This is a genomic window from Saccharibacillus deserti, assembly GCF_013618475.1.
Classification (GTDB): Bacteria; Bacillota; Bacilli; order Paenibacillales; family Paenibacillaceae; genus Saccharibacillus; species Saccharibacillus deserti.
In genome coordinates this window covers 1-57,671 of the sequence record NZ_JABJVN010000010.1, presented here as the reverse complement: position 1 = coordinate 57,671, position 57,671 = coordinate 1, and the positions used below count along the sequence as shown (strand labels likewise).

At 56.2% G+C, this 57,671-nt stretch carries 45 protein-coding genes and 1 other annotated feature (1 of these 46 running past the window's edge); of the genes, 39 read left to right on the top strand and 6 right to left on the bottom strand.

Annotated elements, in window-relative coordinates:
- From HOP44_RS20235 to HOP44_RS20195, 9 genes are all read left to right on the top strand, one after another.
- Positions 1 to 1,315, top strand: partial view of an ATP-dependent DNA helicase gene (locus tag HOP44_RS20235; RefSeq protein WP_172256951.1) — the 3' portion only. Its footprint begins 641 nt before the window's first position; 1,315 of the gene's 1,956 nt are visible here — the last part of the coding sequence; the start codon falls outside the window, past its left edge; its stop codon occupies positions 1,313 to 1,315.
- Positions 1,315 to 1,611: a DUF6509 family protein gene (locus HOP44_RS20230; protein ID WP_172197567.1), complete on the top strand. Its 297-nt coding sequence runs from the start codon at positions 1,315 to 1,317 to the stop codon at positions 1,609 to 1,611. Before HOP44_RS20235 ends, HOP44_RS20230 begins: the two co-directional genes overlap by 1 nt.
- 130 nt (positions 1,612 to 1,741) lie before the next feature.
- Positions 1,742 to 4,147 carry an ABC transporter ATP-binding protein/permease gene (locus HOP44_RS20225; RefSeq protein WP_172256774.1) on the top strand — a complete coding sequence of 802 codons (2,406 nt, stop codon included), beginning with the start codon at positions 1,742 to 1,744 and terminating at the stop codon, positions 4,145 to 4,147.
- A gap of 413 nt (positions 4,148 to 4,560) precedes the next feature.
- Positions 4,561 to 5,043 (top strand): MarR family winged helix-turn-helix transcriptional regulator, encoded by a 483-nt coding sequence (locus tag HOP44_RS20220; RefSeq protein ID WP_172256772.1) that lies wholly within the window; start codon positions 4,561 to 4,563, stop codon positions 5,041 to 5,043.
- A 109-nt stretch (positions 5,044 to 5,152) separates the two neighbouring features.
- Entirely contained in the window at positions 5,153 to 6,106 is a 954-nt protein-coding gene (locus HOP44_RS20215; RefSeq protein ID WP_172256770.1) for a ring-cleaving dioxygenase, read from the top strand.
- A gap of 49 nt (positions 6,107 to 6,155) precedes the next feature.
- Entirely contained in the window at positions 6,156 to 6,767 is a 612-nt protein-coding gene (locus HOP44_RS20210) for an alpha/beta hydrolase (protein WP_172256768.1), read from the top strand.
- Between the two features lie 192 nt (positions 6,768 to 6,959).
- Complete coding sequence (locus HOP44_RS20205; protein ID WP_172256767.1) at positions 6,960 to 7,751, top strand: sulfite exporter TauE/SafE family protein; 792 nt, start codon at positions 6,960 to 6,962, stop codon at positions 7,749 to 7,751.
- Between the two features lie 53 nt (positions 7,752 to 7,804).
- On the top strand, positions 7,805 to 9,025 hold the full coding sequence (locus tag HOP44_RS20200; protein ID WP_172256765.1) for a winged helix-turn-helix domain-containing protein: 1,221 nt from the start codon (positions 7,805 to 7,807) through the stop codon (positions 9,023 to 9,025).
- Between the two features lie 125 nt (positions 9,026 to 9,150).
- Complete coding sequence (locus HOP44_RS20195) at positions 9,151 to 10,134, top strand: iron-hydroxamate ABC transporter substrate-binding protein (RefSeq protein WP_172256949.1); 984 nt, start codon at positions 9,151 to 9,153, stop codon at positions 10,132 to 10,134.
- 671 nt (positions 10,135 to 10,805) lie between these two features.
- On the opposite strand, the gene HOP44_RS20190 is transcribed toward HOP44_RS20195, so the two are convergent.
- On the bottom strand, positions 10,806 to 11,525 hold the full coding sequence (locus HOP44_RS20190; protein WP_172256763.1) for a YoaK family protein: 720 nt from the start codon (positions 11,523 to 11,525) through the stop codon (positions 10,806 to 10,808).
- Between the two features lie 250 nt (positions 11,526 to 11,775).
- Here HOP44_RS20190 and HOP44_RS20185 point away from each other — a divergent pair, with 250 nt between their 5' ends.
- Positions 11,776 to 12,354: a class I SAM-dependent methyltransferase gene (locus HOP44_RS20185; RefSeq protein WP_343059982.1), complete on the top strand. Its 579-nt coding sequence runs from the start codon at positions 11,776 to 11,778 to the stop codon at positions 12,352 to 12,354.
- A gap of 108 nt (positions 12,355 to 12,462) precedes the next feature.
- Positions 12,463 to 13,443: an aldo/keto reductase gene (locus HOP44_RS20180; RefSeq protein ID WP_172256761.1), complete on the top strand. Its 981-nt coding sequence runs from the start codon at positions 12,463 to 12,465 to the stop codon at positions 13,441 to 13,443.
- A gap of 210 nt (positions 13,444 to 13,653) precedes the next feature.
- Here the strand turns inward: HOP44_RS20180 and HOP44_RS20175 are convergent, their stop codons facing one another.
- Positions 13,654 to 15,816 (bottom strand): 5'-nucleotidase C-terminal domain-containing protein, encoded by a 2,163-nt coding sequence (locus HOP44_RS20175; protein ID WP_172256759.1) that lies wholly within the window; start codon positions 15,814 to 15,816, stop codon positions 13,654 to 13,656.
- 189 nt (positions 15,817 to 16,005) lie between these two features.
- Positions 16,006 to 16,254 (top strand) — a binding site (T-box leader).
- A 57-nt stretch (positions 16,255 to 16,311) separates the two neighbouring features.
- On the opposite strand from HOP44_RS20175, the gene tyrS reads away from it, so the two are divergent.
- The 4 genes from tyrS to HOP44_RS20155 all read left to right on the top strand — a co-directional run bounded on the left by tyrS (position 16,312) and on the right by HOP44_RS20155 (position 22,848).
- A complete protein-coding gene (tyrS, locus tag HOP44_RS20170) occupies positions 16,312 to 17,610 on the top strand; it encodes a tyrosine--tRNA ligase (protein WP_172256757.1) in 1,299 nt (432 codons plus the stop codon).
- A gap of 385 nt (positions 17,611 to 17,995) precedes the next feature.
- Positions 17,996 to 21,097 (top strand): beta-galactosidase, LacZ type, encoded by a 3,102-nt coding sequence (lacZ, locus tag HOP44_RS20165; protein ID WP_172256755.1) that lies wholly within the window; start codon positions 17,996 to 17,998, stop codon positions 21,095 to 21,097.
- A gap of 184 nt (positions 21,098 to 21,281) precedes the next feature.
- On the top strand, positions 21,282 to 22,241 hold the full coding sequence (gene cysK, locus HOP44_RS20160) for a cysteine synthase A (protein ID WP_172256753.1): 960 nt from the start codon (positions 21,282 to 21,284) through the stop codon (positions 22,239 to 22,241).
- 139 nt (positions 22,242 to 22,380) lie between these two features.
- Positions 22,381 to 22,848: a DinB family protein gene (locus HOP44_RS20155; RefSeq protein ID WP_246369958.1), complete on the top strand. Its 468-nt coding sequence runs from the start codon at positions 22,381 to 22,383 to the stop codon at positions 22,846 to 22,848.
- Positions 22,849 to 22,989: 141 nt separating this feature from the next.
- Here HOP44_RS20155 and HOP44_RS20150 read toward each other — a convergent pair whose 3' ends face one another.
- A complete protein-coding gene (locus HOP44_RS20150) occupies positions 22,990 to 25,200 on the bottom strand; it encodes a sigma-70 family RNA polymerase sigma factor (protein ID WP_172256751.1) in 2,211 nt (736 codons plus the stop codon).
- Positions 25,201 to 25,308: 108 nt separating this feature from the next.
- Positions 25,309 to 25,857 (bottom strand): hypothetical protein, encoded by a 549-nt coding sequence (locus HOP44_RS20145; RefSeq protein WP_172256749.1) that lies wholly within the window; start codon positions 25,855 to 25,857, stop codon positions 25,309 to 25,311.
- Between the two features lie 632 nt (positions 25,858 to 26,489).
- On the opposite strand from HOP44_RS20145, the gene HOP44_RS20140 reads away from it, so the two are divergent.
- From HOP44_RS20140 to HOP44_RS20130, 3 genes are all read left to right on the top strand, one after another.
- Positions 26,490 to 27,509 carry an acyltransferase family protein gene (locus HOP44_RS20140; protein WP_172256747.1) on the top strand — a complete coding sequence of 340 codons (1,020 nt, stop codon included), beginning with the start codon at positions 26,490 to 26,492 and terminating at the stop codon, positions 27,507 to 27,509.
- A gap of 69 nt (positions 27,510 to 27,578) precedes the next feature.
- Positions 27,579 to 28,631, top strand: a complete 1,053-nt coding sequence (locus HOP44_RS20135; RefSeq protein ID WP_172256745.1) for an LLM class flavin-dependent oxidoreductase — start codon at positions 27,579 to 27,581, stop codon at positions 28,629 to 28,631.
- Positions 28,632 to 28,844: 213 nt separating this feature from the next.
- Positions 28,845 to 29,096: a YolD-like family protein gene (locus tag HOP44_RS20130; RefSeq protein WP_172256743.1), complete on the top strand. Its 252-nt coding sequence runs from the start codon at positions 28,845 to 28,847 to the stop codon at positions 29,094 to 29,096.
- 141 nt (positions 29,097 to 29,237) lie between these two features.
- On the opposite strand, the gene trhO is transcribed toward HOP44_RS20130, so the two are convergent.
- Complete coding sequence (gene trhO / locus HOP44_RS20125) at positions 29,238 to 30,119, bottom strand: oxygen-dependent tRNA uridine(34) hydroxylase TrhO (RefSeq protein ID WP_172256741.1); 882 nt, start codon at positions 30,117 to 30,119, stop codon at positions 29,238 to 29,240.
- 175 nt (positions 30,120 to 30,294) lie between these two features.
- On the opposite strand from trhO, the gene murB reads away from it, so the two are divergent.
- From murB to HOP44_RS20110, 3 genes are all read left to right on the top strand, one after another.
- Positions 30,295 to 31,317, top strand: a complete 1,023-nt coding sequence (gene murB, locus HOP44_RS20120) for a UDP-N-acetylmuramate dehydrogenase (protein ID WP_172256739.1) — start codon at positions 30,295 to 30,297, stop codon at positions 31,315 to 31,317.
- Between the two features lie 187 nt (positions 31,318 to 31,504).
- Positions 31,505 to 34,360 carry a chitinase N-terminal domain-containing protein gene (locus HOP44_RS20115; RefSeq protein WP_343059981.1) on the top strand — a complete coding sequence of 952 codons (2,856 nt, stop codon included), beginning with the start codon at positions 31,505 to 31,507 and terminating at the stop codon, positions 34,358 to 34,360.
- Between the two features lie 194 nt (positions 34,361 to 34,554).
- Complete coding sequence (locus HOP44_RS20110) at positions 34,555 to 35,685, top strand: nucleotidyltransferase domain-containing protein (RefSeq protein ID WP_172256737.1); 1,131 nt, start codon at positions 34,555 to 34,557, stop codon at positions 35,683 to 35,685.
- Positions 35,686 to 35,794: 109 nt separating this feature from the next.
- Here the strand turns inward: HOP44_RS20110 and HOP44_RS20105 are convergent, their stop codons facing one another.
- Entirely contained in the window at positions 35,795 to 36,826 is a 1,032-nt protein-coding gene (locus tag HOP44_RS20105; RefSeq protein WP_172256942.1) for a substrate-binding domain-containing protein, read from the bottom strand.
- A gap of 290 nt (positions 36,827 to 37,116) precedes the next feature.
- On the opposite strand from HOP44_RS20105, the gene HOP44_RS20100 reads away from it, so the two are divergent.
- The 18 genes from HOP44_RS20100 to HOP44_RS20015 all read left to right on the top strand — a co-directional run bounded on the left by HOP44_RS20100 (position 37,117) and on the right by HOP44_RS20015 (position 57,362).
- On the top strand, positions 37,117 to 38,166 hold the full coding sequence (locus HOP44_RS20100; protein WP_172199734.1) for an alcohol dehydrogenase catalytic domain-containing protein: 1,050 nt from the start codon (positions 37,117 to 37,119) through the stop codon (positions 38,164 to 38,166).
- A 306-nt stretch (positions 38,167 to 38,472) separates the two neighbouring features.
- Positions 38,473 to 39,237 (top strand): GTP pyrophosphokinase, encoded by a 765-nt coding sequence (locus HOP44_RS20095; protein ID WP_425501909.1) that lies wholly within the window; start codon positions 38,473 to 38,475, stop codon positions 39,235 to 39,237.
- A 190-nt stretch (positions 39,238 to 39,427) separates the two neighbouring features.
- On the top strand, positions 39,428 to 41,056 hold the full coding sequence (locus HOP44_RS20090; protein WP_172256735.1) for a tetratricopeptide repeat-containing diguanylate cyclase: 1,629 nt from the start codon (positions 39,428 to 39,430) through the stop codon (positions 41,054 to 41,056).
- A 187-nt stretch (positions 41,057 to 41,243) separates the two neighbouring features.
- On the top strand, positions 41,244 to 41,993 hold the full coding sequence (locus HOP44_RS20085; RefSeq protein WP_172256733.1) for a response regulator transcription factor: 750 nt from the start codon (positions 41,244 to 41,246) through the stop codon (positions 41,991 to 41,993).
- Positions 41,990 to 43,495 (top strand): sensor histidine kinase, encoded by a 1,506-nt coding sequence (locus HOP44_RS20080; RefSeq protein ID WP_172256731.1) that lies wholly within the window; start codon positions 41,990 to 41,992, stop codon positions 43,493 to 43,495. The genes HOP44_RS20085 and HOP44_RS20080 overlap by 4 nt, the downstream gene beginning before the upstream one ends.
- 82 nt (positions 43,496 to 43,577) lie before the next feature.
- The gene (locus HOP44_RS20075; RefSeq protein ID WP_172256729.1) at positions 43,578 to 44,804 is read left to right on the top strand and encodes a TolB-like translocation protein; all 1,227 of its coding nucleotides are present in this window, start codon (positions 43,578 to 43,580) and stop codon (positions 44,802 to 44,804) included.
- A gap of 270 nt (positions 44,805 to 45,074) precedes the next feature.
- Positions 45,075 to 46,052, top strand: coding sequence for a CehA/McbA family metallohydrolase (locus tag HOP44_RS20070; protein ID WP_172256727.1), 978 nt, complete (start codon positions 45,075 to 45,077; stop codon positions 46,050 to 46,052).
- Between the two features lie 2 nt (positions 46,053 to 46,054).
- Positions 46,055 to 47,017: a PHP domain-containing protein gene (locus tag HOP44_RS20065; RefSeq protein WP_172256725.1), complete on the top strand. Its 963-nt coding sequence runs from the start codon at positions 46,055 to 46,057 to the stop codon at positions 47,015 to 47,017.
- 46 nt (positions 47,018 to 47,063) lie between these two features.
- The gene (phnW, locus tag HOP44_RS20060; protein ID WP_172256723.1) at positions 47,064 to 48,185 is read left to right on the top strand and encodes a 2-aminoethylphosphonate--pyruvate transaminase; all 1,122 of its coding nucleotides are present in this window, start codon (positions 47,064 to 47,066) and stop codon (positions 48,183 to 48,185) included.
- Positions 48,182 to 49,003, top strand: a complete 822-nt coding sequence (gene phnX, locus HOP44_RS20055; RefSeq protein WP_246369955.1) for a phosphonoacetaldehyde hydrolase — start codon at positions 48,182 to 48,184, stop codon at positions 49,001 to 49,003. The genes phnW and phnX overlap by 4 nt, the downstream gene beginning before the upstream one ends.
- Positions 48,993 to 50,348: an aspartate aminotransferase family protein gene (locus HOP44_RS20050; protein WP_172256721.1), complete on the top strand. Its 1,356-nt coding sequence runs from the start codon at positions 48,993 to 48,995 to the stop codon at positions 50,346 to 50,348. The genes phnX and HOP44_RS20050 overlap by 11 nt, the downstream gene beginning before the upstream one ends.
- Positions 50,349 to 50,505: 157 nt before the next feature.
- Entirely contained in the window at positions 50,506 to 51,867 is a 1,362-nt protein-coding gene (locus HOP44_RS20045) for an extracellular solute-binding protein (protein WP_172256719.1), read from the top strand.
- 123 nt (positions 51,868 to 51,990) lie between these two features.
- Positions 51,991 to 52,938, top strand: coding sequence for a carbohydrate ABC transporter permease (locus HOP44_RS20040; RefSeq protein ID WP_172256717.1), 948 nt, complete (start codon positions 51,991 to 51,993; stop codon positions 52,936 to 52,938).
- Positions 52,939 to 52,957: 19 nt separating this feature from the next.
- Positions 52,958 to 53,788 (top strand): carbohydrate ABC transporter permease, encoded by an 831-nt coding sequence (locus HOP44_RS20035; RefSeq protein ID WP_172256715.1) that lies wholly within the window; start codon positions 52,958 to 52,960, stop codon positions 53,786 to 53,788.
- Entirely contained in the window at positions 53,785 to 54,900 is a 1,116-nt protein-coding gene (locus tag HOP44_RS20030) for an ABC transporter ATP-binding protein (RefSeq protein ID WP_172256713.1), read from the top strand. The genes HOP44_RS20035 and HOP44_RS20030 overlap by 4 nt, the downstream gene beginning before the upstream one ends.
- A gap of 18 nt (positions 54,901 to 54,918) precedes the next feature.
- On the top strand, positions 54,919 to 55,776 hold the full coding sequence (locus tag HOP44_RS20025) for a DeoR/GlpR family DNA-binding transcription regulator (RefSeq protein WP_281367824.1): 858 nt from the start codon (positions 54,919 to 54,921) through the stop codon (positions 55,774 to 55,776).
- A 749-nt stretch (positions 55,777 to 56,525) separates the two neighbouring features.
- Entirely contained in the window at positions 56,526 to 56,990 is a 465-nt protein-coding gene (locus HOP44_RS20020) for a hypothetical protein (protein WP_172256710.1), read from the top strand.
- A 153-nt stretch (positions 56,991 to 57,143) separates the two neighbouring features.
- Positions 57,144 to 57,362 carry a hypothetical protein gene (locus tag HOP44_RS20015; protein ID WP_172256708.1) on the top strand — a complete coding sequence of 73 codons (219 nt, stop codon included), beginning with the start codon at positions 57,144 to 57,146 and terminating at the stop codon, positions 57,360 to 57,362.
- Positions 57,363 to 57,671: the final 309 nt, after the last annotated feature.

Genomic DNA, 57,671 nt, shown 5'->3' with positions numbered 1-57,671 from the left:
GACGCTGTCGCGCGACCATTACCGCAAGGCGACCGATCTGATCGTCTGCTCGCACGATTTCTACATGGAGCACGTCTGGACGTTCGAAGCGCGCAAGCGCGAAGGCCAACTGCCGCTTCTGCCCGAACACAGTTCCGTCGTGTTCGACGAAGGCCATCTCCTGGAGACGGCCGCCCAGAGTGCGCTGACCTACAAGCTCAAGCACTCGGCGTTCGAGTCGATCGTGGTCCGGCTGCTCGAAGGCGAAGTGCGTGAGTCGCTGGCGCTTGCGGTCGAGAGATCGATCGAGCGCAGCGACGACCTGTTCGAGCTGCTTGCCCGTTACAGCACGCCCGTTCCGGCTTCGGAACGCAGCGAGCTTGAACTGGCCGCCGATCTGATGAGCGGCGTCGCCGCTTTCCGCGCGGCTGTCGATGCGATCGAGGAAGAGATCGTATTCGAGAGCGGCATGTTCAGCCTGGACGAATACCAGCTGCGTATTGTCGAAGAACATCTGGAGATGATGCAGACGGCGCTTGCGCTGTTCAACAATCCGCGCGAGCTGATCTGCTGGACGCAGGACGACAGCGGCGATCTGACCCTCGTGCTGATGCCGAAGAAAGTGAAAGAGATTCTGAACGAGCGCGTCTTCTCCAAAAAGATGCCGATCATTTTCTCTTCGGCCACCTTGTCGGCCGAGGAATCGTTCGATTATATGGCGGACAGTCTCGGCATAAGCGATTATCTGTCATTCTCGGTCGCTTCGCCGTACGATTACGAGACAAGCATGAACGCTTCGCTGCATACGGAGACTTCGGCCTCGGCCAAAACCGATTACGTGCTTGAAGCGCTCCGGCGCAGAGAAGGCGGTTCGCTGCTGCTGTTCCCGTCGCGCGAAGAAATGGAACGTTTCCGCTCGGAAGCCGATTCCCGGGCCGAGTTCGCGGAATTCCCGATGCTGTACGAAGGCGACGCGGAAATCAGCCGCCTGATTTCCGAGTTCCAGAACGGCACGTACGTCAATCTGTGTGCCGTGACGCTGTGGGAAGGGCTTGACGTACCGGGCATTTCGCTGAATCATGTCATTGTCTGGGAACTGCCTTTCCCTCCGAACGATCCGGTATTCGCCGCCAAGCGGCGCGAATCCGCCGATCCGTTCGGCGAAGTGGATATGCCCCATATGCTGCTCCGGCTCCGCCAAGGGATCGGACGTCTGATCCGCACCAGCGGAGACAGCGGGCGCGTAAGTATTTTCGGCCAGGCCATCGAACAACAAAATGTGCGCGAAAGAATCGGCAGCCTGCTGCCGGTCAGCGCCTCAAAGGAGAATGAATAATGGAATTTACGGAGTATACGGTTGAGAAGATCAGAGACGCTTTTGGTATTGTACAGGGAGAACGCTACGAATTTATGATCGAAATCGAAGTGGACGAAGAAGACGAACTGTACTCGCCGCAGGGACTGCGTCTGCGTGTGCTGTACGGCGTGAACGGTGAAGAAAGACGGATCATCAAGCACGAAATCATCGAGCGCGGCACGCAAAAAGTGCTGGAATTCGATCTGGAAGACGACGAACTGGTGGAGACCGCGGCTTTCTGCGCGGCCCATTATATGGAATCCGAACAAAAATAAATCGATTCTCCTATCCAGACCCCCAGGTTCCCGTTTCGGGAATTTTGGGGGTTTTTGGATTGCCGAATGAGAACGTGATACGATAAACCCATGTACACAGTCGGCGCAGAGCCGAAGAGGAGGACCCCGCATGCTCCAGCTTCAAGGGATTTCCAAGACTTATACCACCGGCGATTTTACGCAGACCGCACTCGACGACGTCAGCCTTTCTTTTCGCGGAAACGAATTTGTCGCCATACTCGGACCCAGCGGTTCGGGCAAAACGACTTGTCTGAATCTGATCGGCGGCTTGGACCGGTATGACGAAGGGGATCTGCTGATCAACGGCGCCTCCACCCGGCAGTTCAAAGACCGCGACTGGGATGCCTATCGCAATAACAGCGTCGGGTTCGTTTTCCAGAGCTATAACCTGATCTCCCATATGAGTGTGATCGGCAATGTGGAAATGGGCATGACGCTCAGCGGGATCGAACCGGCTGTCCGCCGGAGCAAAGCCCGGGAAGTGCTCGAACGTGTCGGTTTGAAAGAGCATATGCACAAAAAGCCGGGTCAGCTTTCGGGCGGCCAGATGCAGCGGGTGGCTATTGCCCGGGCGCTTGCCAACGATCCGGACATCATTCTGGCCGACGAGCCGACGGGAGCGCTCGATACGGCGACAAGCGCCCAGATTATGGATCTGATCCGCGAGATCGCCGGAGACAAGCTCGTCGTAATGGTCACGCACAACCCGGAGCTGGCCGAACGCTACGCCGACCGGATCGTGCAGTTCCGCGACGGGCAGGTCGCATCGGACAGCAATCCGCCGGAAGCGGAAGCCGTCGTATCCGATTACCGGCTCAAGAAAACGGCTATGGGCTACCTGACGGCACTCAAGCTGTCCGGACGCAATATCGCCACGAAGAAATGGAGAACCGCGCTGACGGCGTTTGCATCGAGTATCGGCATTATCGGCATCGCCTTGATCTTGTCGCTGTCGAACGGCTTTGATCGGCAGATCAGCAAATACGAATCGGGCGCGCTCTCGAATTTTCCGGTAACGATCGGCCGAACGGCCGCGAATATCGACTTCACCCAGCCGCCTCCGGGGACGCCGGGCGGAGACGAGGTGGCGCTGCCGGAATTCCCGCAGAACGCGCAGGTGTATCCGTACGACCCGACGCTCAATACCGTTCTGCACCGCAATACCCTTACGCAGGAATATCTGGATTATTTGAACGGGATCGATCCCAAGCTGCTCGATGCCATCTCGTTTGCCCGCGAAGCGAATCTGAACGTGCTCAAGCGCCCGGAAGGCATGCAAGCCTCGGCCGTCGATCTGAACGAAGCCGCTTTTACCGCGTATCCTTCAAAGCCCCAGGGAGGATCCGGCGTCAGCTATCTGGAACAGGTATATGAGGTGCTGGCCGGCGAATTCCCGGCGAAGCCGACCGATCTTGTACTGGTGGTCGACGAGTACAACCGGATCGGGAAGTCGACGTTCGAAGCTCTGGGATTTGACTACGAAGCTTCGGCTGTCGATTTTGACCGGATCGTCGGTTCGACGTTTAAATTGATTCCGAACGATAAGTTCTATACCGGCAAAGGAGGCGGGCTGTACGAACGTGCCGCCGCTTCGCAGTTGGGCAGGCTGTATGACGATCCGGAATCGATTACGCTGACGATCACGGGCATTATCCGCAAACAGCAGGATTCGCCGATGTCCACGATGGACCCCGGGATCGCTTACTCGGACGAGCTGTCCGAGTCGTTCATCGCCGATGCCGGGTCTTCGGCCGTCGTGCTCGCCCAGGAGAAGAACCGGGCGGTCAATGTCATCAGCGGACAGCCGTTCGCCCGGGCCGGCGCTTTCTCCGACTTCACCGGCATGAATTTCGGTCCTCCGGGAATGGGCGGCGGATCGGCTTCGGCAGCCGTCGATCCGGCCGGGGCCACGACGCAGCAGCAGGCGCTGTCGGCGCTCGGGGCATCGGGCCAGCCGGCTTCGATCTCGCTCTATCCCAAAGATTTTAATGCCAAAGAAGACCTGGTCGCCTATCTCGACGCCTGGAACGCAGGCAAAGCGTCCGACGAGCAGGTGATCTACACCGATCTGGCCGAGACGGTTACGAGCTTGTCCAGCGGGATCATGAACGGGATTACGATTGTTCTGATCGCGTTCGCTTCCATCTCCTTGTTTGTATCGCTGATCATGATCGGGATTATCACGTACATCTCCGTTCTTGAACGTACCAAGGAAATCGGCGTGCTGCGGGCGCTTGGAGCACGCAAAAAAGATATCACCCGCGTATTCAACGCCGAGACGTTTATTATCGGGGCGGCGTCCGGGCTGCTCGGAATCGGGATCGCTTATCTGCTGACGATTCCGGTCAATGCCGTGCTGAAATCGATGACCGATCTGTCCGGCGTCGCGGTACTCAATCCGCTGCATGCGCTGCTTCTCGTCGTGCTGAGCGTGGCCCTGACCATGCTCGGCGGATTTATCCCCGCCAAGTTCGCTTCGCGCAAAGACCCCGTTGCCGCGCTGCGCAGCGAGTAACGAACGCGCATCCGCGCGGGCAGATTTGCAGACACGGCAGATGGAAGATAAAGGAACGGACGATTCTGTTTCGCCTTCCGGTTCTTTGGGGAAAAGACGGTAGAGCAAGCCGGCGGCTGTCGGCTGTACTATTCCCGCGAGGAGGATATCCATCATGAAAAAGCTTCTGCGCACGGTCGGCACAATCGTAACCGTCATTACGACAGCCAAACAAGTCATGCATCTGGTTCAGGGATTCCGCAAAAAACGCTGAATACCGAACCGGCAGGCCCCTTTGAGGGGCTTTTTTTATTCGGAAAATTGTTCAAATAAAGGTTGACAGGAGATCGAGAATCTATTATCTTTAATTCAAGAGATTTAAATTGAAAGAAAAGTTGTGCCGACAAGGCGGAGAGTGAAGGAGGCGGCTGTACATGACGAAAGCAACAAACGAGACGGAAGCTTTGGCCGAATCCCCGGTCGAACCTGGACAAGCGGCTGCGCTGAAGCTGTTCGTGATCCTGTCCAAAGCGTATAAGAATGTAATGGACCTCGCGGTCAAAGATATGAAGAAGCACGGCTTGTCGCCGTCCGAATTCACGATCCTCGAAGTCCTGTACAATAAAGGGCGTTTCCCGCTTCAGCAGATCGGCGAGAAAATCCTGATTACGAGCGGCAGCGTTACCTACAATATCGACAAGCTGGAGAAGCGGGAGCTGCTGCGCCGCGTACCGAGTCCGAACGATCGCCGCGTCATCTACGCGGAGATTACGGATCAGGGACGGGAGCTGTTCGACCGGATCTTCCCGGACCATGCGGCCGAGGTGCAGCGGATCATGGGCGGACTGACGGCAGACGAGACGGAAGCGGCGGCCGAGCTGCTGAAGAAGTTGGGCAAAGGGGCGGAACGCGGATAGCGTTCCCCCGCAGGCAGCCGGAACTGTTTTTCCAGACCCAATACTTTGAAGTTAAGAAATCCAAAAGCGAACTAAAAATAAAATCCCCTATTCAAAGGAGCGTTTACCCATGACTTTACAAACAGCAGGCATTCACCATATCACGGCTTTCGCGGGCGATCCGCAGGCCAATGTCGACTTTTATGCAGGCGTACTGGGACTTCGGTTGGTCAAAAAAACGATCAATTTCGATGCGCCGGATGTCTATCACCTGTATTTCGGCAACGAAGAAGGCGCCCCGGGCACCATCATTACCTTCTTCCCTTTCCCCGGAGCACGCAGAGGCCGGATCGGCGGCGGACAGGTCGGCTTTACGACTTACGCCATTCCGCAGGGGTCGTCGGATTTCTGGAGAGAACGGCTGCATACCTTGGGCATTTCGGTAACGGAAGCGGATCGTTTCGGCGAGCATTACCTGCAGTTCAGAGACAACGAAGGACTGCAGTTGGAACTGGTGGAACGCGAAGACGGCGCCGCATCGACCTGGTCGTTCGGCGGCGTACCGGCAGACAAAGCGATCAAGGGCTTCGGCGGCGCGGTCTTGTACAGCATTGAGCCGGAACGTACCGCCTACGTGCTGGAACATGTACTGGGCATGGAAAAAGTCGGCGAGTTCTCCGGATTTGCACGCTTCCGGGCAACGGGAGAGCTGGGCAATCTGATCGACCTGCCGATGAAGGCGGTCCCGCGCGGAGCGGGCGGAGCCGGTACCGTACACCATATCGCCTGGCGCGCCAAAGATTTCGAGGAACATGAAATGTGGCGCGGCGTCGTAAACGGAGGCGGCTTCCAGCCGACCCCGGTCATCGACCGTCAGTACTTCCATGCGGTTTACTTCCGGGAAGAAGGCGGAATCCTGTTCGAAATCGCAACCGATCCTCCCGGATTCGCGGTGGACGAAGCGCAGGAGAATCTGGGCGAAGTGCTGATGCTGCCGGCCTGGTACGAAGACAAACGTGCGCGGATCGAAGACGGCCTGCTGCCGATTTCGGTAAGAGCCTTAAACACGGACAGCGGCCAATAAGGGCGGACGTCGAATACCCATTCGGGCATCACGAGAGGAGAAAAACAAGATGAAGCATATTTTCCAAAAAGGTACGAATGAAGCTCTGCCGACGGTGGTTGTTTTTCACGGAACGGGCGGAACCGAAAATGATCTGATTCCGCTGGCGGAAATGGTGGCACCGGGAGCGTCGATCCTCTCAATCAAAGGCAATGTTTCGGAGAACGGGATGGCGCGCTTTTTCCGCCGGCTGGCGGAAGGCGTATTCGACGAAGAAGACCTGATCTTCCGCACAAACGAAATCCGCGACTTCTTGAACGAAGCGGCGGAACAATACGGCTTCGACGTATCGAATCTGGTTGCGCTCGGTTATTCCAACGGAGCCAATATCGCGGCCAGCCTCATGTTCCACTTCGCAAGTGCTTTTAAAGGAGCCGCGCTGCACCATCCGATGGTACCGATCCGCGGTCTTGCTCTGCCGGATATGAGCGGGGTGCAGGTGTTTGTCGGCGCGGGACGCAACGACGGCATGGTACCGGCCGCGAATACGGAAGAATTGATCGGACTGCTCGAAGGCGCGGGAGCGGCGGTCAAATCGAATTGGGAGCACTTTGGGCACCAATTGACGCGGACCGAGGCGGAAGGCGCACGCCGATGGTTTGCCGAACACTTTTCTGCCTGAAGCGCAGACACGTTGAACCCATCCCCGGATGGGTTCTTTTTTTGTCGGCAAACGCTTGCAGCGATAACCCAAGAAACCTTGCCTCGGCCAAGTGCGAACGTTAAACTGAAAGAAACGTTTCGTCCAAGTGCAGCAGGTGGACGACGGATTGAGGCAGGCTTCCATCTCGGTTTCAACAGAAAGGGATTTTCCATGGAAATCATAATTTTGATCGCGGTCGGCATGTTGGCTTCGCTGTGCGGCGCAATCGCGGGACTCGGCGGCGGCTTCATCATGGTTCCGATTTTGGCGCTGATGTACGCCATCCCGGTATCCGATATCTCCGGAACTTCGATGGCCGTGCTGTTCGTCAGCGCGATCTCGAGCACGGTCGCTTATGCCAGGCAGAAGCGGATCGATTATCGCAGCGGTTCTGCGTTTGCCGCCGCGATGATTCCGGGTTCGATTCTGGGCGCCTGGACGACCGGCATTGTGGAGAACCGGGTCTTCTTCGTCTCGCTGGGCATCTTCCTGATCCTGATGGCGATCTCGATCCACTTCAAGCCCAAAAAGAGCCGTGACGGATTCTTGAAACCTACGGTCAGCCGCAGTTTGCTCGACGCTTCGGGCCTTCGGCACGAGTATTCGTTCAATATGACATTTGCGGCGGCAGTCGCGTTATTCGTCGGGTTTCTGTCCAGTCTGTTCGGGATCGGCGGCGGATCGATGATGGTGCCGACGATGATCCTGTTCCTTGCTTTTCCTCCGCATATTGCGACCGCCACATCGATGTTCTCGATTCTGCTGTCCGCGTTCGTGGGAACCGCCTCGCATGCCGCGTTGGGACATGTCCTGTGGGACAAATTCGTTTGGCTGGCCATCGGGGCGCTCGTGGGCGGCCAGATCGGGGCACGGATCGCATCGAAGATTCCGGCTGCCGCCGTTGTCCGCGTCTTGTCGGTGTGCCTATTGATCGCGGCCGTCCGGCTGATGTTCAAAGGCTGATCGGACTACGCGCCCGTGGGAAAGGTCAGATAAGCCAAAGGAGCCGTGAACAAATGGACGTCCAAATAAACAACCTAACCATGGAGCAGGCAAGGCGATTTCTGTTCGACTACCAGGGGCTCTCGCACCGTTTCGATGCGTCGGGCAAAGCCGGCATTCTGGACTATATCGACCGGGTCGGCTGTATCCAGTTCGATCCGCTGAATGTGGTCGGAACGAATCCCGAACTGGTGCTGCAGTCGAGAATTTCCGATTTTGAGCGGAAGATGCTGTGGGAGCTGCTGTACGAAGACCGGCGTTTGCTCGATTATTGGGATAAAAATATGGCGATCTTCAAGATGGAGGACTGGCCGTATTTCGAGCGGTACCGGCAGCGCCATCAAAACTGGCTTCGTTTGAATCCGGATACCGCCGAAGCGGTGCTGGAAGAGATCGGCCGGCGCGGACCGCTTTGTTCGGCCGATCTGGAGTATCACGAGAAAGTGGCTTGGGATTGGGGGCCGACGCGGCTGGCCCGCGCGGCACTGGAAGGTTCTTATTTTGCCGGCCGTCTGGTCGTCCATCACAAAAAGTCGGGACGCAAATATTACGAGCTCTCCGAGCGTGTTGTGCCGAAAGAACTGCACGGCCGGCCCGATCCTTTTGCAGACGACGCGGATTATTACGAATGGGCGCTGCTTCGGAGGATCGGAAGTGTCGGCCTGCTCTGGAACCGGCCGAGCGACGCCCTGCTGATGACGGGAATCAAAGCGCCCCAGCGTCTGGCCGCGTTCGAAGCCCTGATCGCGCGGGGAGACATTCAGCCGCTGGAAGTGGAAGGGATCGACCGTCCGCTCTACATCCGCTCGAACGATCTTCCTCTGCTGGAAGCTTCGCTTGCTCTGGAGCAGGCGTCCGGAAACGTCAAGGGAGAGCCGGATAGGCGTTCTGCCGGGATGCGCGCCTGCATTCTGGCTCCGCTCGACAATCTGCTTTGGGACCGCAAACTGATCCTCGATCTGTTCGGGTTCGACTACCGCTGGGAAGTCTACAAACCGGCCGCCGAGCGCAAATACGGCTATTACGTGCTGCCGGTTGCGGCGGACGGACGTTTTGTGGCCCGATTCGAGCCTGAAAAGCAGCGCGGAACGGAGCCTCTTGCTATCAAACAGTGGTGGTGGGAAGCGGGAGAAGGAGCCGATCCGGCTGTTCGTTCGAGCGTAGAGCGCGCGCTGCATCGATTTGCGGCTTCGCTGGGCACGACATTCGCCGGAGAGCTTCCCGCACCCGGGTAATCCCTTGAATTTCGTTTCCCGTATTGACATTCTTCCCGCTACCCTCTAAACTTCTTTTGGATGTGATAACGATTATCAGTGTCCGTGGGCAAAAGAACATAGACTTCGGGGGGACATTTGGAATGATGAAAAAGAATACGTTTGGTTTCGTGGCGCTGATGCTGCTGTTCGTGCTCGTACTGAGCGCCTGCGGCAGTGCGCAGCCGAAACAGGCGGCAACAACCGAAGCGGCTGTGGAAACCGGTACGAAACCGGCGGCGTCGGAACCGGCAGCCGCGGAAGAAACGGCTTCGGGCACCGTTACCTACGAATCGGAAACGGGACCTGTCGAGATTCCGGCCAATCCGACGCGCATCGTGGCTTTGGCCAACGCGCCGAACGTGCTGTCGCTGGGAGTGACGCCGGTCGGCGTAGACCAGTGGACCGGCGCGAATCCGCTGTTTACGGATAAGCTCAAAGACGTTGCGGTCGTATCCGAAGAACAGCCGGAAACGGTAGCCGCACAAACGCCGGATCTGATTATCGCCGGATCGCATATGAAGAATCTGGATCAACTGAGCAAAATCGCGCCTACCGTCGTGTATACCTGGGGCAAGCTGAATTATTTGGACCAACAGGTCGAGATCGGCAAGCTGCTCGGCAAAGAAGCGGAAGCCCAAGCCTGGGTGGACGATTTCTCGAAACGAGCGTCGGCTGTCGGAGACCGGATCAAAGCGAAATACGGCGACGAGGTCACGGTGTCCGTGATTGAAATCGACGGAAAAAGCGTGTATCTCATGGGCGACAGCTGGGCCCGGGGTACGGAAATCGTGTATCAGGCCATGGGCCTGAAGATGCCGGAGAAGGTCCGGGAAGCCGTGAAAGCGGAAGGCTACTATTCGCTGTCGCTCGAAGTGCTGCCGGAATACCTGGGCGATTTCGTGCTGGTCAGCCGCAAGCTGGACGCAAGCGACGAGGTCATCGGTTCCGAAGTCTGGAATCAGGTTCCCGCGGTCAAAGAAGGCCATGTGATCGAATTTGAATCCAGAGCCTCTTCGTACAGCGACCCGATGACGCTCGAGAACCTGCTCGGTATCTTCGAAAAAGGCTTTCTGGAAGACTCGAAGTAAGCTGACATTGTGTATAAAAGTACGAAAAAGCACGGCTCCGATCCGATTAGAGTCGTATTTTTTCGTGCTTTTTTCGTTTTCGGTAAGAGGTACATTTTCGAATTCACACAAAATACCTACTTTTCAACTGAAGAGCAGGTATAACCAATAATTGAGGATGGTAGCTTGCTTTAATTTAGGTGACAAATTTACATTTGTCCAATCGAGATAAGCTACTGATTTGAAAAAAAATGAACTTATCCGAGGAGTGGAACGCATGGGGGAAAAAAAGATTCCGACCTTTCCGCCTACGTTATTCCAAAATCCAAGTATCAAAAAAGCGATACGATCATTATCGACCTGGCAACGCCTGCGTTTAGTAACTACGGATATAAAAGCAATCGAATATTGCATTTATGGTTTTAACGAAACACGTTTCACAAAAGAACTATTTTCGATAACTCTTATCGTTGTTCCAAATAAGAAAAGCCGAGTTCATGGGAACTCGGCTTTTGACTGTTCTCGTTATTCCGTACACCACGCACGATCGTCGAAATCGAATTTTGGATGGGGATATGGGAAAACTTCCTTGTCTTCGCAAACTGTATGCCCCTCAGAAAGCTGCCCGATTTTTCCTGAAGGCTACATGAGGCGTTAGCGCCGGAAGCTTGATTAGTTTGGTGGTGCGGCTATCAGTCAGAATACGGCTTTCCTCTCTCGTCAAGACCCCGGAACATGTTCAAAGCCACGATCAAGATAATGGCCATAATGATAATCGGAATCCAGATCGCGCTGAACGGCATATGGATCTCCGCGATTCCGGCTATAAGCGCACCGAAGCAGTAGATCGCGACTGCGGTAAAACGCAGCCAGGTTTCCCCGTTTACTTTCGCGGATTTTGCTTTACCGCCGAAACGGCTGCGGAAAAAAGCGACAAAGTCTTCGATAACGCTGGCCAGGTTGTTGGTCAGCACCGTCGTGGAAATACCGGCGATACCGAGTTTGCGGGCGGCCGTCGTCTGCATGCCCATCGCGCTGCTCAGCAGGAGGATCAGCACATGAAGAAGCGTCTCGCTCATGACGGGGCCGGCCAAAGCGGCGAAGACCAGATAGAAAGCCAGTTGGACAAACAAAATCAGCGTAATCCGCGCGGGCCAGAAGCCTTTGGCTTTGGCGCCGCTGAGCAGAAAAGCCGCTGCGGCGTTGCCGGCAATAAATCCGAGGCAGGCCAGCGCCGCGCGCAGGAAAGACAGCTCGGCCACATGGGCGAAGGACATCCCGAGAATTACGATGTTGCCGGTCATATTGGCGGTGAACACGCGGCCCAGATGGATATAGCCGATCACGTCGACGATACCGGCCGACAGGCACAGCAGCATAAGAATACCGCTGCGCCAGGTTTTGGCGTGCAAAGCGTTCATTCCTTTCCGGGTGACGGTGCGCCGCAAGCGGCTGAGGTTCCGGCCCAAGGTCGGCGAACCGGGAACGGTTGAAGCGCACCGAATCAAAAATTGAAGAGCCGTTCGTATGGCCCACCGTTTGATTCTCGCAAGAAAGTGGACCGATTTCAAGAAAACGAGGCAAAATGGGCCATTTTTCGAAAAAGGGGTTATGATTGAGAAGACGAAAAAATAGCATCCCACCCAAAAAAGGAGGACTGCCGTGCAGGATTGGTATCTGGTACTGAGCGTTTCGCTTGCGGCCTTTGTGCTGCTGCTTGTCCTCTTGATCGTGGCTGCCAGTATTCGCAACGGAATTACGCCGATGCCGACCAGCCGCCCGGTCCGGCGCATGGTGATGCAGCAGATCGGTCTGCCGGCGGATCGCAGCGAGATCGTGGAAGCCGGTTCCGGTTTCGGAACGCTCGCCCTTCAGCTGGCGCGGCGGTTCCCGATGTGCCGGATAACCGGTATCGAGAATTCGATCGTGCCCCTGTTGATGTCGAGGCTGCTCGGCCGGTTCAACCGGATGCCCCGCTCGCGCCTGGAGTTCCGCCGCGGCGATCTGTTTGAACAGGCTTACGAGACTTCGGATTTGGTCGTCTGCTATCTGCATCCCGCCGCGATGCGGCGGCTGGGTCCGATTCTGCGGCAGCGCGCAAAAGAAGGCTCGAAAATCGTCAGCGTCTTTTTTGCTTTTGACGATTGGGAGCCGGAATCTGTCGAAGTGTGCGGGGATATGTACCGGACAAAGGTATATGTTTACCGTGTGCGCAGACATCCGCTCGATATTCGGGTATAAAAGCGAAAGAAAGCTGCGGCAGCGCGGCGCCTCTACATGCTGCCGCCCCGTTTGAACGCGGCATCAGCCGGATTCTCGTTATTTTCAACCAAAAGGAGCGAATATGAAATGGAAACTGTCAAATTGGGCCGAACGGGACTGGACGTCTCCAGAATATGTTTGGGCTGTATGAGCTACGGCATTCCCGATCGGGGAGCGCACGCGTGGACGATGGAGGAAGAAGCCAGCCGCCCGTTTATCCGCAAAGCGCTGGAGCTGGGCATCAACTTTTTCGATACGGCGAACGTGTACTCCGACGGCACAAGCGAAGAAATCGTCGGCCGCGCGCTGAACGATTTTGCGAATCGGGACGAGGTCGTGCTGGCGACCAAAGTTCACGGCACGATGCGCAAAGGGCCAAACGGCGGGGGATTGTCGCGCAAAGTCATTTTGGCCGAGATCGACCACAGCCTGCGCCGGCTGGGAACGGATTACGTCGATCTGTACCAGATTCACCGCTGGGACCCGCATACGCCGGTCGAAGAAACGATGGAGGCGCTGCATGACGTTGTGAAAGCTGGGAAAGCTCGTTATATCGGCGCTTCGTCGATGTACGCCTGGCAGTTCCTCAAAGCGCAGCATACGGCGGAGAGGCACGGCTGGACGAAATTTGTCAGCATGCAAAATTACGTCAACCTGCTCTACCGCGAGGAAGAACGCGAGATGCTGCCGCTGTGCGAAGCGGAAGGCGTCGGCGTCCTTCCGTGGAGTCCGCTTGCGCGCGGGCGCCTGACCCGCGACTGGGAGGAGACGAGCAAACGCTCGGAGAACGACGCTTTTGGCCGCACGCTCTACGACAAGACGGAAGAGGCCGACCGCCGCGTCGTCGAAGCCGTCGCGGAAGTCGCACAAGAGCGCGGCGTCCCTCGTGCGCAGATCGCGCTGGCATGGGTGCTGCAAAAGCGTCCGGTGACTTCGCCGATCGTGGGCGCGACGAAGGCTCATCATCTGGACGACGCGGTCGCCGCGCTGTCGATCAAGCTGACGGACGAAGAGATTCGGCGGCTGGAAGAACCTTACGTGCCGCATGCGGTGATCGGGCACAGTTGATCGGCGGATGAAGGCCGTGCGAGGCTCGGGCCGCGCCAATCCCTGACTTCTTATTCCGGGCGCAGAGAGCCGGAATCCATAAAAAAACGTCCCGACTCCCTTTCCCGTTAAAAGGAAAGGAGCGGGACGTTTTTCGTCGCCAATCCGTATGAAAAACCGATTGCTATTCGTGCAAACCGAAAAGGAGAGGCGGCTTCACTGTGGGTCGGATCAAGAAGCCGAAGCTGCCAGAACCGCTTCCAGCGCTGCTTTTACTTCAGCCGGTTGAACGGTGTCTTTTGGCATGAGTTTGCCCGGCTCGCTGGCGCTCAGGATACCGGCTTGCACCAATTGGGCAACCGGAGTCTTGGCGTAAGCCGCTACCGATGCGGCATCGTCGAACGCGCTCAGTACGGAAGCGGCTTCGACAGTCGGAAGCTGCTGCTTGAGTACATTGGCGAGGATCGTCGCCATTTCTTCGCGGGTGATGTTGCGGTCCGGATTGAACTTGCCGCCGCCGTAGCCTTTGATCAGGCCGGCTTTGACTGCTTCGGCAATATCATCGGCGTAAGGAGCGTCGCTCTTCACATCCGTGAAGCCGCTGGCCGGTGCAGATACGGCGTTCAGCTTCAGCGCGTTGACCACTTCGGACACGAAGCCCGCACGGGTCACGAAATCGCCCGATGGCGTGGAAGGTGCCGAAGGTGCCGTTGCCGGGCCGTCGGAATCCGGCACTTCGGAACCCGCTGCCGGCGTGTTCACGATACGGCCTTCAACTTTTGCCGTGATCGCTTTGCCTTTGAACGTATCGCCGATGTACTTGTAGAATACGTCCAGGTCGATCGGACCGGCGAGCGAAGCGCTGGCTTTGGTCAGCACTTTGTAGTTGTCGCCGCCGCCTGCCATAAAGTTGTTTACCACTGCGGTATAGGACTTGGCCGGATCGATCGGCGTACCGTCGGACAGCTGCAGATCGCTTACGCGCTCGGCTACCGGTTTGTTCAGGTCGGCTTTGTATTTCAGGCCGGAGATTTGCAGGGTCTTCGTGTTCGGCGTGCCGTCGGCGTTCGTGCCCCACTGCTGCTGCAGCAGTTCCTGCACCTGTGCGCCGGTCAGCGTCAGCTTCACGAGCGTATTGCCGAACGGCTGGATTTTCGCCAGATCCGCGAAGGTTACGTCGCCTTTCGGCAGATCGGCGCGGATACCGCCCGGGTTCATGAAAGCGAAGTCCGCCGCCGCGGCCTTGTCGCCGAAGTCCGCGGTGCGCATAGCATCGGCGATCAGGTTGCCCAGCGCCGCTTCATTGTTGTAAGCGTCGGTGCGGGTTACGGAACCGTCCGTAGTACCGACCGGTTTGGTCAGCTCGGGATGTTTGTCCAGATACTTTTTGATCAGAGCGACCGAATCCGCGTCCGGCGTTACGCCAGCTTGGAACGTCGTCGTTACCGTCGCCGATTTCTCGGTCACGTCGCCCGTTTTCGGATCGATCAGCAGTTTGATGTCTTCGAACGCCGTACCGTACGAGTAAGCCTGTACGATCAGCTTGCCGTTTACTTCGCCGTTGGCCAGCGCATGGTTGTCGCCGGCTACGATCACGTCGATCGGAGAGTTGGCCGGAAGCGCTTTGGCCAGATCGGCCGCTTCGCCCGTTGTCGCGCCTTCTTTGGTGGATGCCGGATCGTGTGCGAGCACAACGATGGTTTCTACGCCTTTGCCCTGCAGTTCGGCCGCGTATTTGTTGACGGCCGCCACTTCTTCTTCGACGCTCAGGAAGCGTACGCCTTTGGTGCCCGCCGGGGAGACTTTGGCCGGAGTCAATTTGGTCACCAGACCGATAAAGCCGATCTTCACGCCGCCGACTTCTTTGATCACGTAAGGATCGATCAGCGGTTTGCCGGTCGCTTCTTCAATCACGTTGGCGTTTACGTAGTCGAAGTTTGCGCCTTTGTGCGTCACGACGCCGTCTTTCGGATCCAGTCCGCCGTTCAGCTGCGCTTTGAGCGCGGCAATGCCTTGGTCGAATTCGTGGTTGCCCAGCGAGCCGACATCGAATTTCATCATGTTCATCCACTCGATGGTCGGTTCGTCGCGTTCCAGCGAAGAGATCGGAGCGGAAGCGCCGACGGAGTCGCCGTTATGGAAAAGAAGCGAATGCTCGTATTTGGCTTGCGCTTGTTTCAAATATGTAGCGAGAATAGGCGCGGTTCCGGCAGGCTTGTCGGTCACGACCGATGTCGTATCCAGCTGTCCGTGCAGATCGTTGATGCCGAGCAGATGGACTTCGACGTCGCCTTCGGCCGCCGAAACGGTGTTTGCGGCGCCCAGTACCTGAGCCGACAGCAGCGCTGCGGCTGCGAGTCCGACGCTCGGTTTTCTCCAATTTTTCCAGTTCATAAACTTGCATTCCTCCTAGAATATAATGAATCCCGCCTTATTGTATCACAGGGTTTTTTTTGAAATCAAAGGTTATGTAAGCGCTGTGTAAAATATATTTAAAATCGTTTCGAGAAAAACCGGGTTTGACAGGCCTGCGCGCCTCATGTTATAAAGTGAATCAACAAGCATCCGGCCTGCGGAGCTTTATAAAAAGCGTTGAAGGGAACCCAGTAGCGTTCAGATCCGGACTTTCAGAGAATCGGCGGTTGGTGCGAGCCGATAGACGAATGAGCGCGAATTACGTCCCCGAGCTTCCCGTTACCGAAACCGCGAGAGCGGAAGGAACGGGACGGAATCGTCCACGTTACCGGACGTCAAAGTGGGAAACGCGCATTCGGCTTCAAGAGAAGCGCCTTTCCAATAAGGGTGGTACCGCGATTAAGACTCGTCCCTGCAGAAATGCAGCAGGCCGGGTCTTTTTTATTTTCACCCCATTTGAAGGAGGATTTCATAATGAGTACCGAATACACCCCGATCGAGAATAATGCCCTGCTGGACGACCTGGAATACAGAGGCTTGATCTACCAGGTGACGCACCGCGAGGAACTTCAGAAGAAGCTGAGCACCGAGAGCGTCACGCTGTACAATGGATTCGACCCGACGGCGGACAGTCTGCATATCGGCCATCTGCTGCCGGTCTTGACGATGCGCCGCTTCCAGCAGGCCGGACACCGTCCGATCGCCCTGGTGGGCGGCGGAACAGGGATGATCGGCGATCCGAGCGGCCGCTCGACCGAGCGCTCGCTCAATACGGCCGACACGGTCGCGGAGTGGACGCTGAAACTGCAGAACCAGCTGTCGCGTTTCCTCGATTTCGGCGAAGGCGATGCGAAAGTGCCGGCGAAGATGGTCAGCAACTACGATTGGCTGGGTCCGATCGGCATGATCGACTTCCTGCGCGACGTCGGCAAGAACTTTACCGTCAACTACATGCTGGCCAAAGACTCCGTCGATTCCCGTCTCCAGCACGGCATTTCGTTCACCGAATTTTCCTACATGATTCTTCAGGCGTACGATTTCCAGCGTCTGTTCGAAGACGAAGGCTGCACGCTGCAGCTCGGCGGAAGCGACCAGTGGGGCAATATCACCGCGGGTCTCGACCTGATCGGCAAAACGGGCGGCGAAGGCGCGTTCGGTATGACCATGCCACTGGTTACCAAAAGCGACGGCAAAAAGTTCGGCAAGTCCGAATCCGGTGCGATCTGGCTCGACCGCAGCAAGACGAGCGCTTACGCGTTCTACCAGTTCTGGATCAATACGGACGACGCGGACGTGATCAAATTCCTGAAATACTTTACGTTCCTGAGCCGCGAAGAGATCGGGAAGCTGGAGAGCGAACATCTGCAGGCGCCGGAGCAGCGTCGGGCGCAGCGCGAACTTGCCCGCCGCGTGACGACGCTCGTGCACGGCGAAGACGCTGTCGCAAGCGCCGAGAAGATTACGGCCGCGCTGTTCTCCGGCAGTTTTGCCGAACTGAGCGAATCCGATCTGGCCGAAGCGCTGGCGGATATGCCGACGACAAACGCCGACGCTTCGTCCGAGCCGCTGCTGATCGACCTGCTGGTCGAAGCCGGTGCGGCGCCGTCCAAAGGTCAGGCCCGCAAAGATATCCAAAGCGGCGCGGTATCCGTCAACGGGGAAAAGCGCACGTCGATCGAGACGGTCATCGGCCGCGAAGATCGCCTGCACGGCAAGACGCTGGTTCTTCGCCGCGGCAAAAAGAACTACTTTGTCGTGAAGTTCGAAGGCTGATCCGACGCAGAAGACTCTCTACGCTTGAACGGGAAAAAGGCGGGGCGCCCAGGCGCCCTGCCTTTTTGGGTTCAATCGGCTTTTTTCCTCCGGCGAACCTAACATGAAAAAACAAAACGTATAAAAAAAATACCTAAATCTATATTTTGTACAATTACGGATGGAGCTTTATGCCTACATTTGATCATAAATTTTCATCGACCATATAAAAATAGGGAAGTATTTTCTCTTTTTGCTTGTGCCGATTACGTTTTCGGAAGCGGCCCGCGGAGACGGCTTTAAAAGCAGGCTTTTCTTTTCCGCCGACAACAGTGTACACTGAATCATGAGATCGCGATTCAAGGTCAAGAAAAGGTTTTCATTATGCTGGCGAGGTGAAGAGAATATGTTTAAAAAGTATAAATACGTAGCACCCGAGAACGGCTATCCGGAATGGAACAACAACCCTGAAATTTTCCAGCTCAACCGTCTGGACGCTCACGCGAGCCTGATCCCTTACGCATCGGCCGAAGAAGCGTTGAATGCCGCAAGCGGTTCCAGCCGTGTGCATTCCCTGAACGGCATCTGGAAGTTCCACCATGTAGACAAGCCGGCCGATCGGCCGCAGACCTTTTATGAAACCGGTTACGATACGTCGGAGTGGAACGATATTCCGGTGCCGGCCCATTGGCAGCTGCACGGTTACGACTATCCGCATTACACCAATGTCCGTTATCCGTGGGAAGAGCGCGAGAAGATTCAGCCTCCGTTCGCGCCAACCGAATTCAATCCTGTCGGTTCTTACGTACGGACGTTTACGGTACCCGAGAACTGGGAAGAAGATCCGGTTTACATTAGCTTCCAGGGCGTTGAAGCCTGTTTCTATGTATGGGTGAACGGCGATCTGGTCGGATACAGCGAAGACACGTTTACGCCGGCCGAATTCCTGCTGACTCCTTATTTGCAAAAAGGCGAAAACAAGCTGGCCGTGCAGGTGTATCACTGGTGCGACGCAAGCTGGCTGGAAGATCAGGATTTCTGGCGCATGAGCGGTATTTTCCGCGACGTCTATCTGTACAGCAAACCGAAAGTCCAAATCGCGGACGTGCTGGCGACCGCGGAACTGGATGAGAACTTCGAGAACGGGCATTTAAAAGTAGGCGTTCAGATCGGCAATCCGCTCGGCAAAAAATCGGGCATCTACCGCCTCGAAGCCCGTCTGCTCGACGCTTCGGGACGCGAAGCGGCAGCGCGGATGACGGGCGAAGTCGAAATTCTCAAAGACACGCTGTATGCCGCCGATCTGTCGGCTGCCGTCACGAAGCCTGCGCAGTGGTCCGCCGAAGCGCCGAATCTGTACACGCTTGTTCTGTCTTTGTCCGATGAACAGGGCGAAGTCGAAGCGGTTACGCTGCGCGTGGGATTCCGCCATTTCGCGATCCATGACGGCGTGATGAAGATCAACGGCAAACGAATCGTATTCAAAGGCGTCAACCGCCATGAATTTAGCGCCGAAAAAGGCCGCGCGGTGACCGAGGAAGAAATGATCGCCGATATCAAGCTGATGAAAGCCTACAATATCAACGCGGTGCGCACCTCCCATTATCCGAACCAGACGCGCTGGTACGAATTGTGCGACGAGCACGGCCTGTACGTGATCGACGAAACGAATCTCGAGACCCACGGCAGTTGGGAATACGGACAGCTCGAAGAAGCGGAAGGTACGGTACCGGGCAGCAAGCCGCATTGGCGCGCCAACGTACTCGACCGGGCCAATTCGATGTATCAGCGGGACAAGAACCATCCGTCGATCATCATCTGGTCGCTCGGCAACGAATCGTGGGGCGGAGACAACTTCCTCCATATGGCGAACTTCTTCCGTGCGGTCGACAAGACCCGTCTGGTCCACTATGAAGGAACCTTCCATGCCCGCAAATGGGAAGATGCAACCGATATCGAGAGCCACATGTACACAACGCCGCAAAATGTGGAGAAATACGCGCAGGAAGATCCGAAAAAGCCGTTTATCCTGTGCGAATACAGCCATGCGATGGGCAATTCCTGCGGGAACCTGTTCAAATATACGGATCTGACTTACAAATATCCGGTTCTGCAGGGCGGGTTTATCTGGGACTGGATCGACCAGGCGATCCGTACCCAAACGGCCGACGGCGTCGAGTATCTCGCTTATGGCGGAGATTTCGGCGAGTCGCCGCACGACGGCACCTTCTGCGGCGACGGTTTGATCTTCGCGGATCGCACGGTCTCGCCGAAACTCGACGAGATCAAAGGCTGCTACCAGAACGTCCGCTTCGAAGCGGTCGATCTGTCCACGGGAACGGTTCGGATCACGAACGACTTCCTGTTCACGGACCTGAACCGCTACAAGCTGACCTGGGAAACCGCGCGCGGCGGCGAAGTCGTCGAACGCGGCACACTGCCTCTGCAGCTCGCTGCGGGCGAATCGGCGGAGATCGAAGTGCCGTTCACCGCGCCTGCTCAGCAGGGCGAATATACGCTGACCCTGAGCTTTGCCGAGTTGGAAGACCGGTTCTGGGCGGCCCAAGGACATGAAGTCGCATTCGGACAATTCGTGCTTCCGGCCTATCAAGGCGAAGCGGTATCCTCCGAATCCGTTTCGTTCTCGGGATCGGCACTCGAATCGAATGACAACGAAACATCGCTGACCGTGTCCGGCGACCGATTCACGGCCGTGTTCGACAAGCAAACCGGCGATTTGTCTTCGCTGCTGCTCGGCGGGCAGGAAGTGCTGCTGGCGCCGGTACGTCCGAACTTCTGGCGGGCGCTGACCGACAACGACCGCGGCAACAAGCTGGACGAACGCAGCGGCATCTGGCGCGAAGCGGGCCAGAAGCGCAAACTGCGCAGTCTGGACGTATCGGGCGCCGAGAACGCCGTGTCTGTCGAAGCGCTGCTGGAACTGCCGACGTCGCCGGTATCCGAAGCGGTACTGCGCTACGAGATTCAGGCTTCGGGTTCGATCGGCGTGTCGCTGACGCTGAAGCCGGGCGAAGGCCTGCCGGAAATTCCGGAAATCGGCGTCCTGCTGGAATTGGACGGAACGCTGGAACAGCTGAAATGGTACGGCCGCGGACCGCACGAGAACTACTGGGACCGTCATTCGGGTGCGCGTCTGGGCATCTACTCCGGTCTCGTCTCCCAGCAGTTGACCCCTTACCTGCGTCCGCAGGAAGCGGGCAACAAGACCGGCGTCCGTTGGGCGGAATTGACCGGATCGAACGGAATCGGCCTGCGCGTGGAAGGTTCGCCGGAAGTCGAACTGAACGCGCTGCCGTATACGCCGGAAACGCTGGAAGCCCACGACCACGGCTACAAGCTGCCGAAGTCGGACCGAACCGTCCTGCGGGTTAACCATCGTCAGATGGGCGTAGGCGGCGACGACAGCTGGCAGGCGCTTACGCATGAAGAATTTACGCTGCCTGCCAATACGACGTACACGTACGGCTTTACGCTTCGCGGCATCTGATACGAGCCGCATATTTTTCAGGGAAATGATTTCGAGCGTGACCGCTGCAGGAAAATAAGGTACACTTTAAAACAGAAAACGCATGCGAACAGGAACGGCCCCCGGGCCGTTCCTTCATTCGTTATAGGGCTTTTCGTACTCGCCCGGAGAAACGGAATGCCAAGCGGGAAAGAAGGAATGTGCGATGACAGACAAGCTTGAACGGGAAGCGCAGCCGGGGCGCGGTGGCGGCGTATTCCGCAATGTGGCCGATCTGGTAGGGAATACGCCGATGGTCCGTCTGGGCCGTACCGCACCCGAGAACGCAGCGGACATCTATGTGAAGCTAGAATACTTCAATCCGTCCGGCAGCGTCAAAGACCGCGCCGCACGCGGCTTGATCGAAACGGCCGAGCGGGAAGGCAGGCTGCACCCCGGCAGTACGATCATCGAGCCAACCAGCGGCAATACCGGAATCGGCCTGGCCATGATTGCAGCGGCCCGGGGTTATCGGGCGATCCTGATCATGCCGGACAATATGTCGCGCGAGCGGATTAATCTGCTCAAAGCATACGGAGCCGAAGTGCTGCTCACTCCAAGCGCGGAGCGGATGCCGGGGGCAATCGCCAAAGCGCTGGAGCTGCAGGCTTCGATTCCGGACAGCTTCATTCCGCAGCAGTTCGAGAATTCCGCCAACCCGGATGCCCATCGGGGCACAACGGCGTTGGAGATTTTAGAGCAAACGCATGGAAGGCTGGATGCTTTCGTGGCGACGGCAGGCACGGGAGGAACGATTACAGGTACCGGAGAGACGTTAAAGGCCGCACTGCCGGATCTGCATATCGCTGTTGTGGAACCGGAAGGCTCACCCGTGCTGTCGGGCGGCGTGCCGGGTCCGCATAAACTGGTCGGCACAAGCCCCGGCTTCGTGCCGTCGATTCTGAATACGGACGTCTACGACGAGATCATTCGCATCAAGGATGACGAAGCGCTCGGTACGATGCGGAATTTGGCCCGCCTGGAAGGCATGCTGCTCGGTCCGTCTTCGGGCGCTTCCGTCTATGCGGCCATGCAGGTCGCCAAACGGATCGGTCCGGGAAAAGTAGTCGTATGCATTGCCCCGGATACAGGGGAACGATACTTGAGCATGGGGATCTTCGACTGAACGCAGCGGTGACGTAAAGCCAACAAGCTTCTGGCACAAACCAAAACCCGGAGAAGAAAGAGGGATAGATCTGGACAAAAAACGGCTGGAAATCAATGCTCTGCCCGGTTATCCGGAAGAAACCGGACGTCAGCTGTGGATGATGGAAGACGTCCGGCGCGAACTGCTGAAGCACTTGGAAGGCCTGACGCAGGAAGAACTCGATACCCCGCTGGATGGCAACGCGACAACGATCGGAGCGCTGCTGTATCATATCGCGGACGTGGAAACGGGATGGCTGCATTTCGACATGTTCCTTCAAAAAGAATTGGATCCGGAGATCGCAGCCTGGTTTACGGCACCGACAAGAAACGAAGACGGCGAGATCTGGTGCCCGGCGGGAGAACGCCCCGAGCGGCATCTGGAACGTCTGGCCGTCGTGCGCCGCGATTTTCTCGACAAGCTCCGCGGTATCGATTCGGAAGACTGGCGCCGGTTCCGAAGCCTGCCGGGCGAGTATGACGTGACGCCCGAATGGATCGTGTATCATCTCATCGAACACGAAGCCCATCACCGGGGACAGATTTTCCGGATGCTGGGAACGATGCGCAGACGGGAAAAAAAGTAACGAGCGACCGAAACGAACCGGTAGGTTTGTGCCAAGCCAAACCGTCCTAAGCCGCGGCATAAACAACAGCCTGCTCCCGATTGGGGGCAGGCTGTTTGTTTGGTCCGAATAGACGACAAACTGTTCCATTCCGCGTCGCCGTTACCTTTTTTCCGTAATTACGGTTCCTTCCTGTGCTTCGATCATACGGATGCTGCTGCCGTCCAGGGCGCTCACCGGCTGATAGCGGGGAAGATAGCGATCTTCTCCTGAAGGATCGTTGTAGTCGATTTCCCATTCAAGCCGCAGTTCCAAAGCTTCGAGCAGAAGGCGCTTGGCTTTCTCGGGCGAAAAAGAAGGGACCGGCGAGAGCTTTTCCAATTCCGCCAGTTCGAGTCCGGCGCCCATATAATGGAGAACACGGCCGGTGGTCCGGTTGACTCCTATGCTGACATGATTTAAAAATCCGGGCACGCCGTCTTTGCAGACGGAAAAACTGAAAACGGCGTTCCGGCTGCGGACCGCTTCGGACCCTTCGTCTTCTGACCGGATACCCGGTGCCGGCTTTTCCGGCGTTTCCTCGCGGGTATCCTGCCGGTCGTCGAGGCGCAGATAGGGGAAAAGCGCCGGATCGGCCGCATACAGCAGCTCGAGGGCAATATTCAGACAGGCACCGTTGTCCAGCCACAGCTTTCCGTGTTCTTCCCGGAAATCCATGATGCCCGACAGCCGGCCGGATTCCCGGTCGACCCGGACCTTGATCGTATTTTCGCTGCGCGCCTGCATATAGCCGTCCAGTGTATACGGACTCTGCGGCTCGACGCTTTCGGCCGGGGAGCCGGCTTCTTTTTGGACATATACGATTCCGCGTTCGCTGCCCATATCGGCTTCCCTCAGTATTTCGTATTCATCTTCGCGGAGTCCGATCAGCTCAAGCGGCGTCGGTTTTTTGGCGGAAGAAGTCCCTCTTCGAACCCGGGCCAGAAAATCTTCAATCGGCTGCTTCGCTCCCGCGCAGGGGTTATAATCGTCCGGCTCGGCAGGTTCTTCTTCCTCGCCGCGTTCGGGCGGCTGCCGCAGTGCGGTTCTGGCGATCAGATACGGTTCGGGCATATAGATCAGATGAAGCCGGTCGTCGCCTTCCGCATAAACGGACTTGTGCAGGACGTTAAAGTAAAGCTTCATTTCCATTGCGTCCGCGATGTCTTTCAGGACCTCTTCGGGCGTCAGCAGGTTGCCCGGCAGCGACGGTTCCGGCTTGGAGCCGAAATATTTGAACGCCGTGACGAAACCGGAGCGGTGCAGATCGATCCAGTAGCCCGAACGGGGCAGAGGCAGGCCGTGGCCATACTGACTGACCGTGAAAAAGACTCGGTCTCCCCGGTCTTCCATCCGGGGTTCGCCGAATCGTTCGGGCGCGTCCGGATAATGGTCCCGCACGAAACGTTCACCGATCGCCAGCAGTTCCTCAGGCTCCAGGTCCGCTTGACGGTCCGCTTCGTCGTACAGCTCCGGATCGGCCGCATAATCGACGAGATCGCCTTCCGGCGTCAACGTAACGGAGAGGCCCGTATCGGTGCCCGGTTTCGCCCAGATGAACAGCAGTTCGCTGACGGCGTCGTTTTGATGAAAGACGTCTTCGATAAACAGTTCCAGCCCGCTGACTGCGAAAGCGGAACTCCGCTGTGCCAGCTGCTCCGCCCGGCCTCTGAGATCGTGCAACAGTCCGTTCATTTCCATTTCCATATCCCTCCGTGATTCGTAATCGGTCCGGTCCGTCGATTTTTGCCGGTCAATGCCGTCGCCAGAATTGTCCGTTTTCGGTGCTCTCCGCCGGTCTTCGATTTCGTCCCGATAATGTTCGCGCAGCAGGACCAGGCCTTTATTCTGGTACGTTTTGACCGTTCCGATCGGCAGTTCCAGCAGCTCGGCGATATCCGTCAGTTTGAGATCATGCATATACTTGAGCAGAATCACGCGGCGGTACTTGGGCGGCAGATCATGGATCGCCTGAAACAGGTCGAGCCGGCGGTCATTTTCCTCATATACCGCAGGCAGCTGCTCGGCGGCGTCGCCTGAAGGCACCGTGCGGCGTCTGCGCTGCAGCAGGTTCAGCGAAGCGTTGATGACGATGCGCGTCAACCAGGTCCGGAAGTATTTCGGCTCCCGGATCGAAGGCATAGCGGCAAAAGCACGACAGATCGCTTCCTGAACCGCATCTTCGGCGTCGATCGGGCTGCGGACGTAGTAGCCGGCGACCCGCAGCAGTTGGGCACGTTCGGCGATAATCAGCTCGGCGAAAGCCGAAGCGTTTCCTTCACCCGCCTGCCGAACGCGTTCGTCAAAATCGGAAGTATTTGCAGAGGAATTCAATAGTTTTCACTCCTTGTTGAAGCAGCATTCACGGATTGGACAGCGGGCAGCGGAAAAAGGTTTTGCTTTTTTTTAAAAAGAACGGCGGTCCCGGAAAAAAGCCGCTGGTCAAGATCCGGCCGGTCGAAGCGTCGATGCCGAGAACGAGCCGGCCGGTGTTCCGATCTTCCAGCCGATAACGCAGGACATGGACGCGGCCCGAGCCGGTCGGATTTCGCTCCGTCGTCCATACGGGCTTCGCGCATACGGCGTAAAAGGCGCAAAGTCGGGATCGTGCCAGTGCGCAAAGGCCAGAGCATTTTCGAAGCCGGTCGGTTCGGACGCAGGATGGACCGAAGGCGGAGATGGGGAGAAAGGGCGGCGGCCGGAAGGTTCGATTCCGTATTCGGCGGAACGCAGCGAAGGATAGGGTTCCGCCCTATAAACCAGATGCAGCCGGTCATCGCCTTCCGCAAAAGTCTGTTTGTGCAAAAAATGGATGCCCAGAGTCAGCTCCAGCCCACTGCCAAATTCTTGGAGAACTTCGTCAGGCGTACGCAGCAGGGCAGGCGGAGAAGGTTCCGGGCAGCGGCCGAAAAAGCAGAGGGAAGATACGAAGCCGCCCGGGCCGACTTCGATCAAAAAGCCGGAATCCGGCAGCGGCAGACCGTAAGTCATCTGCGGATAAAAGAACGCCGCAGTATCGGTTCTTTGCCGGATATAGGGCCCCCCCTAAACCGTCGGGAAAGTCCGAATATTCGTTCCTTGCGAAAGCTTCGGCGATTTTTTGCTGCTCTTCTTGCGAACGGTTAAGGTGTTGCGGTTCGGGTATCGGCCAGTGTTCCCGCGCTATCGCAAGGCCGACCATTCTTCCGTCTTCATCGAAACCGGCGGAAAAGACCGGATCCCCGTTTTCTTTTGCCCATATGAACTGTGTTTCCGCCCTCCCGCTTCCCGAAAGGACGTTCTCTTCGGTATAAACGAAACCGCGTTCCGGCTCGAGCAGCCCTAGCGCTCCGGCCCAATTCCGGACACGTTCGCGTATAGGCTCCGGCACGGCCGGCCCGATACTTGCCGGTTCGTTTTGTTGGCGTTTTTTATCCATCCGTATCGTCTCCTTGCCGGCCGCCTGCCGCGACTGGGCTTTTTTTACATCCTATTATAAGGAAGATTCGAAAAGACCGACAGACGACGGCTTCTTCCCGGAAACGGTTCATGACCGAAAACGGCGGGTATAAGGACCCCAAGCAAGAAAAGCTTGTACACCGTTAGACATAGGGAAAAAGCACGCTTCATAAAGGAGGGGCAGCATGGCTAGACGCGACGCGTATTTCGACAACTTGAAAGTTCTGCTGATCGCGCTTGTTGTGATCGGACACCTCATCGAACCTTTGAGCGGCAGCGAAACCTTTCGTCCGCTTTATCTATGGATCTATTCGTTCCATATCCCGCTGTTCGTTCTGATCTCGGGATTTTTCTGCAAAAAGATCACGAGCGGCGATTACCGGATCAAGGTAGTGGGCACTCTGATCGTGCCTTATCTGATTTTCGAGACGCTGTATTCGCTGTTCGATTATTTCGTCATGGGCGCACAGACGCTGCGATTCTCGTATTTTACACCGTATTGGCTGATGTGGTTTATCTTCAGCATGATTATCTGGAAAATGCTGCTGCCTTACGCGGTCAAGATCCGCTGGGCTCTGCCGATTTCGCTGGCAATCGCTATTCTGGCCGGTTACGCGGCGGACGCCCAGTATTATGCAAGCATATCGCGGACGATCGTGTTTTTCCCTTTTTTCCTGGCCGGATATTACCTGGACAAAGCGGATATTGACCGGCTGCGTACGCCGCTTGTCAAAGGGGCAGCGGCGGTGGTCCTCTGCGCAGCGGCTTACGTTATGGTAAGCTATGGAGACCGTTTCCGTCCGGAATGGTTCTACGGCAGTCTGCCGTACCGGGCGCTGGATCACCCCGAATGGAGTGCCGGTCTGTACCGCCTGGCGGCTTACGCGGCTGCGGTCCTGATCGGGGGAGCGGTGATGATTCTGATGCCGGGCCGAAATTTGCGGGGATTGTCCGCACTCGGCCGAAACACGCTGTACGCGTATCTGCTGCACGGCTTCCTGGTCAAAGGAATGATCGCGGCAGGATTTTACGAAGCGTACGGGGAATCCGCCTGGATTCTGCTGCTTATCCCGCTGGGACTCCTGCTGGCTGCCGGTTTGTCTTCGAACTTCGTTCGCGGACGCTTCGGCTGGCTGCTCGAACCGAAGCTGGACGGGCTGTATAAGAAGCAGAACTCCGACAACGGTGCGGAAGCGGGGCGCTGAACGTCCAAGACGGACCCGGGCGCCCCGACCCGAACCGTATCCATTTTATTCGAACAAGGAGAGATCAATATGAGTCAATCCCAACCGACCGACGGACAGAAGACGAACAAACTTGGGGAAATCCCGGTTTCCGTGCTCGACCTGTCCCAGATTATTGAAGGAAAAACGGCAGCCGATGCTTTTCGGGACAGTCTGGATCTGGCAAGGCATGCCGAGAAATGGGGCTACAACCGCTATTGGGTCGCGGAACATCACAATATGCCCGGGGTCGCAAGCTCGGCCACTTCGGTCGTGATCGGCTATCTGGCCGCCGGTACGTCGAGAATCCGCGTCGGCGCAGGCGGCATCATGCTGCCCAATCATGCGCCGCTCGTTATCGCGGAGCAGTTCGGCACCCTGGAATCGATGTATCCCGGCCGGATCGACCTGGGTCTTGGCCGCGCGCCCGGCAGCGATCGGCGTGCGTCGCTCGCCCTTCGGCGCGATATCAACAGCGGGGAAGATTTCCCGCAGCTGCTCGAAGAACTGCGCGGCTTTTTCGACGCTTCCAAGACGTCTTACCACGCGCCGGTCCGCGCCGTGCCGGGCGAAGGACTGAACGTTCCGGTTTGGCTGCTGGGCTCCAGCGATTTCAGCGCGCGTCTGGCCGCTTACCAGGGACTGCCTTTCTCGTTCGCCGGTCATTTCTCGCCGGATTATCTCGATCGGGCGATCGAAGTCTACCGGAGTACTTTCCGCCCTTCCGATACGCTGGACAAACCGTATCTCATGCTGGGCGTATCGGTGATCGCCGCGGATACGCAGGAGAGAGCGGAATTCCTCGCGACGACGATGCAGCAGCAGGTTGTGGCGCTGACCCGCGGCCGTCCCGGCAAGATCCAGCCTCCCGCAGATCTGTCGTCGCAGCTCGATCCTCTCGAACTGTCGGCCGTACGCAAACGGATGGAATCTTCGATCGTGGGCGACCGCGAGACGGTCGAACGCCGCCTGCGCGAGCTGATGGCAAGAACGCAGGCCGACGAGCTGATCGTCACCAGCGGAATCTACGATCATGCGGAGCGTCTGCACTCGTACGAAATGCTGGCCGACATTGCTCTGGCTTCGCGCAAAGCGGCTCTGTAAAAGGAGGGTTTGACGCATGCGCAAAAGCCCCTGCCCCGATTTCATCGGGGCAGGGGCTTTTTTTGTTTCCGAACCGGGTTAACTTTCCGGACCGGAATTCCGATTAAGAACATATGTACGCAAATTCTTCAATCAATTTCGTTTTTTGACGCGATTTTGACAAATAAAAATGTTATAATTAACAAATCACGCGTAACGCAAGGAGGAAGCGGTTTGGCAAAAGGAAAAGTAGCAAAACGGCCGACCCGCGACGAGTTTGTTCTGGAAGAAATAGGGAATCAATTGACTGAGGCCTACCAGGAGAAATCCGTTGTGGAATTGACGGTCTGGGGAGTAACGGAAGTGGTTCGGGGCATGATCGTCAAGCTCGATTCGAGAACCGGAAGAGTGCACGTCGAACAAGGGGAAGAAACGCGCAAGGTTCCTTTTATGGACATTATGGCCGTGAACTATCCGCGCGATTGACGATCGATTCGTCCCGCAGACGCCCTGCACCGCGGAAGAACAGGTCTGACCGAAATAAAAAAAGCTCTGCCCGAGATTCTCGGATAGAGCCTTTTTTCATGATTTCGCCGTACTGCGGTATTTTCGTACCGCTTGGGGACTTTATACGGCCGCTACGGACTCTTTGCACTCGTCCGAGCAGTAGTGGCTGTGTTCGTCCGCGCACGACTCGCAGACCAAGTGCTGCAGATTGCATACCGGGCAGTTGACGTATACGTCGGTCGGCTCGTCGCAGTGGTAGCATTTTCCGACGACGCTCGGTTCCACCTGGTTGATCGGAACCGAGATCCGTTCGTCGAATACATAACATTTGCCGTCGAACAGATCGCCGCGGACTTCTTCGTCTTTGCCGTAGGTCACGATGCCGCCTTCGAGCTGCGCCACATCCGCGAATCCTTCTTCAAGCATGAAGCCGGTCAGTTTTTCGCAGCGGATTCCGCCCGTGCAGTAGGTCAGGATCGTTTTGTCCTTGTGTTCGGACAGATTCTCGCGTATCCATTCCGGGAATTCGCGGAACGAATCGATATCGGGACGGATCGCTCCCCGGAAATGGCCCAGGTCGTATTCGTAATCGGTACGTCCGTCCAGTACGATGACATCTTCGCGCTGCAGCTGTTCATGGAACTCTTTCGGAGACAGGCGCTTGCCGGAGACCACGTTCGGATCCAGTTCTTTTTCATAGCGGAAAGTGACCAGTTCTTCTTTGTGGCGCACGAACAGTTTCTTGAACGCATGGCCTTCCGAAGCGTCGATCTTGAATACGGTATCCGCGAACCGCTCGTCGGCCAGCAGGTCTTTCATGTACTGCTCGGTCTGCTCGTACGTGCCGGACAGCGTGCCGTTGATGCCTTCGCCGGCGATCAGGATGCGACCTTTGACGCCGAGGTCTTTGCAGTACTGAAGATGCTCGGCCGCAAACTCCTGAGGATCGTCGATCTGCACGAATTTATAAAAAAGCAAAATGCGGTAAGTTTGGTTTTCCATTTATTATCACCCGGGATTTCATTGATTTTTGCCGCCGCTTCCTGTAGGATGCTTGCGTGCAACTTAAAATTCTAGACGTTTTATCGGCATTCGTCAATTGATTCCCCACGATTTGCTGCGGGAATTTCATATAAGCTCCATTCAAAGAAGAACGCAAAGAGGAGAGTTAAGCAATATGACTTCGCAAAATCAACTGTTCGACCGATTGTGCCGCACCGGCGCGGACCTGTCCGTATATTCGACGTATGAAATCGGGGGAGAAGCCCGTCACCTGGCGCTTCCGCATACGATCGAAGAAGTCTCGACCATGCTCGAAGGAGCGAAAACGCGCGGACTGAATCCGTTTTTGTTCGGCATGGGTTCCAACACGCTGTTCCCGGACCGTCCCGACGACGACACGCTGTTTTTCTCGCTTAAGGAACATATCGAATTCAAGCTGCTGCCGGGACGCCTGTTCGTTTCCGCCGGTACCCCGATGACGCTGCTGGCACTGTTCGGCCTGTATACGGGGATTTCTTCGTTCGACTTCATGTTCCTGCTGCCGGGTACGCTTGGGGCGGGCGTCTACATGAATGCGAAATATTTCAGCCACCAGGTCAGCGACGTGCTGGAAACCGCCTACGTGATCGACAAGGAACATCCGGAACAAGGCATTATCTCCGTTCCGCTCGGCGGCTGCGAATACGGCTACAAAAAGTCCGTCTTTATGCGCAAACCTTGGATCGTCGTCGGCGCGGATCTCAAACTGCCGGTCGATCCCAAGCTGACGCCGGAGCAGACGCAGGAACTGTTCGACAAGATCAAAGCGAAAAATCTGTCGACTTCGGTGCTGCCGGATTATTTCCGCCATTATACGAACGAGCTGAACGCCGCGGCCCGAATGGGCTTCCAGGTGCGTCAGGAGCTGCTGGACGTGATCGAGGACCGCGGAGGCAAAAAGCATTTCGATTATCCGTCGTGCGGTTCGGTGTTCAAAAACAATTACACGATCGGAGAGCCGATGGGCAAGCTGGTCGACCGGATCGGTCTGCGGGGCACGATTCGCGGGGGAGCGATGATCTCCGAGCACCACGGCAACATTATTCAGAACCGCGGAGGAGCCAAAGCGGTCGACGTAACCGATCTGGTGCAGCTGGTCCAGGAAAAAGTCGAAGCCGAGTTCGGTTTCGTGCCCGAGCCGGAACTGGTTATCGTTTAATGCGAACGTCCGAAAAATCGTCGGAACAGGGTTTTACGAAGCGTTTACAATTTTTCTCATAATTTTTACGGAATCGTGAACTTTCTTGTTTGGACCCGTGCTAGAATGGGAATCGAGCGGTTTGATACCAAAAACAAACCGTTCCGAAAAATGTTCTCAAACACAGATCCACACAGGAGGCGGTTAAGTGGGAAAGTTTTCGCTGTTGAAATCTAAAGGAATCAAGGCTGCGCTTGCGCTGTCCGTTGTCGCATCCGTAGAGATGGGACTGCTGAGTTCCGTTCCGGTATCGGCCGAATCGGCTGTCGATCCGGCGCCGTACATTGCGGCAAAAGTCGTGAACGAGAACGCGGGCAAAAAAGTTCTGTTCGATAACACGCACGGTCAGACGGCCGGTGCGGCGGACTGGGTGATCGACGGCGGTTTCTCCGATTTCGGCAACGGAATCGCGGGCGACGGCTACGACGTCAAGGAACTGCGCAAAACAACGCCGATTACATACGCCGACCTGGCGGATTATGACGTCTTCGTGGTATCGGAGCCGAATATTCCGTTCAAGGCAAGCGAGCAGGCGGCCATGCTGCAGTATGTTCAGCAGGGCGGCAGCATCTTTTTCGTCGGCGACCATTACAACGCCGACCGCAACAAGAACCGCTGGGACGGTTCCGAATCGATCAACGGCTACCGCCGCGGCGCCTGGGAAGATCCGGCCAAAGGCATGAGCACGGAAGAGCGGAATTCGGCGGCGATGCAGGGCGTCGAAAGTTCCGACTGGCTCGGCGAAAACTTCGGCGTACGCTTCCGTTATAACGCGCTGGGCGATATCACGGCGAACAACGTCGTGGCTGCCGACCAGGCTTTCGGAATCACCGAAGGCGTCAAAGGCGTAGCGATGCACGCGGGATCGACGCTTGCGATCATGGACCCGACCAAAGCCAAAGGCATCGTCTATCTGCCGAAAACGAATGCGGCATGGGGCAATGCGGTCGATCAAGGCGTCTACAACGGCGGCGGTATCGAAGAAGGCCCTTATGTGGCCGTCTCCAAAGTAGGACTCGGCAAAGCGGCATTCATCGGCGATTCTTCACCGGTCGAAGACGTTACGCCGAAATACCTGCGCGAAGAAACCGGCAGCAAGAAAACGACGTACGACGGCTTCAAAGAAGTCGACGACGCCAAACTGCTGCTCAATACGATCGATTGGTTGGCGGAGCAGGAGAACTACACGGGCTTCGATCAAGTCGACGGCCTGACGCTCGACCAGCCTACGGCACTGCTGCCGTTTGAAGCTCCCGCAGCTTCGACCGAGCCGCAGGCGGAACCTTGGTCCGCTCCGGCGGCCGGCTACAAATGGTGGGATCCGACAACGTTCAAGCCGGGTTCGTACGGATCGTCCGTCACGGTTACCCAACCGGACTACAGCCTGATCCATCAGGATCAGCTGCCTAACGCGCAGGAATTCCAGGTGCGCGTCAAGATCGGCAACCTGGCGCCGAACTCCACGGTATCCGGCTACAGCGCCGGTATCTACGTGACGGGCGGTACCCAGGTAGCCATGATCCAGAATCCGGACGGCACTTGGCCGGCTTCGTACGGCTACAGCCAGGCGTTCAGCGTAACGGCGGATGCCACGGGCACCGCTTACCGCGATCTGGGCGTACGCATCAAGCCCGGCACATCGGGCGCGGCCAGCCTGCGTCTGCGCCAGAACGGCACGAACCTGATCACGAAGAGCGTGACGCTTGCGAACGTGCCGGCCCAGCCTCTTCCTTCGATCGAACAGCCGGGCAGCCAGATTCCCGAACTGAGCACGATCGCTTCGGCCCGCACACAGGCCGAAGGTACGGTTGTCACGCTGGAAGGCGTAGCGACGACGGAGCCGGGCGCTTTCGGCGGCCAGGCTTTCTATCTGCAGGATGCCACGGGCGGCATTTATGTCTACCAGAGCGAGAGCGGATTTCATCAAGGAGACAAGATCCGCGTGACTGCGCCGCTGGCGCTGTACAATACGGAGCTTGAATTGACAACACCGGTCAAGATCGAGAAGACCGGAACGGCCGATCTTCCGGCTCCGGCTGCGGCCGCTGCCGTAACGGATGCCAACCAGGGTCAGCTGATCCAACTGAAAAACGTAACGGTAGCGAATCTGGCTGCGGCTACCCCGGCAGGCACATTTGAATTCGACGCGGTATCGGATGCCGGAACGACGCGTGTTCGCGTCGACGGCCGTACAGGCCTGACGCAGGATCAATTCGCTTACGCCGAAGGCGACAAGCTGGATGTGACGGGCGTATCCGCGATCTTCCGCGGGGTGTTCCAACTGAAACCGCGCGGCGCTTCGGATATCTTGAAAGCTGTTGTCGTAGTGGAACCTCCGGTTGAAGAACCGCCGGTGGAAGAGCCTCCGGTTGAACAGCCATCCGACGGCCCGGCAACGGCCGCTCCGGCCAAGCCGGTTCTGACGGACGATAACGGTCGGGACAACGGCCTGCGGGACGGAAGCTACAACGTGAACATGAATCTCTGGTGGGGCAACAACGCGACTTCGTACAAATTGTATGAAGAAGGCGTAGTGATTGCGGAAGGACCTCTCAAAGACGCTTCCCCGAACGCCCAGCAGCTGAGCGTACCGGTTGTCGGCAAAACGAACGGAACGTACAACTATGTTATCGAACTCACCAACCGCTTTGGCACTTCGAAAAGCGAACAGCTCAAAGTCAAAGTCACCGATGCTTCGCCGGGCGAAGCTGTGCTGTCGAGCGACAACTGGGACGGCGACGGAAATTACAAAGTGACGATGAACCTGTGGTGGGGCACCAATGCTTCGCAGTACGAATTGTACGAAAACGGCAAGCTGATCGACACACAGACCCTGACAGCTGGGAATGCGGGTCCTCAGAGCGCCGTAACGGATATGACCGGCAAAGAACCGGGCATCTACGCGTACAAAGCCGTGCTGAAAAATGCAGCGGGCGAGACGGACACTTCGGTTCTTCGAGTGAAAGTCGACACGCTTAAGCAGCAGCAAAACAAAGCTTCGTAAGCCAAGTCTTCCGTTTGCGGAAAATCCGCGCTGCGGCAGCTTGTCATCAAGAGTCGTCCGCGATATGGCGGACGGCTCTTTTGCATCGATCGGCGGAAGAGGGAGAAGGACTTTGCTTCTTCGCTTCCGACAATGCTAGGATGAAGAAGAAAGCCTGCCGCCTCCAGGGCGGGCGGATGACGGAGGAAGACCCTATGGACACATTCAACGTATTCGACGTTTCTGCGGCACTGATCGAACGGATCAACCGCGATTATGCCGAAGATGTCGCGATTGCCGCTTATTACGGTTCTTATCTCGACGGAACGGCATCGGAGCGTTCCGATCTCGACTTTTTCTTTATTCCGGCGAACCCGGACGGGTACAAAGCGGGGCTGACGTTTATCTTGAACGGAATCAGCTTCGACTTTTGGCCGATCGATTGGGAACGGGCGGAGCGGATGTCGAAGCTGGAAGACGGTCAGGCCGGAATCCTTGCGGACTGCAAACTGCTGTATGTGCGTTCGGATGAAGATCTGGACCGGTTTAACGACTTGAAGCATCGGCTCAAAGATATTCGGGCTTTCGAAGGCGAAGAAGCGTTTCTGCTGCGCGCCGATCAGGTGCTGAGCGGCGTGTATCCGCTGCTGCATGAGCTGAACCAAGCGGGAAGCGGCAGACCGCTGTCTTTTTACCGGCTGCAGGCGTTTGAGGTGATGATGCCGGTGTTCGAAGCGATCGCGCTGCTGAACCGGACCTACCTGCGAAAAGGCTGGGGGAGAAATCTCACCCAGCTGTACGATCTGCCGATCCGTCCGGCGAATCTCGAAGCGGCGGTAAATACGATCCTGCGCAGCCCCGACGTGCCCGAGGCGGCTGCCGCCCTGGTCCGCTTGGTCGATGCAACCGTCGTACTGGTTAAAGAACGGCGCCGCATGCTGCAAAGTCCGCCGGCGGATGAGATTGGGCGCGGCACAGGTTTCTTCGAAGAATTCAAAGGACTGCTGGATAAGCTGCAGACGGCCTGCGAACGCGGCGATTATGAGCTGGCCTTCTTTACTGCGGCTCACGCGGAAAGCCAGCTGAACGGTTTTCTGGTATACATGGAGACGGGGCAGTGGGGGACAGGGGCCCAAGGCGCGGAAGAAGGCCGCCGGATTGCCGAGCAGGCTAAACTGCCGGCGCTGATGCCGCTGTTGGACCCGGCCAGCCTGATCCCGCTGCAATCCGCCGCGCATTGGCTGGAAATCTCGCTGGAGCGTTATCTGCGCGCAAAAGGTGTAGAGATCCGGAAATTCGGCACGGTCGAAGAGTTTCGCGGCTATTTGCTGGGACCCGAGGCTTAACCTGCCGAACCTGACCGTACGTCAAAAACACCGCTTATCCGAATGTTTCGAGATAAGCGGTGTTTAACTGCGTCCAAAAAGAAGCAAAGGCCTCGCACAAAAGCGGAGGTCATGACCCGTGCATAGGCGACCGCTTAAGCGAAACGCTCGATTCCCGCACGATCAGGCGAGGTTCGAACTGGACTTTTTCATAATCGCCGCGCGTCTGCTCACGAATACGTTTCAGCAGCAGTTCCGCCGCCAATCGGGCCACTTCGCTGCCCATGATCGAGACGGAACTGATCTGCGGGCTGCTGATGGTCGTCCATTGATTATTGTCTACGCCGACAACCGCTACGTCTTCAGGAACGCGCACACCCAATTCTTTGAACCGATTCACCAGACCGATCGCGACCATATCGTTCACCGCATAGACGGCATCGGGCATATGGGCCAGTCCATGAAAATAGTCGGCGGCGCGTATCCCGGTCTGGAGGGAGAAGTCTTCGCCGAAATAAACAAGCGAAGCGTCCACCCGATTCAAAGCCCGTTCATAGGCGAGGTAGCGGTCTTCGATGACGTCTTTTTGCGTACCGGCATAAGCGATCCGGTTCCGGCCGATCTGCTGCAGATGGTCCATGACAAGCTTGCCTTCCAGAATCGACAAACAAACGACATCCGCCTGCAGCGAATCGTCCAGCTGTTTGCCATAATTGATGACGGAGATGGGAACGCCGGATTTGTCGATCAGCTCGGGCAGAGCTTTGGGGTACGCCAGCGGCATGATGATCAGCCCGTCGACATGCAGCTTTTTGATATCTCGCACCACTTCGAGTTCGGCCCGGGCATTGCCTGCCGTATTGATCTGGACTACCCGGTAGCCGTGCGCTTTGGCCGCCTGCTCGACAGCCCAGGAAATGTCGGGAATGATCGCATTGCGGATATCCGGCACGGCCAGCGCAATTTGGTTCGTCAGCCGAACCTTGAGGCTCTGGGCAGAGGTATTCGGAACAAATCCCAATTCTTCAATCGTCCGGAGAATACGCATACGCGTCTTCGCGCTGATGCCTTCCGCATTGTTGATCGCTCTGGATACGGTGGCGATCCCGACTCCGGCCTGCCGGGCCACATCTTCGATCGTCACTTTTTTTGCTGTCATAATTGAGACCTCGCTTGTATATAATTCCGGAATCGTTTCCGGTGCATAAGAACTTAAGGATTGCGTCTCCTTATTATAACATCCGTCTATCGGCAAGTCTCAAATTCAGTCCTATACGTCTATGAAGTCTTATATTTAAAGCTTTACATAACAAAACCAGCGAATTGCGCAAGGAGATTTGAGCTTATTTGGTTTGACAGTGTGACAGAAGTGTGACATATTTAATTTCGGAAACGTTTCCGGTTTGTGTTGAAACGTACCTTGTATTCTTATATCGAAGGAGATGACCGGCAGTGAAAGCATTAAGATGGCACGGCCCGAAAGATCTGCGTCTGGAACATATCGAGGAACCGGCGGTTCAGCCCGGAAAAGTAAAAATCAAAGTGGAATGGTGCGGCATCTGCGGCAGCGACCTGCACGAATATACGGCCGGACCGATCTTTATTCCGGCCGGCGAGCCGCATCCGATCACCGGCGAGATGGCCCCGGTCGTGATGGGACATGAATTCTCGGGGCGCGTTGTAGAGACCGGCGAAGGGGTAACCCGCGTTCAGGCCGGCGACCGCGTCGTGGTCGAACCGATCTATGCCTGCGGCAAATGCGAAGCCTGCCGCAAAGGCAAATACAACCTGTGCGAACAGATGGGATTCCTGGGACTGGCAGGCGGAGGAGGAGGTTTCTCCGAATACGTATCGGCCGAAGCCTATATGGTGCACAAAATTCCGGACAGTCTGTCCTACGAGCAGGGAGCATTGGTCGAACCGTCTGCGGTAGCGCTGCATGCCGTCCGCCAGAGCAAGCTCAAAGTCGGAGACAAAGCCGCCGTGTTCGGCGCAGGTCCGATCGGACTGCTCGTGATCGAAGCGCTCAAAGCTTCCGGCGCCGCCGAAATTTATGCGGTCGAATTGTCGCCGGAACGCAAAGCGAAAGCAGCCGAACTGGGAGCGATCGTGCTCGATCCGCAGGAAGTCGACGTCGTCGCCGACCTGCATGCCCGCACCGGCGGCGGTGTGGACGTCGCCTATGAAGTAACCGGCGTTCCGCCGGTACTGACTCAGGCTCTGGAGTCCACCAATATCGGCGGCGAACTGATGATTGTCAGCATCTTCGAGAAAGAAGCGCCGATCATGCCAAACCGAATCGTGATGAAAGAGCGCACGGTCAACGGCATTATCGGCTACCGCGACGTTTTCCCGGCGGTCATCAGCCTCATGCAGCAGGGCTATTTCCCGGCCGAGAAACTCGTGACCAAGCGGATCGGACTGGACGACGTACTGAGCGAAGGATTCGAGACGCTGCTTCAAGAAAAGAACCAGGTCAAGATCCTTGTCAAAGCGGAGTAAAGCATAGGAGTGCGAAGAGTGGGCGCGGAATTTATTCCGCGCTTTTTTGGCGTGAACATCCCCAAGATTGCATAACAACCGCGATGTCTGAATCACGCAAAGCGCAGCAAGCCCGGAAGCTCCCAATCCCGCAGCCGCGGCGGTTGGGGCTTTTTGGGTTGGCGGCTGAGCCGATTTCGCAATTTGTAAACGCGGGGGGTAAACCCTATACTTAAAGTGACCGATATTCAAGGTATACGAATATTCTACAGACGGCCGAACGCCGAGTCCGGCCGCTTTGCGCAGAGAGGAACGGAAATGAAATTGATGGAAAATAACGCTCTCGACATGAAAAAAGATTTTGTCCCGATGGAGCAGCTCAAGACGTTTCGCGATGAAGTGACCCGCTTTATGATGACGTACAAGTTTGCTCTCGACGAGATGGAGACGAAGATCGACATCTTGAAGCAGGAATTTCAGACGCTGCACGACTACAGCCCGATCGAGCATACCAAGTCCCGCCTGAAATCGCCGGAGAGTATTGTGAACAAGTTGGTCCGCAAAAACCACGACATTTCCCTGGAATCGATCAAGGAACATATTCGCGATATTGCCGGCCTGCGCATTACATGCTCGTTCATCTCCGATATCTATAAAGTCAGCGAGATGCTTCAGCAGCAGAGCGACCTTAAAGTGCTCGAAATGAAAGATTATATCGAAAATCCCAAAATGAACGGATACCGCAGTCTGCATCTGCTGATCGAAGTGCCGGTGTTTTTGTCCGACCGGACCGAACATGTCTGCGTCGAACTCCAGATCCGTACGATCGCGATGGATTTCTGGGCCAGCCTGGAACACAAGATTTTTTATAAATACAACCAGGACGTACCGGGCGAACTGCTCGGGGAGTTGAAAGCGGCTGCGGATTCCGCAAGTTCGCTTGATCTGCAAATGGAACGGCTGCAGCATGAAGTGCAGGCGATCAAAGATGCGCACAGCAGCGAAGAACGCGAGATGCTCAAGACCATCCATATCAACGGACAGCAGTTCCGGATTCCGGGCACGCTGCTGGATATACTCGGGCAAAATTAACATTCCTGAAAAAGTCCGGGAGAAGACTTACTCAAGCCGGTCTTTTTTCCTATATCCCTATTCTATTTGCAGGATAAACCATTGATTTTAACGACTATGAATCGTAGTATAGGGTATACTTGGGAATTAGGTCATAGAGCAAGTTGGGCCGTTTCGAACGGAATTTGCCGCTGTATGGGGGGAAGAAACCTTGCCGGATCATCAATCTTATAAGAAAAGCGCACAGTTCAAACAGCCGGATTGGGGACTGCTGGACTCCGAATCTGCCGCACAGTTCAGCTCGCCCGAGCAATTCGGGCGCCTGCTCGATGTTCTTGAAATACAGCCTTACCGCGATATCAATTCGGCGATCGTGCCGGTGCAGCAGGCGTTGGGCATTGCCTCACGTTTGGGACAGGAGACGCTTGCCCAGCGCGCCCGTTTGATTCATGCCGACGTGCTTGGACGGCAGGGACAGATCGCCGAGAGCGGCCGTCTGATCCGGGAGATCAACGCCTGGGCTTCCGACAACGACCATGCACATATTCTGGCACGCAGTCACAGACTGCTGAGCGGTTTTTTTCGCCGTCTCGGCGACCCGTCGAGTTCGCTTGAACATGCCCTGCGGGGGCTGAAGCATCTGCCCAGCGGCGTGTCTCCGGCGACCCGTGCCGATCATCTGATGATGCTCGCGCTGGCTCTGGACGAGTCGGGTTCGTACGACGATGCGAAGCAGCGGTTCGACGAAGTGCTGCGGATTGCCAAAGCGACCGGAGACGTGCAGTTCGAGCTGTATGCGCTGAACAATATGGCGTTTACTTACTATGAGCTCGGCGACCTGGAAAAAGCGGCGGAACTGATCGCACAAATTCGCGAGCTGTCCGAGCGGCACGATTTCCCGCTGATCGCCATGCAGCTCGATACGATTGCCAAAGGGGAGATTCTGCTCGGACGTCCCGACGAAGCGGAACGGACGCTGCTTCCGGTCATCACCGATCCTTCCGAACGCCGGCTCAGCGAACTGGCTTCGCTGCCGGAATGCATGCTGACCGTCGCGCAGGCGCAGCTGCTGCAGGGCAAGCTCGACGAAGCGCAGAGCATGCTGGAAGAAGCCAAGCACCTATGCGACGATCACGGATTGTCGGGGTTGTCCGTACAGGCTCGTCTGCGCCAGGCCGAGCTGCATGCGGCGGCAGGACGATATAAGGAAGCCTACGAAGAGCACCGGCTGTTCCATGCGGAAGCGGAAGCGCTGCGTTCGGCGGAGCGCGAAGCGAAGTCGCATATTTTCCAGGCCGTCTTCGAAGCGGAAGAAGCGCGCAAGAGCAGCGAGCATTTCCGGGAAATGTCGCTGCGCGATCCGCTGACGGGACTGCGCAACCGGCGCTTTATTGACGACCGTATCGACGAACTGCTGGAACAGACCCGCGAAACGGGCGAACCGCTGACTCTGGCGATCATCGATCTGGATTTCTTCAAGCGGATCAACGATACGCTGTCGCATGTGGTCGGCGATACGGTACTCATCAACGTAGCCAAAATCTTGTCGGTAGCGGCAGCCGAGCCGGCTGCCGTCGCGAGAATGGGCGGCGAAGAATTCGTCGCCTTGTTCCCGCGCACCGATGCGAAGCAGGGGCTGGAATTGGCGAACCGGATGTGCCGGGCAATCCGCGGCGCGGATTGGAGTCCGATCACGGGCACTCTTCCGGTGACGGCAAGTATCGGCGTGCACACGGTATACGGCGGCTCGATCGGACGCACGGAACTGCTGGGCATCGCCGACCGGCGGCTCTATATTGCCAAACGCGCCGGCAAAGATCAGGTTGTGGCAGAAGGTTGATTCCGATTTCGATTGTACAGCCGAAGCGGGCCGAATCGGCTTCCGCTGCGGCTGTTTTTGTGTCCGGAAAAAGATCGATAGACCTGCTTTGCCGCATGGAGGCGCCGTGCCGGCAGGAAGGGTTTTGGCGTTTGGCGGAAGAGGGTGTTTAATGGGAAAAAGACGTACAGGAACAGGAGGAGCGGAGATGAACAAGAAAGTGCTGGTCGTGGACGACGAGCCGGGCATCCGCAGCGCGATCGCCTATGCGCTGAAGCGTGAAGGGTATGAGACCGAGACGGCTTCGGACGGAGAGGAAGCGCTGGAGAAAGTCGAAAGTTTCGGACCTTCCGTGCTGGTTCTTGACGTCATGATGCCGCGGATGGACGGTTACGAAGTCTGCCGCCGTCTGGAACACCGAAGCGGAATCGGGATTATCCTGCTGACCGTCAAAAACGAGCTGATCGACAAAATCGTCGGTCTGGAGCTGGGCGCGGACGATTATATGACGAAACCGTTCGAAATTCGCGAAGTGCTGGCACGCGTGAAAGCTTTGATCCGGCGATTGGAGAAAAGCGCGCCCGCGGATCCGGCGGCCTTGAGCGAAACTGCGGACAGTCAGGCCGATCCCGGAGAAGCGGGCGACCGGGTCGAACTTGGGCCTCTTCGGATCCGCATCTCCCACCGATCGGCCGAACTGGACGGAATCGAGCTGGAATTGACGCCCAAAGAGTTCGATCTGCTGACGCTGCTCGCTTCCCGGCCGGCGCGGGTATTTACGCGGGACGATCTGCTTGACCGGGTCTGGAGTATGGATTATGCGGGAGGCACGCGCACGGTGGACATCCATGTGCAGCGGCTGCGCAAAAAGCTGGGCGAGAAACATCAGGGGCTGCTGCAGACCGTATACGGAGTCGGCTACAAAGCCTCGGCGCAGGCAGCCGGAACGTCGGCATGAAGCTGGGGATCCGTCTCAAGTTTACGCTGTTTCTCGCGGTGCTGCTCCTGCTCAGCATAGGTCTTTTAAGCGCTTTTGTGCTGCGGGGGATACAAGGCAATCAGACGGCGCAGATCGAAGACGTGCTGGCGCGCCAGACGCAGCTGGCCAATCTTCGTCTGCGGCAGGAATATTATACGGAGACGCCCCGCGAGGACGGCTTGGTTTTTTATAAGCGGGAAGGGGTACGTTTGGCCAACGAACTCGCGGATTTGACCGGAATGCCCGTGACGCTGTATGCCCGCGACCGGAGCGTGCTCGGTTCTTCGGTTCGCACCGTTCGCGCAGGGCTGACGGAGCCGGAAGGCGCCGGAACGGAATCGCTCGATTACGCGCTCGCCGGAAGTATCGCTTATTTCAGGCAGGGTGCGGACGGCGGGACGATTCTGTACTTCGCGCCGGTGGAAGGTCCGCAAGGGCAGCTCGGCGCGATCCGTTTCGATTATCCGATCGACAGCTATCTGAGTTTTTACCAAGCGATCCGGCGGCTGTTTCTGATTGTGGGCGGTGCGGTCGCGGCAGCGGCTTTCCTGCTCGGTTACGCGTATTACAGCCGTTTTGCTACCGCCATTCTCAAGCTCAAAGCATCGGCCGACCGGATTCGGATGGGGCAGTTTCTGACGGAAGAACCGCTTGCGCGCCGGGACGAACTGGGTGAGCTGGGCCGGGGAATCACGTATATGAGCGGCGAAATCCGGCGTAATATGGCGGGACTCGAAGACGAACGAAGCAAGCTCGCCCAGGCGGTCGAGCGGCTCCAGGCGCTTGAGCACCGGCAGAAGCAGTATATCGGCAATATCAGCCATGAATTCAAAACGCCTCTGACCACGATCAAGGCCTATACGGAGCTGCTCGGGATGTATCCGGACGATCCGCAGCTGCTGGGCGAAGCGCGCGTCAGTATCGATAAAGAAGCGCATCGGCTGTACGAAATGGTGGAAAAAGTGCTTCGGCTGTCTGCGCTTGAGCGCTACGATTTCGAATTGGAAGCTTCGGAAGTGGACGCGGCCGCGGCCCTGCACGATGTGGCGGCGCGAATGCGGGGCAAAGCGGAGCAGTTCGGCGTCACGCTCGAGATCCGGGTGAAGCCTTCGACCGTCTGGTGCGATGCCGAGAGCTTTATGCATATTTTTACGAATCTGTTGGATAACGCGATCAAATACAATCGCCTTGGCGGAACGGCGAAGGTGGAAGGCGGGCCGGTCGAAGAAGCGGTGCGATTGGTTGTGAGCAGTACCGGACTTTCGATTCCGGAAGAAGCCCGGGAGAAGATTTTCGAACCGTTTTACACGGTCAACAAAGACCGGGCCCGGCTGTCGGGCGGAAGCGGACTCGGGCTGTCGCTGGTCAAGCGGCTGCTGGAAGCGCAGGGAGGCCGAATCGAACTGCTGCGGACGGAAGGAGAAGGCGCTTCGTTCGAGCTGATCTTTCCGGCTGTACAGCCGAAGCTGTCTGCCGATTGACGCGTTCCGGTCCGAAATTCGCAATATTTTAGACGTAATTCCCGGGTAAGCTGTAGTTATCATCAAGGGGAGGACGGCAGAAATGAATCGATATCGATCCACCGAAGACTCGAACGAATCGGGCATTCCACAATCCCGCCGACGGCTCATGCTGCTCGGAAGCGTGCTTGCGGCCGTCTTGATCGGAGGCTGCGCAGGCGAAGAACAGGTCCAGGTGAAAGGCGGAGCGGATCTGGAGACGGCGGCTGCGCCGAATCCGTCGGCTGCGCAAGGTGCGGCGAAGCCTTCCGTAACCGTCAAATCCAATCCCAATCCGTCGGTTTATTCCGGCCTCAAGCTTGAAAAGATCGACGAGCTGGAACATACGCTTGGCGGCATCTGGCTGGACGACACTCATATTATTGTGCAAAAGCCCGACCCAAAAGCGGACCCGGTCTGGATCGGCGAAACGAAAATGCCGCCTTACAGCTTGTATATCCAGGACCTGGCTGCCGGCGAAGAAGAATTGCTCCACGGCGGCGACGGCCTAAGTTGGGGGTCTCCGCTGCTGTCTCCGGACGGTGGGCATCTGTTTCTGCTGAACGACAGCGGGAACAGCGGTATTCCTTATCTGCTGGAGATGAAAAGCCGCAAGCTGACGAAGATTATGGCGCCTGACGGGAAAGAATACGTATCTTCGCAGGATGCAGGATGGCTGGGCAGCGATCATATCGTGTACGCCAAAGAAGGCGAGCCGGGCATTTACGGAGCGGATCTGTCGGGAACGGAGACTCGGATCGCGGATACGGACGGGAAAAGGGTGATGATGCACTCGCTCCAGGCGGCATCGGACGGCCGGATTTATTACGGATTGGCGGATACCGCCTGGGGAATGTACGCCTACGATCCTTCAAGCAAATCCGCCTCGCCGATCGGAAGTCCGTTTCCGAGTCTCGTCCCTTCGCCCGACGGGACGCAGCTGGCCGTCGTGAAACGGATCGGCGATACGCAGGAAGAGCTGCTGCTCACCGATCCGGCCGGCAAAGAAATCAAAAAGCTGGCCGACGGCAAAGGCTTTTTCGGAACGGGATGGTCGCCGGACGGCAAACGCTTGGCGTATACGGTCACGGCGAGCCGGGAGGCCGGACGCGACGGGTTCTATATCGCGGACGCCGGCACCGGTCAATCGTTTCTGCTGTCTCCCGATTTGGCCGACGCCGGCGATCGGATGAAATGGAGTCCTTCCGGAACCAAGATTATGGTCACGAAGTCGGAGCGATTGAACGGCGAGTTGGTATCGACCACAACCGTCATCACCGTTTCCTGGTAGGAAAGAAAATTCGGAATCGGGAAAGCCCGCGCCTTGGCGCGGGCTTTTTTTCGTGCCGAAACTGCCGCAGCCCAAGTCGACTTTTGTAATTTCTGATGCAGGATCGGCAGGAAATGACCAAGTTGTTTTCGATTTGGATTAACTTTGTCAGGACTCTGTTAAATTCTTTGAATTCGATTGAAACGCTTGAAACTTCGCCGTATGATAAGCGCAAACAACATTAATCCATACAAAAACACAAAAAAACAATTGAGCGTGGAGGAGAAAGCAGTGGAAAATAAAATTTATCTGCATGCCGATCAGTTGTCGTACAAAGGCAATCTGCATCTGCACACGACCTGGTCCGACGGTGCGCTTTCGGCGGCGGAGACGGTAGAAGTATTCAAGGAAAAAGGCTATCACTTCATATGTATCAGCGACCACGATGTCTATGCGCGGACGGACGAATTCAATACGGACACGTTCATCACGCTTCCCGGCATGGAACGGGGCGGACTCAATCCGGTGGCCGACCGCGATCCGGGCTATCATTTTGGCGTGTTGGACGATCCGGACGCCCTGCCCGCGCAGGTTAGATTCGAACATCTGGAGCGGTTTCCGGTTCCGCTGCCGTGGGAAGGCGATCACTCGCCGCAGGCGCTGATCGACGAGATGAACGCGCACGGCAACCTCGTGATTTTTAATCATCCCGAATGGCATCTGACCCGCTTCGAAGATATGGTGCGCTACGACGGATTTTTCGCGATCGAGATCTACAATCACGCGACCGAGTGGTCGCCTGTCAGTTCGTACGGCGCCGCTTACTGGGATCACGCGCTGCAGAACGGCAAACGCGTCTTCGGCATCGCGGCGGACGATTCCCACACCCATGACCGGAATTGGGCCATGCCGGAATACGGCGGAGGCTGGGTCTGCGTCCAGGCCGACGCGCTTACTCCCCGCTCAATCGTGGCAAGCCTCAAAGCCGGCCGTTTTTATTCCAGCACCGGACCCGAAATTCATGCTCTGCGGGTAGAAGACGGCCAGCTGATTATCGAATGTTCTCCCTGCAAGCTGATTATGTTCAAGGCGTTCCCCCTGCGAGGCCCGTTTGTCGGCGATTTTCAGGACGGTCGTCCCCAAACGCTCGCTTCCATGCCGATTGAGCCGGAAATGCAGTATATCCGCGTGGAATGTATCGATTTCGACGGCAATGTGGCTTGGTCCAATCCGGTCTTCGTGGCGGATCTGCTGCGGGAAGAGGAATAACGATGCGTGAATTCGTACTGCTCGATGGCGGAAGCCGCATGTACAAAGGCAATCTGCATACCCATTCCACCCGCAGCGACGGACAATATGAGCCCGAGACCGTCATTGCGGCTTATCGGAACAAAGGTTATGACTTTTTGTGCCTGAGCGATCACGAGATTTATTTCAAGTCCGAAGCTTACGACGACGGAAATTTCATTATGATCGGCGGTTACGAGATGGCGTGCGAGATGAGCCGGGAAGAGACCGGGCAGCAGTACCATCTGCATGGGCTGCTTGATCGCTTAGTGGAGCCGATCGGAGAATTCGAACATAACGAAGAGCATGCCAAACCGGATTACGAGAATCTGAACACGATCCAGACCCTGATTGACGACATGCGCGCCCGAGGCAATCTGGTGATCTTGAACCATCCCGAGTGGTCGAAGAACAAACCGAAAGACCTGCTGGCCCTGCAGGGATATACCGCAATCGAAATCTACAACCACCAGTCGGAGCTGGACGAAGCGGCGGGATGCGGTATCGCTCACTGGGATTATCTGCTGAGGCACGGGCGCCGGATCCATGCGATCGCTTCGGACGACGCGCACGGCGGAGCGATCGATGCGGTGGAATCCGAATTTTTCGGCGGATGGGTGGAAGTCCAGGCGGACAAGCTTGAAGGCCAGTCCGTGGTCGATGCCCTGAGAAAAGGCCGGTATTATTCGTCGAACGGTCCGAAAATTCTGGATCTGCGGGTACGCGATGGCCGGCTTGAAATCGAATGTTCCCCGGTCAAACGGATCAAGTTTCTGGCACATCCCGGAAACGGGCACATGGTATACGATCCCGGGGGAGAGCCGGTATCGCACGGAGCGTTCCCGCTCCGCGGCGGCGAAGGATATGTCCGGGTCGAGTGTATCGGCTTCGATGGCAGTACCGCGTGGTCGAATGCGGTCTTCCCGGCCGATCTGTTTCTGCCTTAACCCGGCATAGACCGGAAATTCGAACTTGAAGGAGGAGCCGCATACGATGGACAAACCTTATTTGCTGCTGACGCCCGGCCCCCTGACCACCACCTCGTCGGTCAAAGCCAGCATGCTGACCGACTGGTGCACCTGGGATACCGAATACAAAGAAATCGTTCAGGAGATTCGCGCCGCTCTGCTGCGTCTGGCCGGCGCTTCTCCCGAAGACTATACGGCCGTGCCGATGCAGGGCAGCGGAACATTCGGAGTCGAAGCGGCGGTTGGAACGGCCGTTCCCGAAGACGGCCGGCTGCTGATTCTGGCCAACGGAGCTTACGGGCAGCGGATCGGGGAGATTGCGGACGTTCTTCGTATCTCGCACCGCCTGCTCGAAAGCCCGCCGGATCGTCCGACACAGGCGGAGGAGCTCGGCGAAGCGCTGCGGGAAGATCCGTCGATTACGCATGTCGCCCTTGTGCACTGCGAGACGACAACCGGGATCTTGAATCCGCTGGAAGCTCTGATCGAAGTGATCCGCCGTCATGGAAAAATATCGATTGTGGATGCCATGAGCAGCTTCGGCGGTATTCCGATCGATGTCCAGCAGCTGGGTATCGATTATCTGGTCAGCAGCGCCAACAAGTGTATCCAGGGCGTGCCCGGATTCAGTTTCGTACTGGCCCGAACCAGCCGGCTGGAAGTCTGCGAAGGCAATGCCCGCTCGCTGTCGCTCGATCTGTTCGACCAGTGGCAGGTGATGGAAAAGGAACAAGGCAAATGGCGGTATACCTCGCCGACGCATACCGTCCGGGCTTTCCGGCAGGCGCTGCTCGAATTGGACGAAGAAGGCGGAGTCCGCCGGCGCTGCGCCCGATATACGGCCAACCAGCGGACGCTTGTGCGCGTGATGCGCCGGGCGGGATTCGAGACCCATCTGCCGGATGCGTTTCATTCCCCGTTTATCACCACATTCAACGACCCCGATCTGGCAGGTTTTACATTCGAAGATTTCTATCTGTATCTGAAGCGGAAGGGTTTCGTGATCTATCCCGGTAAGTTGAGCGGAGCGAAGGTGTTCCGGATCGGCACCATCGGCGACGTACACATCGAAGATATCGAAGAGCTGGGCGAAGCCGCGGCTTCTTATACCGCAGACTTGCTCAGCCGAGAAGGAGAACAACAATGATGACGGAAAAAGTGCAGGGCATTGTGCTCGACTGGGCCGGTACAACGGTCGATTACGGATGCATGGCGCCGGTCCGGGTGTTTCTGGAAATCTTCGGGACGTTGGGGATCGAGCCGACCCTCGAAGAAGTGCGGGCACCGATGGGCAGACTCAAATGGGATCATCTCAAAGAGATGCTGGGTATGCCAAGAATCGGTCGACTGTTCGAAGAACGGATGGGACGCCCTTATACCGACCGGGATGTGGACGGGATGCACGCGGAATTCGAACCGATGCTGCTGAGCATTCTGCCTCATTTCTCGGAGCCGATCGGCTCCGCGGCGCAAGTGGTCGAACGGATGCGCGGCCAAGGCCTGAAGATCGGAGCAACGACCGGTTACAACGACGCCATGATGACGGTGGTGGCGGCCGGCGCCAAGGCCCAAGGCTATGCACCCGACAATTGGATCACGCCCGATTCGGTCGGCGGCCGGGGACGCCCTTATCCCTATATGATCTTCGCCAACATGATCCGGCTGGATATGGGGATGCCCCGTCAGGTCGTCAAGGTCGGAGACACGGCTTCGGATATGCAGGAAGCGAGAAGCGCCGGCGTCTGGGCGGTTGGAGTGGTCGAAGGCAGCTCCGTACTGGGCCTGACACTCGAGGAGAAGAACGCCTTGAAACCGGAAGAACTCCGGGAACGGGCGGATCTCGCAAAGCGGCAGTTTATCCGCAGCGGTGCGCATCATGTGATCGACCGGATCGAAGACCTGCCGGGGCTGATCGAAGTCATCAACGCCAGGCTGGCCCAAGGAGAGTCCCCGCATGGAGAATAGAGCCAATCTCAAGACGGAAGGGGATATCAATCTGTCCGACGAGCGGCGCCGCTGGCAGGAGGCCCATCTGGGTCCGGAAGCGCTGGAGATTCTGGAGGAAGACAGCCGGTATTTCCTGCACCAATCCATGTCCACTCCCTGCCTCAATGTGATTGTCGATGCCGAAGGCATCTATCTCGAAGACATCGACGGCCGCAAAATCATGGATTTTCACGGGAACAGCGTCCATCAGGTCGGATACAAGAACCGCTTTGTCCTGGATGCGGTGCAGGAACAGATGGAGAAGCTTCCGTTTCTGCCCCGCCGTTTCACCAGTCATTCGGCTGTCCGGTTGGCCCGCAAGCTTGCGGAACTGGCTCCGGGCGATCTGAACAAAGTGCTGTTCACGCCGGGCGGAACAAGCGCGATCGGACTTGCACTCAAGCTTGCCCGCCGGGCGACAGGCCGATTCAAGACGGTATCGACCTGGGACTCGTTCCACGGGGCCGGTCTGGATGCGATCTCCGTCGGCGGAGAAGGGGTGTTTCGCGGCGGAATGGGACCGCTTCTGGCCGGTTCGGAGCATATGATGCCGTATAACGGGTACCGCAGTTTGTTCGGCGAATCAGACGACGGTTCCTATTCCCTGAATTATCTGGAATATATGCTGGAACGCGAAGAAGATATCGGAGCCGTGATTCTCGAGCCGATCCGCAGCACGGATGTCCAGATCCCTCCGCCGTCTTATTTCCTGAGGCTGCGCGAATTGTGCGACCGGTTCGGAGCGCTGCTGATTCTTGACGAGATCCCTACGGCGTTCGGCAGAACCGGTACCATGTTCGTACACGAACATTACGGCATCGTGCCCGATATTGTCGCGATCGGCAAAGGATTCGGCGGCGGACTGTTCCCGATGGCCGGCATTATTGCCCGCGAAGGACTGGATATCGCTTCCGATATTTCCCTCGGGCATTATACGCATGAGAAAAGTTCCGTAGGCTGCGCGGCGGCGCTGGCGGCTATCGCTTTTATCGAAGACAACGACCTGCTGGCGCATGCGGTACGTATGGAAGAATTTCTGCGGCAGAGGCTGTCCGGGATGATGGAGAAACACGAAGCGATCGGAGACGTGCGGGTAATCGGCATGCTGGCGGCCATCGAGCTGGTAACGGACCGCAGGACCAAGGAACGCGCGATCGAACAGACCGAGCGGGTCATGTACCGCTGCATGACCCGCGGACTCAGCTTCAAAGTATCGGGCGGAAATATCATCACGCTGGTACCGCCGCTGATCACGACGCAAGAGCAGTTGGACGAGGCTTTGACGACGATCGAAGAAGCAATCCGCTCTATTTTTGGCACATAAAAGCACGTTTTTACAATTGAAAAACAATTAAAACAATAACAAACAACAACAAAACAAAAATCGGCGTTGAATTTAATCTCCGGATGACATGCGGCCTTCATACTGGGGGTAAGATCAATCCCAAACATCGATAAGACCACAAGGAGGAATTCGAAGAATGAAGAAGTTGGTTCTTGGCGCGTTAGGCCTGGTATTGGGCACAGGTTTACTGGCGGGCTGCAGTGCGGATAACGAGGCGGCCGAGGCGGCCTCGTCGGATGGAAAAACGAAACAAATCACAATTTCGGTCCGGGAAAGTACCTGGGGAGCACGCAAAGACAACTTTATCGAAGCCGAGAAACGCTTGAACGAAGATCTGAAAGCGGAAGGCGTGCAGGTCAAAATCGACTGGTGGCCGGGAATCGGCGACGACGAACTTATCCTCCAGGCACAGGCCGGAAAAGTCGCCGATATCTTCATGAACTCCAGTGTCGATATCGGATGGGAACTGAACGCCGGTATTATCCGCGAAATCGATTGGGTGAAAGATTCGGCCGCGTTCAAGGATGTGCCGGAATCATATACCGATATTATGAAATACGACGGTCATTATTACGGAGCCATTCAGGATATGGACGCTTCCCCGGTCTTTATCAGCCGCCAGGCGCTTGAAGGACTGGGCTGGACGGCGGCCGAGATCGACGGACTGCGCGGACGCGTAGATGCCGGCGACTTCACTTTCGGAGACCTCGAGCAGCTGGCCGAGCAGGCGAAGCAAAAAAAATTGGTCAAAATGGGATTCGCGGTGGAAGACACCCGGTTCGAAGGCTGGAATTACGCGTTCGGCAATTATAATTACAACGCCGAGCAGAACAAGATGGTGCTGACAGGCAAGACGAAGAACGTATACGACTTCTGGGCCGATGCGGTCAGCCGCGGTGTTATCGACAAATCGATCGGCGAGATCGGAACGGACAAAGCGGCGCCGATGTTCGTCAAAGGCGAAATCTTCGCGGAATTTGCCCGTACGGAATTCTATCAGCTGATGCGCGAAGCCAAAGGCATGCAGGAAGATACGGAAGGCTTCGACAAGTGGTTCAACGAAAACGTGGTCTGGATTCCGATCCCTTCCGCGGAAAAAGGCGGCAAGCCTGTCTCGTACAGCAACCCGGCGATGATCTATGTCGGTCCGAGCGTGGATGACGAGAAGATGCCGTATGTACAGAAACTGATCGAGCATGTGCTGGATCCGGATCTGCAGATCAACCATACGCTGGCCAGCGGCAAACTGCCCGTAACGCCGGAAGCGCAGGAAGACGAGCGGTTCAAGAAACTGGATTTTTACAAAGACCACGCCTACCTGCTTGAATTGACCCGGACCCGTCCGGCGCAGCCCGATTACGCCACGTATACCCAAGCGTACGTGCTGGGCGTCGATGCGATCCTGACCAAAGGCCAAACGGCGGAGCAGGCCTATGAATTGTTCCGCAAGGATGCCCAGCAGAATGTACCTTCCGACCGGCTGCTGATCGAACCGTAACGAACGAAAGAGCGGCTAGAAATACAGCCTTACCGGAAATCGCTGTTTGGGAAAAGGGAATCCGATCTTCGGTTCGGAGCCCTTTTTCCCTTTCTTATCCGAGAGACGAGGTGAAAGACCGGCATGGATCATCTTACGGACCGGCCTGCCGCAGTGGGGCCTGCTTACCGCAAACCGTTCAAAAAAAAGATTTACCCTTACCTGTTCATTATGCCGTTCGCCGCGCTGGTGCTTGTCTTTTTCGTGCTGCCGGCACTGGCGACCGTCGCCATGTCTTTTACCGATCTGAATGCGTCAATGAAGCCGAAGTTCGTAGGACTTGAAAATTTCAAACGGGTATTCGCCGACTATAATCTTCCCGACATCCTGCGCAACACGGCAATTTTTGCTGTTTTGTCGTTGGCGATCTCCCTGCTGTTTGCCCTGGTCATCTCGGTCGCCACGCAGTATTTTCTCAAAGGAAAAATAGCGGCCGTCGTGTACCGGGTACTATGGCTGATCCCGAGCATCATTCCTGCCGTCGTCTATGTCACGTTCTGGAAGTATCTGTTCGATCCCACGGAAGGCGGGCTGGTGAACCGGATTCTGCTGCAGTTCGGACTGGAATCCGATCCGGTATCTTGGTTCTCCAAAGCGGCTATGGCGATCGTCATTCTGGCGACCGTCGTCTCCACGATCTCGGGAGGGATGATTCTGCTGTCCGCCGCGATCAATTCGATTCCCGAAGATCTGTACAAGGCGGCCAAAGTGGACGGAGCCAGCGAGAAGTCGGTTATTCTGAAGATCATTATGCCGACGCTCAAATGGCCGCTGATGTATATTACCATCTCGGAGCTGATCGGATTCGTCTCTTCGTACTTCTTCATTATGCTGCTGACGAACGGCGGTCCGATGAGAGACACGACCACGCTGTCGCTGTACGCGTACCAGCAGGCGTTCAACCTGAAGTACTACGGCTACGGTGCGGCGGTCTCGCTGATCGTCGTGGCGATCTCGTTCGTGCTTACGCTGCTGTTTTTGCGGCTGTTCGATTTTGACGAAATGATCAAGCCTTCGAGAATCGAAGACTAACCGGAAAGGCGGCTGCCCGATGTCGACCCGTACGCTCAAACAACTGCTCGTACATACGTATCTGACTTTGTTCACCCTGCCGATCATCGCCATGATCGTCTGGTATTTTCTGGCCGCGACGCTGAATTTCACGACCGGACAGTTTTCGTTCGAGAACTTTTCCTTTTTCCGCGAACCTGTCGAATATGCCGGCGTCGAACTTCCGCTGATCTGGCCGATCGTGCTGAACACCCTGGTTTATTCGTTTCTGATCGTGTTTCTCGAAGTGTTTATCTCGGTCCCGACCGCGTACGCTTTTTCGAGGCTCGACTTCAAAGGGAAAAACGCCGCGATGAAATTCCTGTTTCTGATGCGTTCTTTCCCGGGCATCACGCTGATTATCGCAACCTTCTTTATCCTGGTGCAGATGCATCTGGTCAATACGTATCTGGGTGTGCTGCTGGTGGCGGTCACGGGATCCCTTCCCGGGCGTGTCTATATCATGAAAGGGTTCTTCGACGAAGTGCCCTGGGATATCGAGTGGGCGGCGATGGTGGACGGCTGCACCCGCTACGGCGCGTTCAAAAAAGTGCTGGTCCCGTTCGTGCTGCCGGGGATCGGCGCTATCTCGGTCTTTTCTTTTCTGGGAGCGTACGGCGAATGGTTTCTGTTCAAACTGCTGATCTTCAATGACGATATGCTGACGCTCGCCGGTTATTTGGCCCGACTGGTCACCAAAGAAGATCAGATCCTGAACTACGGACTGATTACCGCAATCGGACTGTTTTATACGCTGCCGATTATCGTGTTCTACATTTTCACCCAAAAAGTATTCATGAAGGTCAACTTGGGAGGGGCGAAGCAGGTATGATTACGCTGAGTAATATCGTCAAGGAATACGAAGGCAAGCAGGAAAGCGGACGGGCGGTAGACGGGCTGAATCTCGAGATCCGCAAAGGCGAATTCGTCGCGCTGCTCGGCCCTTCCGGCTGCGGCAAAACGACCACTCTGATGATGCTGGCCGGACTGCTAAAACCGACCTCCGGCGAAATTCATTTTAACGGCAAACTGGTCAACCACACGGAACCCAAAGACCGCAATATCGGGATGGTGTTCCAGTCTTACGCCCTGTATCCGCATCTGACGGTGAGAGACAATATTGCCTTTCCGCTGCGGGAACGCAAAATGCCGAAGCGCGAAGCGTATGAACGGGCCAAAGAAACCAGCCGGATCCTGCAGATCGATCATCTGCTGGACCGCAAGCCTTCGCAGCTGTCGGGCGGTCAGCAGCAGCGGGTCGCTATGGCGCGGGCGCTGTCCAAAGATCCGGAGATTCTCCTGCTGGATGAACCGATGTCCAATCTGGATGCCCGCCTGAAGCTGGATGTCCGCGACGAAATTCGCAAAATCCAGCGCAAGCTTGGCGTCACCACGATCATTGTGACGCACGATCAAGAAGAAGCGCTCGCGATTTCCGACCGGGTCGCGATCCTCAACGGAGGCCGGATTCAGCAGTACGCGCCTCCGCACGAGCTGTTCAACCATCCCGTTAATCTGTTTGTCGCAAGTTTCCTTGGGAGTCCGCCGATGAACCTGATCCTGGGTCAACTGAAAGAGAGCGGCGGCAGACAGACCGTCTTGACGGAAGGCTTCGAATACGAACTGCCCGCAGAGCGCCGACTGGAAAAAGAGCATATGGGCAAAACGGTCCGCTTCGGGATCCGCCCGCACGATATCTCGATCTGTTCCGCGGATCAGCCGGGCAGTCTGCGGATGAAAGTCGATCTGGTCGAGCATCTGGGCAGCGGGAAACTGGTGAAAGCCATGGATCCCGAAGGGAGGCTGGACACGATGATCCGTCTGTTGACCGGCAACGAAGTTCAAGTCGAAGCGGGCGACGACATTTATGTAACATTCAAAGCGGATAAATTCCATCTGTTCGATACGGAAAACGGAGGATTGAACTTGACGCAGCATGTCTGAAAGGCTCTTTATTATTGAATGCGCAGCCCCTATAATAAAAGTTCACGATGTGAAAGGGGGAATGGCAGATTGTCCCTTGCCAGCGAAGCAAGAAAAGAGACGATCATGACTCTCCTCAATGAGAGAGGCAAAGTGATCGCGGGCGAGCTCTCCACGCTGTTCGAAGTCTCTACCGAAACGATCCGCCGGGATCTCGAAGAGCTGGAGAGAGAAAGCAAACTGAAAAAAGTATACGGAGGCGCGGTGAAATTCAAGCCGGAAGCCGAGCCGCCTCTGCTGGAACGCGAGGCGGTCCATGTGGAAGCCAAACGCACCATCGGCCAGTTGGCCGCGGGGTTGGTCGAAGATAACGACGTGATCATCGTGGACGAAGGCAGTACGGCCCTGCAGATCGTTCATTGTCTGGAAGGCAAGCAAAACCTGACGATCCTGACGAATTCGGTGCCGGTGCTGATGCTGATTATCGAATTCCAGAAACGCGGCACGTTCGACGGGAAGCTGGTGTTTATCGGCGGGGAAGTCAGCGCCAAGCATCTGCGCGTCTCCGGCCCCATTGCCGAAAAAGTGCTGGAAGATTTCTATGTGAACAAATCGTTCGTCTCCGTGGACGGCGTTTCTCTAAAGTACGGCATCACCAGCTACGATTACGAAAAAGCGGTGTTCACCCGGCAGATGGTCCGCAACTCGGAGACGGCGATCGTCGTAGCCGACTTCTCGAAGATCGACAAAAGAACCGTAGCCAAGATTACGGATCTTCCGGAGATCCAGCAGATCGTATCGGACCGCGAGCCCCCGCCCGAATGGAAAGCCGCTCTCAAGAAAATGGCGGTCACCTGGATTTATCCGGAATACACCTCCGCATCCGAAACCGAATAAGCTTCCCGATGAATCCGCGCCGAGCGCGGATTTTTGGCGTTTGGTGGGGAGGGAAGGGAATCGAATAGTAGGAGTGGGAACCGTCGGGCGGGAATGGACGGTATTTAAAAGAACCCGGGAGGAATTTCCCGGGTTCTTTTTTCAATGAATATAATCCTTGAATTCCCAAAAAATGATATGATGAACGAGGTGGAGCAAAAGGTTCGTAAATACCGCAGGGAATAAGGATTGTAGGAAGTTCGTGAATACTACGGGAATAGGAGGATTGGCGAAGTTCGTAAATAAGACGTTATGTGTAACTTCTGAAGGGCAGATTTAAGAGCAATTTAAAAGCTGAGAATTGTTAAAGAGCTGATCAAACTAATGTAGCAGATTCGGAATCGAAGCGCGCCCAGCGAGAGTAAAGCAAACGAAGCAAATTCGGAACCGAAGCACGCCCGGCGGTGAGTAAAACAGACGAAGCAGATTCGGAATCGAAGCACGTTCGGCGGTGAGTAAAGCAGACGAAGTAGATTCGGAACCGAAGCATGCCCGGCGGTGAGTAAAGCAGACGAAGTGGACTCGGAACCGGAGTATGCCCGGCGATGAAGGAACCTTTGAAGGTAACGCAGGAAGACAGAAGCAACACATAACATAATATTCACGCTGCGGACATACGTCCTTGGTCCGGCATTCGCCGGACACCCGACATGCGTCGGGTCGTGAATACAGGAACGTTATCAGAAATTCATGAAGAACAGGAGGACATTATGAATGATAGTGAAGTCATGCAATACCACTATGAAGAACTCATAAAAACATTGATTACCTTATCATCACCCTCTTATAAACAAATTGAGATTATGGGATACGGATGTATTGGAGACGAAATGCTAATGGAATTCGAATGGCATTATAGAGATCAAAAGGCTGGGCTGCATGCGTCCAATTTATTTAACGGAAAAGCACTTGATTGTCTGAATCGTTATAGTGAGTTTTTACAAGAATCTATCAAAGACCAGGAGTCCAATTTTTTCTGTGATCCTAATGAATTGAGTAATAATTTAATGTGGGAGAAGATAAGGACGGAGAGTAAAACCTTATTAAGTGAATTAGGAATGGAAGAACTAGATATCGTTTTTGAAAGAGAAGTTAAAACCGAACAAGATAGGAAAGGGAAGAAACTCATAATAGAATCAATTAAAACAAAAATAATAAAAGCAGAATTTGAGTGATAAGCTACGAGGTCATGAACTTCTGATAACATAATATTCACGCTGCGGGCGTACGCCCTTGGCCCGGCATACGCCGGACACCCGGCACTGCCGGGTCGTGAATACGGGAACGTTATAGGAAATCAGCGAATAGCATATTAAAGGAGAATGATAATGAATACGAGATCAAAAACTTCTTCAAAATTACTACTTATTTTGTTTGGCTTAAATGCTATAAATGGATTGATAATGATGATAAATAACTTCAATGAAAAACGAGGGTCTGCCGTGCTTGGTTTTTTAATCTTAGTCATCTCAGTAGTCCTGCTGATCCTGCTAGGAAGAGACTTGTATAAAATGAAATCAGAAAACGAAAAAGGCTATAAAAACTAAAGGGAAGAAAGATCATTTAGAAAAGCGAAGTGAGAAGTAAAGCCTATAAATAAATATTTAAGAACCCTATAAGAACAGAATAAAGTTCGGATTTAAAGAGAAGAAATGAATAAGATGGAGGCATGTCGAAGAAGAAGCTGACATCCTATAACATAATATTCACGCTGCGGACATTCGTCCTTGGTCTGGCATACGCCAGACACCCAACATTCGTCGGGTCGTGAATACAGGAACGTTATAGGAAATCAGCAAAAATCTTGATAGACAGGGAGTGGCCCCAATCAAATTTATTCTTATATTTGGTCCCCA

Bases quoted from the DNA above. Each gene is read 5' to 3' on its own strand.
- HOP44_RS20175 (WP_172256759.1), bottom strand. From the start codon at position 15,816: ATGAACTGGAAAAATTGGAGAAAACCGAGCGTCGGACTCGCAGCCGCA.
- HOP44_RS20020 (WP_172256710.1), top strand. From the start codon at position 56,526: ATGAATGATAGTGAAGTCATGCAATACCACTATGAAGAACTCATAAAA.
- HOP44_RS20085 (WP_172256733.1), top strand. From the start codon at position 41,244: ATGAACAAGAAAGTGCTGGTCGTGGACGACGAGCCGGGCATCCGCAGC.
- cysK (WP_172256753.1), top strand. From the start codon at position 21,282: ATGACAGACAAGCTTGAACGGGAAGCGCAGCCGGGGCGCGGTGGCGGC.
- HOP44_RS20225 (WP_172256774.1), top strand. From the start codon at position 1,742: ATGCTCCAGCTTCAAGGGATTTCCAAGACTTATACCACCGGCGATTTT.
- HOP44_RS20110 (WP_172256737.1), top strand. From the start codon at position 34,555: ATGGACACATTCAACGTATTCGACGTTTCTGCGGCACTGATCGAACGG.
- HOP44_RS20075 (WP_172256729.1), top strand. From the start codon at position 43,578: ATGAATCGATATCGATCCACCGAAGACTCGAACGAATCGGGCATTCCA.
- HOP44_RS20145 (WP_172256749.1), bottom strand. From the start codon at position 25,857: ATGACTTACGGTCTGCCGCTGCCGGATTCCGGCTTTTTGATCGAAGTC.
- phnX (WP_246369955.1), top strand. From the start codon at position 48,182: ATGATGACGGAAAAAGTGCAGGGCATTGTGCTCGACTGGGCCGGTACA.
- murB (WP_172256739.1), top strand. From the start codon at position 30,295: ATGACTTCGCAAAATCAACTGTTCGACCGATTGTGCCGCACCGGCGCG.
- HOP44_RS20220 (WP_172256772.1), top strand. From the start codon at position 4,561: ATGACGAAAGCAACAAACGAGACGGAAGCTTTGGCCGAATCCCCGGTC.
- HOP44_RS20025 (WP_281367824.1), top strand. From the start codon at position 54,919: ATGCGCAGCCCCTATAATAAAAGTTCACGATGTGAAAGGGGGAATGGC.
- HOP44_RS20180 (WP_172256761.1), top strand. From the start codon at position 12,463: ATGGAAACTGTCAAATTGGGCCGAACGGGACTGGACGTCTCCAGAATA.
- lacZ (WP_172256755.1), top strand. From the start codon at position 17,996: ATGTTTAAAAAGTATAAATACGTAGCACCCGAGAACGGCTATCCGGAA.
- HOP44_RS20200 (WP_172256765.1), top strand. From the start codon at position 7,805: ATGGACGTCCAAATAAACAACCTAACCATGGAGCAGGCAAGGCGATTT.
- phnW (WP_172256723.1), top strand. From the start codon at position 47,064: ATGGACAAACCTTATTTGCTGCTGACGCCCGGCCCCCTGACCACCACC.
- HOP44_RS20045 (WP_172256719.1), top strand. From the start codon at position 50,506: ATGAAGAAGTTGGTTCTTGGCGCGTTAGGCCTGGTATTGGGCACAGGT.
- HOP44_RS20230 (WP_172197567.1), top strand. From the start codon at position 1,315: ATGGAATTTACGGAGTATACGGTTGAGAAGATCAGAGACGCTTTTGGT.
- HOP44_RS20095 (WP_425501909.1), top strand. From the start codon at position 38,473: ATGGAAAATAACGCTCTCGACATGAAAAAAGATTTTGTCCCGATGGAG.
- HOP44_RS20035 (WP_172256715.1), top strand. From the start codon at position 52,958: ATGTCGACCCGTACGCTCAAACAACTGCTCGTACATACGTATCTGACT.
- HOP44_RS20210 (WP_172256768.1), top strand. From the start codon at position 6,156: ATGAAGCATATTTTCCAAAAAGGTACGAATGAAGCTCTGCCGACGGTG.
- tyrS (WP_172256757.1), top strand. From the start codon at position 16,312: ATGAGTACCGAATACACCCCGATCGAGAATAATGCCCTGCTGGACGAC.
- HOP44_RS20140 (WP_172256747.1), top strand. From the start codon at position 26,490: ATGGCTAGACGCGACGCGTATTTCGACAACTTGAAAGTTCTGCTGATC.
- HOP44_RS20040 (WP_172256717.1), top strand. From the start codon at position 51,991: ATGGATCATCTTACGGACCGGCCTGCCGCAGTGGGGCCTGCTTACCGC.
- HOP44_RS20155 (WP_246369958.1), top strand. From the start codon at position 22,381: ATGATGGAAGACGTCCGGCGCGAACTGCTGAAGCACTTGGAAGGCCTG.
- HOP44_RS20205 (WP_172256767.1), top strand. From the start codon at position 6,960: ATGGAAATCATAATTTTGATCGCGGTCGGCATGTTGGCTTCGCTGTGC.
- HOP44_RS20135 (WP_172256745.1), top strand. From the start codon at position 27,579: ATGAGTCAATCCCAACCGACCGACGGACAGAAGACGAACAAACTTGGG.
- HOP44_RS20215 (WP_172256770.1), top strand. From the start codon at position 5,153: ATGACTTTACAAACAGCAGGCATTCACCATATCACGGCTTTCGCGGGC.
- trhO (WP_172256741.1), bottom strand. From the start codon at position 30,119: ATGGAAAACCAAACTTACCGCATTTTGCTTTTTTATAAATTCGTGCAG.
- HOP44_RS20030 (WP_172256713.1), top strand. From the start codon at position 53,785: ATGATTACGCTGAGTAATATCGTCAAGGAATACGAAGGCAAGCAGGAA.
- HOP44_RS20195 (WP_172256949.1), top strand. From the start codon at position 9,151: ATGAAAAAGAATACGTTTGGTTTCGTGGCGCTGATGCTGCTGTTCGTG.
- HOP44_RS20080 (WP_172256731.1), top strand. From the start codon at position 41,990: ATGAAGCTGGGGATCCGTCTCAAGTTTACGCTGTTTCTCGCGGTGCTG.
- HOP44_RS20065 (WP_172256725.1), top strand. From the start codon at position 46,055: ATGCGTGAATTCGTACTGCTCGATGGCGGAAGCCGCATGTACAAAGGC.
- HOP44_RS20050 (WP_172256721.1), top strand. From the start codon at position 48,993: ATGGAGAATAGAGCCAATCTCAAGACGGAAGGGGATATCAATCTGTCC.
- HOP44_RS20015 (WP_172256708.1), top strand. From the start codon at position 57,144: ATGAATACGAGATCAAAAACTTCTTCAAAATTACTACTTATTTTGTTT.